61 protein-coding genes (1 of these 61 running past the window's edge) are annotated in these 53,645 nt (G+C 55.6%); 31 read left to right on the top strand and 30 right to left on the bottom strand.

All coding sequences use genetic code 11. From position 1 onward, the window contains the following. Window positions 1-3 precede the first annotated feature (3 nt). From E3E42_RS02515 to E3E42_RS02535, 5 genes are all read right to left on the bottom strand, one after another. On the bottom strand, window positions 4-1,269 hold the full coding sequence (locus tag E3E42_RS02515) for an RNA-guided endonuclease TnpB family protein (protein ID WP_167902576.1): 1,266 nt from the start codon (window positions 1,267-1,269) through the stop codon (window positions 4-6). Window positions 1,270-1,400: 131 nt separating this feature from the next. Continuing rightward, window positions 1,401-2,642: a sugar phosphate nucleotidyltransferase gene (locus E3E42_RS02520; RefSeq protein ID WP_167902578.1), complete on the bottom strand. Its 1,242-nt coding sequence runs from the start codon at window positions 2,640-2,642 to the stop codon at window positions 1,401-1,403. Window positions 2,643-2,830: 188 nt separating this feature from the next. Continuing rightward, window positions 2,831-3,100, bottom strand: a complete 270-nt coding sequence (locus E3E42_RS02525) for a TrmB family transcriptional regulator (protein ID WP_167902580.1) — start codon at window positions 3,098-3,100, stop codon at window positions 2,831-2,833. Window positions 3,101-3,109: 9 nt separating this feature from the next. Next, window positions 3,110-5,086: a ferrous iron transport protein B gene (gene feoB / locus E3E42_RS02530; protein ID WP_167902581.1), complete on the bottom strand. Its 1,977-nt coding sequence runs from the start codon at window positions 5,084-5,086 to the stop codon at window positions 3,110-3,112. Between the two features lie 10 nt (window positions 5,087-5,096). Continuing rightward, a complete protein-coding gene (locus tag E3E42_RS02535; RefSeq protein WP_014011926.1) occupies window positions 5,097-5,324 on the bottom strand; it encodes a FeoA family protein in 228 nt (75 codons plus the stop codon). A gap of 221 nt (window positions 5,325-5,545) precedes the next feature. Between E3E42_RS02535 and E3E42_RS02540 the strand changes: the two genes are divergently transcribed. The 5 genes from E3E42_RS02540 to E3E42_RS02560 are packed head-to-tail and all read left to right on the top strand — an operon-like array spanning window position 5,546 to window position 8,455. Continuing rightward, on the top strand, window positions 5,546-5,908 hold the full coding sequence (locus E3E42_RS02540) for a DUF4870 domain-containing protein (RefSeq protein ID WP_167902582.1): 363 nt from the start codon (window positions 5,546-5,548) through the stop codon (window positions 5,906-5,908). 37 nt (window positions 5,909-5,945) lie between these two features. Continuing rightward, window positions 5,946-6,746, top strand: a complete 801-nt coding sequence (locus tag E3E42_RS02545; RefSeq protein ID WP_167902583.1) for a 7-cyano-7-deazaguanine synthase — start codon at window positions 5,946-5,948, stop codon at window positions 6,744-6,746. Then, window positions 6,743-7,741 (top strand): AIR synthase family protein, encoded by a 999-nt coding sequence (locus tag E3E42_RS02550; protein ID WP_167902584.1) that lies wholly within the window; start codon window positions 6,743-6,745, stop codon window positions 7,739-7,741. Before E3E42_RS02545 ends, E3E42_RS02550 begins: the two co-directional genes overlap by 4 nt. 25 nt (window positions 7,742-7,766) lie before the next feature. Then, on the top strand, window positions 7,767-8,084 hold the full coding sequence (locus E3E42_RS02555) for a nucleotidyltransferase domain-containing protein (RefSeq protein ID WP_167902585.1): 318 nt from the start codon (window positions 7,767-7,769) through the stop codon (window positions 8,082-8,084). Then, window positions 8,081-8,455: a HEPN domain-containing protein gene (locus E3E42_RS02560; protein WP_167902586.1), complete on the top strand. Its 375-nt coding sequence runs from the start codon at window positions 8,081-8,083 to the stop codon at window positions 8,453-8,455. The genes E3E42_RS02555 and E3E42_RS02560 overlap by 4 nt, the downstream gene beginning before the upstream one ends. On the opposite strand, the gene E3E42_RS02565 is transcribed toward E3E42_RS02560, so the two are convergent. Genes E3E42_RS02565 through pepQ form a run of 3 tightly spaced genes read right to left on the bottom strand, consistent with a single transcriptional unit; the run spans window position 8,442 to window position 10,779 of the window. Next, window positions 8,442-9,515 carry an mRNA surveillance protein pelota gene (locus E3E42_RS02565; RefSeq protein WP_167902587.1) on the bottom strand — a complete coding sequence of 358 codons (1,074 nt, stop codon included), beginning with the start codon at window positions 9,513-9,515 and terminating at the stop codon, window positions 8,442-8,444. The genes E3E42_RS02560 and E3E42_RS02565 overlap by 14 nt on opposite strands. Beyond that, window positions 9,506-9,679, bottom strand: coding sequence for a hypothetical protein (locus tag E3E42_RS02570; RefSeq protein ID WP_167902588.1), 174 nt, complete (start codon window positions 9,677-9,679; stop codon window positions 9,506-9,508). The genes E3E42_RS02565 and E3E42_RS02570 overlap by 10 nt, the downstream gene beginning before the upstream one ends. 53 nt (window positions 9,680-9,732) lie before the next feature. Then, window positions 9,733-10,779, bottom strand: a complete 1,047-nt coding sequence (pepQ, locus tag E3E42_RS02575) for a Xaa-Pro dipeptidase PepQ (RefSeq protein ID WP_167902589.1) — start codon at window positions 10,777-10,779, stop codon at window positions 9,733-9,735. Window positions 10,780-10,901: 122 nt separating this feature from the next. Here pepQ and E3E42_RS02580 point away from each other — a divergent pair, with 122 nt between their 5' ends. From E3E42_RS02580 to E3E42_RS02595, 4 genes are read left to right on the top strand one after another with little or no spacing between them, the layout of a single operon-like run. Then, window positions 10,902-11,570 (top strand): HAD family hydrolase, encoded by a 669-nt coding sequence (locus E3E42_RS02580; protein ID WP_167902590.1) that lies wholly within the window; start codon window positions 10,902-10,904, stop codon window positions 11,568-11,570. 41 nt (window positions 11,571-11,611) lie between these two features. Then, window positions 11,612-11,878 carry a 50S ribosomal protein L35ae gene (locus E3E42_RS02585; protein WP_167903071.1) on the top strand — a complete coding sequence of 89 codons (267 nt, stop codon included), beginning with the start codon at window positions 11,612-11,614 and terminating at the stop codon, window positions 11,876-11,878. A gap of 47 nt (window positions 11,879-11,925) precedes the next feature. Next, entirely contained in the window at window positions 11,926-13,062 is a 1,137-nt protein-coding gene (locus E3E42_RS02590) for a tRNA (guanine(10)-N(2))-dimethyltransferase (RefSeq protein ID WP_167902591.1), read from the top strand. Between the two features lie 49 nt (window positions 13,063-13,111). Beyond that, window positions 13,112-14,206, top strand: a complete 1,095-nt coding sequence (locus tag E3E42_RS02595; RefSeq protein ID WP_167902592.1) for a VIT1/CCC1 transporter family protein — start codon at window positions 13,112-13,114, stop codon at window positions 14,204-14,206. Here E3E42_RS02595 and E3E42_RS02600 read toward each other — a convergent pair. From E3E42_RS02600 to E3E42_RS02620, 5 genes are all read right to left on the bottom strand, one after another. Beyond that, the gene (locus tag E3E42_RS02600; RefSeq protein WP_167902593.1) at window positions 14,203-14,607 is read right to left on the bottom strand and encodes a type II toxin-antitoxin system VapC family toxin; all 405 of its coding nucleotides are present in this window, start codon (window positions 14,605-14,607) and stop codon (window positions 14,203-14,205) included. The two genes, E3E42_RS02595 and E3E42_RS02600, sit on opposite strands and share 4 nt — an antisense overlap. Continuing rightward, on the bottom strand, window positions 14,594-14,815 hold the full coding sequence (locus tag E3E42_RS02605) for a hypothetical protein (protein WP_167902594.1): 222 nt from the start codon (window positions 14,813-14,815) through the stop codon (window positions 14,594-14,596). The genes E3E42_RS02600 and E3E42_RS02605 overlap by 14 nt, the downstream gene beginning before the upstream one ends. Before the next feature lie 47 nt (window positions 14,816-14,862). Beyond that, on the bottom strand, window positions 14,863-16,263 hold the full coding sequence (locus E3E42_RS02610) for an MATE family efflux transporter (protein ID WP_167902595.1): 1,401 nt from the start codon (window positions 16,261-16,263) through the stop codon (window positions 14,863-14,865). A gap of 128 nt (window positions 16,264-16,391) precedes the next feature. Then, complete coding sequence (locus tag E3E42_RS02615; RefSeq protein ID WP_167902596.1) at window positions 16,392-16,583, bottom strand: 50S ribosomal protein L37e; 192 nt, start codon at window positions 16,581-16,583, stop codon at window positions 16,392-16,394. Between the two features lie 25 nt (window positions 16,584-16,608). Beyond that, window positions 16,609-16,839, bottom strand: a complete 231-nt coding sequence (locus E3E42_RS02620) for an LSm family protein (protein WP_167902597.1) — start codon at window positions 16,837-16,839, stop codon at window positions 16,609-16,611. A gap of 167 nt (window positions 16,840-17,006) precedes the next feature. Between E3E42_RS02620 and E3E42_RS02625 the strand changes: the two genes are divergently transcribed. After that, window positions 17,007-19,286, top strand: coding sequence for an alpha-amylase family glycosyl hydrolase (locus E3E42_RS02625; protein ID WP_370519578.1), 2,280 nt, complete (start codon window positions 17,007-17,009; stop codon window positions 19,284-19,286). Between the two features lie 86 nt (window positions 19,287-19,372). After that, window positions 19,373-21,085 (top strand): glycine--tRNA ligase, encoded by a 1,713-nt coding sequence (gene glyS / locus E3E42_RS02630; protein ID WP_167902598.1) that lies wholly within the window; start codon window positions 19,373-19,375, stop codon window positions 21,083-21,085. Window positions 21,086-21,233: 148 nt separating this feature from the next. On the opposite strand, the gene E3E42_RS02635 is transcribed toward glyS, so the two are convergent. Further along, window positions 21,234-21,536: a nucleotidyltransferase family protein gene (locus E3E42_RS02635; RefSeq protein WP_167902599.1), complete on the bottom strand. Its 303-nt coding sequence runs from the start codon at window positions 21,534-21,536 to the stop codon at window positions 21,234-21,236. Between the two features lie 59 nt (window positions 21,537-21,595). Here E3E42_RS02635 and E3E42_RS02640 point away from each other — a divergent pair, with 59 nt between their 5' ends. The 4 genes from E3E42_RS02640 to E3E42_RS02655 are packed head-to-tail and all read left to right on the top strand — an operon-like array spanning window position 21,596 to window position 23,075. Further along, a complete protein-coding gene (locus tag E3E42_RS02640) occupies window positions 21,596-22,102 on the top strand; it encodes a DUF402 domain-containing protein (protein ID WP_167902600.1) in 507 nt (168 codons plus the stop codon). 2 nt (window positions 22,103-22,104) lie between these two features. Beyond that, window positions 22,105-22,392, top strand: a complete 288-nt coding sequence (locus E3E42_RS02645; protein ID WP_167902601.1) for a DUF167 domain-containing protein — start codon at window positions 22,105-22,107, stop codon at window positions 22,390-22,392. 57 nt (window positions 22,393-22,449) lie between these two features. Further along, a complete protein-coding gene (locus E3E42_RS02650) occupies window positions 22,450-22,680 on the top strand; it encodes an AbrB/MazE/SpoVT family DNA-binding domain-containing protein (RefSeq protein ID WP_167902602.1) in 231 nt (76 codons plus the stop codon). Then, complete coding sequence (locus E3E42_RS02655) at window positions 22,665-23,075, top strand: PIN domain-containing protein (protein ID WP_167902603.1); 411 nt, start codon at window positions 22,665-22,667, stop codon at window positions 23,073-23,075. The genes E3E42_RS02650 and E3E42_RS02655 overlap by 16 nt, the downstream gene beginning before the upstream one ends. Here the strand turns inward: E3E42_RS02655 and E3E42_RS02660 are convergent, their stop codons facing one another. Beyond that, complete coding sequence (locus E3E42_RS02660) at window positions 23,076-24,080, bottom strand: phosphorylating glyceraldehyde-3-phosphate dehydrogenase (protein ID WP_167902604.1); 1,005 nt, start codon at window positions 24,078-24,080, stop codon at window positions 23,076-23,078. A gap of 156 nt (window positions 24,081-24,236) precedes the next feature. Here E3E42_RS02660 and E3E42_RS02665 point away from each other — a divergent pair, with 156 nt between their 5' ends. Genes E3E42_RS02665 through E3E42_RS02680 form a run of 4 tightly spaced genes read left to right on the top strand, consistent with a single transcriptional unit; the run spans window position 24,237 to window position 26,498 of the window. Then, window positions 24,237-24,995, top strand: a complete 759-nt coding sequence (locus E3E42_RS02665) for a molybdopterin-binding protein (protein ID WP_167903075.1) — start codon at window positions 24,237-24,239, stop codon at window positions 24,993-24,995. A gap of 47 nt (window positions 24,996-25,042) precedes the next feature. Continuing rightward, entirely contained in the window at window positions 25,043-25,231 is a 189-nt protein-coding gene (locus E3E42_RS02670; protein WP_167902605.1) for a hypothetical protein, read from the top strand. Beyond that, entirely contained in the window at window positions 25,228-25,665 is a 438-nt protein-coding gene (locus E3E42_RS02675) for a type II toxin-antitoxin system VapC family toxin (RefSeq protein ID WP_167902606.1), read from the top strand. The genes E3E42_RS02670 and E3E42_RS02675 overlap by 4 nt, the downstream gene beginning before the upstream one ends. 5 nt (window positions 25,666-25,670) lie before the next feature. Further along, window positions 25,671-26,498, top strand: a complete 828-nt coding sequence (locus E3E42_RS02680; RefSeq protein WP_167903077.1) for a translation initiation factor IF-2B subunit alpha — start codon at window positions 25,671-25,673, stop codon at window positions 26,496-26,498. Window positions 26,499-26,536: 38 nt separating this feature from the next. Here E3E42_RS02680 and E3E42_RS02685 read toward each other — a convergent pair whose 3' ends face one another. Further along, entirely contained in the window at window positions 26,537-28,915 is a 2,379-nt protein-coding gene (locus E3E42_RS02685) for a Gldg family protein (protein WP_370519580.1), read from the bottom strand. A 470-nt stretch (window positions 28,916-29,385) separates the two neighbouring features. On the opposite strand from E3E42_RS02685, the gene E3E42_RS02690 reads away from it, so the two are divergent. Further along, complete coding sequence (locus tag E3E42_RS02690) at window positions 29,386-29,901, top strand: cob(I)yrinic acid a,c-diamide adenosyltransferase (protein ID WP_167903080.1); 516 nt, start codon at window positions 29,386-29,388, stop codon at window positions 29,899-29,901. On the opposite strand, the gene E3E42_RS02695 is transcribed toward E3E42_RS02690, so the two are convergent. The 8 genes from E3E42_RS02695 to E3E42_RS02730 form a co-directional block, all read right to left on the bottom strand. Next, on the bottom strand, window positions 29,894-31,138 hold the full coding sequence (locus tag E3E42_RS02695; RefSeq protein ID WP_167902607.1) for an MFS transporter: 1,245 nt from the start codon (window positions 31,136-31,138) through the stop codon (window positions 29,894-29,896). The two genes, E3E42_RS02690 and E3E42_RS02695, sit on opposite strands and share 8 nt — an antisense overlap. Then, window positions 31,135-32,382, bottom strand: coding sequence for an MFS transporter (locus tag E3E42_RS02700; RefSeq protein WP_167902608.1), 1,248 nt, complete (start codon window positions 32,380-32,382; stop codon window positions 31,135-31,137). Before E3E42_RS02700 ends, E3E42_RS02695 begins: the two co-directional genes overlap by 4 nt. A 63-nt stretch (window positions 32,383-32,445) precedes the next feature. Further along, window positions 32,446-33,099: a DUF4097 family beta strand repeat-containing protein gene (locus E3E42_RS02705; RefSeq protein ID WP_167902609.1), complete on the bottom strand. Its 654-nt coding sequence runs from the start codon at window positions 33,097-33,099 to the stop codon at window positions 32,446-32,448. Next, entirely contained in the window at window positions 33,096-33,233 is a 138-nt protein-coding gene (locus E3E42_RS02710; protein ID WP_167902610.1) for a hypothetical protein, read from the bottom strand. The genes E3E42_RS02705 and E3E42_RS02710 overlap by 4 nt, the downstream gene beginning before the upstream one ends. Before the next feature lie 5 nt (window positions 33,234-33,238). Continuing rightward, a complete protein-coding gene (locus E3E42_RS02715) occupies window positions 33,239-34,540 on the bottom strand; it encodes a hypothetical protein (protein ID WP_167902611.1) in 1,302 nt (433 codons plus the stop codon). After that, window positions 34,537-34,950: a helix-turn-helix transcriptional regulator gene (locus E3E42_RS02720; protein ID WP_167902613.1), complete on the bottom strand. Its 414-nt coding sequence runs from the start codon at window positions 34,948-34,950 to the stop codon at window positions 34,537-34,539. Before E3E42_RS02720 ends, E3E42_RS02715 begins: the two co-directional genes overlap by 4 nt. A 158-nt stretch (window positions 34,951-35,108) precedes the next feature. Then, a complete protein-coding gene (locus E3E42_RS02725; RefSeq protein ID WP_167902614.1) occupies window positions 35,109-38,339 on the bottom strand; it encodes an L-type lectin-domain containing protein in 3,231 nt (1,076 codons plus the stop codon). Between the two features lie 157 nt (window positions 38,340-38,496). Next, a complete protein-coding gene (locus E3E42_RS02730; protein WP_167903082.1) occupies window positions 38,497-38,973 on the bottom strand; it encodes a PadR family transcriptional regulator in 477 nt (158 codons plus the stop codon). 117 nt (window positions 38,974-39,090) lie between these two features. Here E3E42_RS02730 and E3E42_RS02735 point away from each other — a divergent pair, with 117 nt between their 5' ends. From E3E42_RS02735 to E3E42_RS02770, 8 genes are all read left to right on the top strand, one after another. Then, entirely contained in the window at window positions 39,091-43,158 is a 4,068-nt protein-coding gene (locus E3E42_RS02735; protein WP_167902615.1) for an MMPL family transporter, read from the top strand. Window positions 43,159-43,255: 97 nt separating this feature from the next. Then, entirely contained in the window at window positions 43,256-43,429 is a 174-nt protein-coding gene (locus E3E42_RS02740) for a hypothetical protein (RefSeq protein ID WP_167902616.1), read from the top strand. Then, on the top strand, window positions 43,429-43,866 hold the full coding sequence (locus E3E42_RS02745) for a type II toxin-antitoxin system VapC family toxin (RefSeq protein ID WP_240913627.1): 438 nt from the start codon (window positions 43,429-43,431) through the stop codon (window positions 43,864-43,866). Before E3E42_RS02740 ends, E3E42_RS02745 begins: the two co-directional genes overlap by 1 nt. A 92-nt stretch (window positions 43,867-43,958) precedes the next feature. Further along, window positions 43,959-44,837 (top strand): AEC family transporter, encoded by an 879-nt coding sequence (locus E3E42_RS02750; protein WP_167902618.1) that lies wholly within the window; start codon window positions 43,959-43,961, stop codon window positions 44,835-44,837. Window positions 44,838-44,898: 61 nt separating this feature from the next. Next, a complete protein-coding gene (locus E3E42_RS02755; RefSeq protein ID WP_167902619.1) occupies window positions 44,899-45,279 on the top strand; it encodes a hypothetical protein in 381 nt (126 codons plus the stop codon). Window positions 45,280-45,326: 47 nt separating this feature from the next. Beyond that, on the top strand, window positions 45,327-46,346 hold the full coding sequence (locus E3E42_RS02760; RefSeq protein ID WP_167902620.1) for a M42 family metallopeptidase: 1,020 nt from the start codon (window positions 45,327-45,329) through the stop codon (window positions 46,344-46,346). Between the two features lie 362 nt (window positions 46,347-46,708). After that, a complete protein-coding gene (locus tag E3E42_RS02765; RefSeq protein WP_148267250.1) occupies window positions 46,709-46,903 on the top strand; it encodes a hypothetical protein in 195 nt (64 codons plus the stop codon). After that, window positions 46,896-47,336, top strand: coding sequence for a type II toxin-antitoxin system VapC family toxin (locus E3E42_RS02770; RefSeq protein ID WP_370519581.1), 441 nt, complete (start codon window positions 46,896-46,898; stop codon window positions 47,334-47,336). Before E3E42_RS02765 ends, E3E42_RS02770 begins: the two co-directional genes overlap by 8 nt. Before the next feature lie 72 nt (window positions 47,337-47,408). On the opposite strand, the gene E3E42_RS02775 is transcribed toward E3E42_RS02770, so the two are convergent. Genes E3E42_RS02775 through E3E42_RS02790 form a run of 4 tightly spaced genes read right to left on the bottom strand, consistent with a single transcriptional unit; the run spans window position 47,409 to window position 50,835 of the window. Then, the gene (locus E3E42_RS02775) at window positions 47,409-48,416 is read right to left on the bottom strand and encodes an SPFH domain-containing protein (protein ID WP_167902622.1); all 1,008 of its coding nucleotides are present in this window, start codon (window positions 48,414-48,416) and stop codon (window positions 47,409-47,411) included. Window position 48,417: 1 nt separating this feature from the next. Continuing rightward, window positions 48,418-48,912: a hypothetical protein gene (locus E3E42_RS02780; RefSeq protein WP_167902623.1), complete on the bottom strand. Its 495-nt coding sequence runs from the start codon at window positions 48,910-48,912 to the stop codon at window positions 48,418-48,420. A gap of 10 nt (window positions 48,913-48,922) precedes the next feature. Beyond that, entirely contained in the window at window positions 48,923-49,816 is an 894-nt protein-coding gene (locus tag E3E42_RS02785; RefSeq protein WP_167902624.1) for a hypothetical protein, read from the bottom strand. Window positions 49,817-49,821: 5 nt separating this feature from the next. Continuing rightward, the gene (locus tag E3E42_RS02790; protein WP_167903084.1) at window positions 49,822-50,835 is read right to left on the bottom strand and encodes a hypothetical protein; all 1,014 of its coding nucleotides are present in this window, start codon (window positions 50,833-50,835) and stop codon (window positions 49,822-49,824) included. Window positions 50,836-51,046: 211 nt separating this feature from the next. On the opposite strand from E3E42_RS02790, the gene E3E42_RS02795 reads away from it, so the two are divergent. Genes E3E42_RS02795 through E3E42_RS02805 form a run of 3 tightly spaced genes read left to right on the top strand, consistent with a single transcriptional unit; the run spans window position 51,047 to window position 52,930 of the window. After that, entirely contained in the window at window positions 51,047-51,364 is a 318-nt protein-coding gene (locus E3E42_RS02795; RefSeq protein WP_167902625.1) for a hypothetical protein, read from the top strand. Then, window positions 51,361-52,155, top strand: coding sequence for a hypothetical protein (locus E3E42_RS02800; protein ID WP_167902626.1), 795 nt, complete (start codon window positions 51,361-51,363; stop codon window positions 52,153-52,155). The genes E3E42_RS02795 and E3E42_RS02800 overlap by 4 nt, the downstream gene beginning before the upstream one ends. Window position 52,156: 1 nt before the next feature. After that, the gene (locus E3E42_RS02805; RefSeq protein WP_167902627.1) at window positions 52,157-52,930 is read left to right on the top strand and encodes an MBL fold metallo-hydrolase; all 774 of its coding nucleotides are present in this window, start codon (window positions 52,157-52,159) and stop codon (window positions 52,928-52,930) included. Here the strand turns inward: E3E42_RS02805 and E3E42_RS02810 are convergent. Next, window positions 52,918-53,586 carry an HAD family hydrolase gene (locus E3E42_RS02810; RefSeq protein WP_167903086.1) on the bottom strand — a complete coding sequence of 223 codons (669 nt, stop codon included), beginning with the start codon at window positions 53,584-53,586 and terminating at the stop codon, window positions 52,918-52,920. The genes E3E42_RS02805 and E3E42_RS02810 overlap by 13 nt on opposite strands. Window positions 53,587-53,630: 44 nt before the next feature. Next, window positions 53,631-53,645, bottom strand: the end of a protein-coding gene (locus E3E42_RS02815; protein ID WP_167902628.1) for a DUF835 domain-containing protein. Its footprint extends 426 nt past the window's final position; 15 of the gene's 441 nt are visible here — the last part of the coding sequence; its start codon lies beyond the right edge, outside the window — the gene reads right to left on this strand; it ends in the stop codon at window positions 53,631-53,633.

The raw sequence follows: 53,645 nt of genomic DNA on the forward strand, positions 1-53,645 counted from the left end.
GATCTAAGAGGGTTCTTCGAACCCCTCGGGGAGGGCCTTCCCCCCATTACCCCTCATCTGGAAGGCCCTAAGACCCTCCAGACTTGGGGTTATGGTTTTCACGACCTTCCTCAAAATATTAAACGCTCCAACTAAATCCGCATTGAAGGTAAGCCCCGTTGCGGGACACTTAAATAAACCACGAACGAACCTCGCCCCATCGTGGGGCTTCCCGCAGACAGGGCACGTTTGAGAAGTGAAAGCCTCATTGACCACGATAACCTGAATACCAAACTCCTCAGCAACTTCCTTTAAACGTTTAATGACCGTGTTAAACCGCCACACGTGAGAGAGGATGAAATTCTGCTTCTTACCCTTATCAGAGTTCCGAGCTATTCCCTTGGGATAGCCGACGACGATTTTAGAGACACCCAAATCGTAAAGCCTTCTAACCGTCCCCCTGACTGCCGTGTTAATGTAATGCTTCGCCTGTAGTTTAGCCCTCTCGTGCATTCTCCTGAGCTTTCTGCTCGTCTTAGCACCACTTTTGTTGAGTTTTGATTGATACTCGGCAATCCTCTTCCGCCAGTAGAAGTCAATACTTTTGAGAGGCCTGCCATTCACGAGAAAGCTTTCTCCACTCTCGACATAAACGGCCATTAAATTGTTCACTCCCAAATCAATGCCTGCTGAAAGGCTCCCCTTTGGTTTTCTCGGGAGTTTAACCCATTCCTCGCCCTCAAGTCTTTCCCTGACTTCTGAGAAGGAGATGTGGACATACCACTTCCGCTTTACCTCGTCGTAAGTTATTTCTAACCGCCCCTGCTTGCCTCTCAAGTGTATTCTTCCCTTGAACTGGATTTCCAAGCGTTTGAACTTCCCAAGGCCTTTCAATATGAGTTTGCTCCCTTCAATCCTGTACTGGTCGTTCCTGAGGATTATGAAGGGTTTTCTCTTCTCGCATTCCTTCAGGTAGTTCGGTGGTTTTGGCTTAAGCCAGTCGGGGAGTTCTCCATTCCGCTTCTTTCTTGCAAGGGTGAAGAATGAACGCCACGCCTCAGCGTTCTTTCTCGCTATTTGTTGAACCGTTGCAGAACCGATTTCTTTCTTAAACTCCTCATAAACAGTTTTTTCAGTCTTTTTAAAGTCCACGATTTGCTCTTGGAAGAACTGTTGTCGCCTGAGGTAGTTTACCCTATTCCAAACTTTGGCTCCAGCGTCGGCTAACTGGAAGAGGATTTCGTTTTGGGTTTTTGAGGGTTGGAGTTTGAGCGTTACCGAACGCTTCATCTCAAGTTGTAGTGTGAATTTTAAGCTTTAAAAAAGTGTTGCTTTCCTGCTGAATGGCTGGTTGGGTTGTTTATTGCATCCCCGCCGTGAACGACGAGGCTTGAGAAGAGAAAAATGTGTGAAAAAAGAACTCAGAAGAGCCACTGGTTCTCTATGCACTCGTCACAGGGCGGCTTTTCTCCCGCTATGGCCTTGAATTTGGTGTAGATACACTCCGGCAGGCCGAGCGGGCAGCGGTCCGGGGTGACGCCGGGCCTGACCTTGGTCGGGTCGAGCTTTATCTTGATGTATGCCTCATACTCCTCGACCTTCTTCCAGGGCAGAACTTTGGCACCGTAGATGACGAGGTTGTCGTAAATCTTGGCGTAGTCGCCGACGACCGCGGTCTCCTTGAGTATGACGTTCTTTCCGACGACGACGCCCTCTCCGAGGATGCTGTCCTTTATCTCGGAGCGCTCCCTAACGATGTCGTTGCCTATGAGTATGGCGCGCTTGAAGTAGGCCCTGTCCTCAACAACGGTGTTCGGGCCTATGTACGTGTAGGCCTTTATCTTGACGCCGTGGCCTATCTTAACCCCCTCGTCGATGCAAACCGGCCCCTGTATCTCAACGTCCTCGGGGACTTCGGCACCCTCTTTGATAACGAAATAACCGTTCTCCTTGGCTATCTCATCCATCGCAACCTGGTGGGCGTAGAAGAGGTCGTCCGGGGTTCCGAGGTCAATCCAGTAGTATCCGCGCGGTATTTTGTGGGCGTAAACAAGCCCCCTGGCCACGTACTTCGGGAGAACCTCGCGCTCGAAGTAGACCTCCTTGTTCTTCGGAATCTCCTCCAGAACCTTCTTGTTAACCATGTAGATGCCCGCATCGACGAGGTTTGTGCGGGGCCTGTGGGGCTTCTCCTCGAAGTGGGTGACCTGGTTTCCGTCGTCCAGCTCGACGACTCCGTACTTCTCCGGGTCATAGACCTTGGTAACCGCGACTGTTATGAGGCCGTCGTTCTCTTTGTGGGCCTTGATGAGCTCTTTAAAGTCGAAGTTCGTGAAAACGTCACCGTAGATAACCAGAAAGTCGTCGTCCACGTAATCTTCCACATTCTTCAGCGCTCCGCCGGTCTCGAGCGGCATCGGGTCATTGACGAACCGTATCGTTTTGGGGTAGTCGGCCATCTTTTCGTCGATGAACTCCCTTATCTCCCCCCTCATGTAGTGGACGGACAGGATTATCTCATCGATCTCCTGGATTTTCTCCAGGCTCTCAAGGAGGTACTGAAGGTTTGGCTTGCCAAGAACCGGGATCATGGGCTTGGGTCTGGTCGATGAGAGCGGCCTTAACCTCGTTCCAAAACCGCCAGCAAGAATAACTGCCTTCATGGTATCACCATTTACCCTTTCAACAAAGGGTTTTATATGTTTTACGGCCATAAAATATATAACCGGCGGTGGCAGGTTTAACTGACGGTGAAAAGTTCGAAAAATCCGCGTTTAGGCCCCCACATGAGTGTTTTGCCCCAAAAATCGGGGTTTAATCGCGGAAAAAATATAAGTTCTGTAAGGGCCCATCACGGTTTCGATACCCTGTCCTTCCCACCGAGCCTGAAATCTGAGAGCTGATATACCTTCCCCTTGAAGCGGAAGCAGGTGCCGGGGCAAACGCTCTTAAGGGGGCAGGTGGCGCAGGCGCTCTCCCCCGCCTCCACCCGCTCCAGGTAGCCGAGGTCGGCCAGCACCTCCATGGCGCCGACGACCTCATCCCTCGGAACGTCCAGCTCCCGGGCTATCCCGTCTATGCTCCTCCCTTCCTCCAGCAGTGCCAGGATCCTCTCCAGCATTCCAACACCTCAGTAGCCCAGCGCCGTCCCCACGTTCCATATCAGGATTCCAACGAGCGACGCGAGGCCGATCATGTAAACCACTGTGAAGGCGGCCCATTTCCAGTTGCTCTCGGCTCTAACGGCGCCTATCGTGGCTATGCACGGGATGTAGAGGGTGGTGACCATGCCGAGCACGTAGGCCTGGAGCGGTGTCATTGCTCCCACTATGGCCTCCTCGCTTCCGTAGATTATTCCGTAGGTTGATATGACGTTCTCCTTGGCGATTATCCCGAACAGCAGGCTAACCGCCGCCTTCCAGTCGAGGCCCATGAGACGCATGTACGGCTCGAAGAACATGCCGAGCCTCTCCGCGTAGCTTCCTCCTGTGCCCATCTGCACGGGATAGCTGCTGAGGTACCAGATGGCCATCGAGCCGAGCAGGATTATGGTTCCCGCCTTCTTTATGAACTCCTTGCTCCTCTCCCACGAGTGGAGTGTTACCGTCTTCCACGACGGGATGAGGTACTCCGGTAGCTCGATGATGAAGGGGCTCTCCTCGCCCCTGATAACGAACCTGCTCAGGAGCCAGGCCACGAGGAGGGCGAGCAGCACCGCCGTGGCGTAGATGCTCACCGCGACGAGTGCCTGGTGACTGGCGAAGAAAGCCCCCGCCAGGAAGCTTATGACGCTCAGCCTGGCGCTGCAGGGTATCAGCGGGTTGACGAGCATGGTCAGCAGTCTGTCTCTCTCGTCATCGAGGGTTCTCGTGGCCATCACCGCGGGGACGTTGCAACCGAAGGCGAGCACCAGGGGAATGAAGCTCTTGCCCGGCAGGCCGAACTTCCTCATTATGCGCTCCATGACCACAGCCGCCCTGGCCATGTATCCAACGTCCTCGAGGACGGAGAGGGCCAGGAACAGCAGGAAGACGAGCGGGAAGAAGCTGAGCACGGAACCAACACCCGCTATGATTCCATCGACCAGGAGTCCCCTCAGAGCCTCGTTTGCTATATGCGGCGCGAGCCATTCCCCGAAAGCCGCGAAAGCATCGTCGAGGTATCCCTGGAGGGGCAGCCCGACGGCGAACACGAATTTGAACATGAGGTAGAAGACGCCAAAGAGTATGAGGAGGCCGTAGACGGGGTGCGTGAGGAACCTGTCGAGCTGGTCGCTGAAGCTCTCGCCTTCCACCTTTGTGTACCGCACAAAGCGGTGCATGAGCCTGTCGATGAACTCGTACTTCTGGCTGGCGATTATAAGGTCCATCGCGCGCTTGTAGCGCTCTTCAACCTCCGCTATGTGTCCCATTATCTCGTCGAGCTTTGCACTGCCGAGGTGTCTGAGGATGAGCTTTATGACCCCATCGTCGCGCTGAAGGAGCTTTATCGCAAGCCAGCGGAGGTTGTACTCCTCCCCCAGTTCGGTGTCCCTGAGAACAGCCATTATGTGCTCTATCTCCCTCTCGACCTCCGGGTCGTACCGCGGGATCACGGGCCTCTCCTTCAGCATCCCGTTGGCCATCAGGTGTATCTTCTCCTTCAGCTCGTCGAGGCCGGCGCCTTCCTTCGCGCTCATGGCCACCACTGGAACGCCGAGAACCTCCTCCATCCTCTTCACGTTTATCTCGATACCGTGTTTCTCGGCCAGGTCTATCTTGTTGAGGGCTATGATAACGTTGTTGAGACCCATCTCCAGTATCTCCATGGTGAGGAAGAGGTTTCGCATGAGGGCTGTTGCGTCGATGACGTTCACGACCACGTCGGCGCTCCCCTTCAGGAGGAAGTCCCTCGCGACGAGTTCGTCGATGGAGTGGGCCGTGAGGGAGTACGTGCCCGGGAGGTCAACTACAAGAAACTTCTGTCCCCGGTATTCCAGTATTCCCTCCTTTTTCTCGACCGTAACGCCGGGCCAGTTGCCAACGTGCTGCCTCATCCCGGTCAGTGCGTTAAATATGGTCGTTTTTCCGACGTTGGGGTTCCCTGCCAGTGCAATGACCTTCATCATGACGGCCACCTCACAGTTTTCGTATCATGACCTTCGCCGCCATTCCCCTGCCGATAGCGAAGCGCACGCCGCCGACGGAGATGATTATCGGGCCGTACTGGTGGGACTCGATTATTTGAACCGTCGCTCCGGGGGTGAGGCCCATGCCCACAAGCCGCTGCCTTGCGGTGGGGCCGCCAAGGATGTTCACCACAATCCCCCTGTCCCCGGGTCTGAGTGCGTTTAAAGGTACAATCATGAGCATCACCGTTAGGCTTTCCTAATTCGATATTCCAATCCCTCGATGACCTTAAAAAGCTTTGGTGGGCCTAACAAAATCGGGGAGTTCGAAATCAGAAATCCGCGGGTTCTAAGACGCCCCGGGAAGGTGTTCTCAGGGGATGCGGAATTTAAAACTTCGGAAAGGTATTTAAGGGATTGGAGAGAATACAACAAGTTGAATTTCGGAGGTGTGTTATCATGGAGGAGACTCCACCTGAAGAACCCAAGAAGACGTCCCTCGGCATGGATGAGAACCTTGAGGGACTGCTTGCCTATCTTGCCTGGTGGATTACAGGGATAATATTCCTGGTGCTTGAGAAGGAGAGCGATTTCGTCCGTTTCCATGCTATGCAGTCGACGATAACCTTCATAGGCATCACTGTGCTCCAGGTGATCCTCAGCTTCATTCCCTACATAGGGGGCATCATCGCCTGGCTCCTGGGAATCGTGGGATTTATCCTCTGGATCCTCGGCATGGTGAAGGCCTACCAGGGCGAGCGCTACAAGTTCCCCATCGTCGGCAACCTGGCCGAAGAGTGGATGGGGAAGGTCAACGTCTGAGGCTTAGCTTTTTAAGCCTCCTTTTTTACCCCACCCCATGATGGGCATAGAGAGCGTGGTTGAGGAGATAGCGAGGTTTTCCAGGGAACTCGGGCTTTATAAAAAACGCATACTCGTCATGTTTTCGGGCGGGAAGGACAGCTCACTGGCCCTCCATATCCTTAAGGAGGCAGGTCTTGAGGTCTCCGCGCTGACCTTCTTCCACCGCTGGAGCTGGAGGGAAACCCTGAACTGGGCGATGGGTTTTACCAAAAAACTCGGAGTTGAACACTACCTCGTTGATGTTACGGACGGCCTCCTCCGTGAGGCAACCGGGAGGAAGGGGCCGATCTGCATAAACTGCAAGAAGGTGATGCTCTGGAACGCCAAATGGTTCGCCCTCAACAACGGCTTTGACGTCCTTGCCAAGGGGGACAACGCCAACGATAAGATAATAGGCGCCCTGCTGGACCAGTGCAAAGGCGATATAAGACTCTGCGACATACCGAAGATTGGGATTCCATTCTTCAGGCCGCTGGTAAAGTACACCGCCGAGGAAGTCGAAAGGCTGGCCGATGAGGTGGGGATAAGACCCTACCGCATGTACGAGCACGCGAGGAGGAGGCAGTGGCGCGAGGGCTGTCCGCTCCAGTACATAGACCGCGAGGAGGTCGTCACGGAGGAGCTCATGAACCTGGTCTTCAGGGTGAACTACGAGGTGAGCAAAATCGCCAGAGCGAGGAAGGTCCGCGTGAGCGTAAGAGTTCCGAGTTTTGAGGTCATGTGCTGGGACTGCGATGAGGGAACCCTCAGGGAGGTGGGGAGGGTTACCTCGATGTTCGGGGGGAAAGGAAAATGAGGCTTCCTCTGGGGAAGATACGAAACGACGTCCTGCACGATGTTGTATTCCCAAACCTGGGCGTGGAGGATATGAAGGTGGTATACGGGCCCGGGGAGGGCTTTGACTCGGCCGTCCTCGAATACGACGACGAGCATTACCTTGTAGTCGCCACCGACCCCACACTGGGCGTCCCCGGGGAAACCTTCGGCTTCTTTACCTACCACTTCGCGGCCAGCGATGTGGCGGTTTTCGGGGCGAGGCCGAGGTGGCTGGTGGTTGATATCCTCCTTCCCCCCGGAAGCGAGAGGGGCTTTCTCGAAAAGACGATGCGCGACTTAAACACGGAATGCCGGAAGTACGGGAGCGCGATAATCGGCGGCCACACGGGCGTTTATCCGAGCGTAGCCGAGCCCACCTCAACGACCACGGCAATGGGTCTTGTGAAGAAAGACCAACTGAGGCTTCCGCTTGCAAAGCCCGGCGACAGAATAGTCGTGACCGGCAAGGTCGGTCTTGAGTTCGCGGTCTCCGCGGCGTACTTCCGGGAGGACGAGCTTAGAAAGCTCCTCTCTTTCAGGGAAATTCAGCTCCTCAAGGGGCTCTACCGCTTCGAAACCGCGGTTCCGGATTCCCTCGTGGCCGGACCCTTTGTCAGGGGCATGCACGACGCCACTGAGGGTGGTTTAACCGCCCTCCACGAGATAGCGGATAATTCCGGGCTGGGATTCAGAGTCTACGCCGAAAAACTCCAGCTCGACCCCCTCGTGGAGAAGGTTCTCGACTTCTACGGCCTCGATCCGTGGGGCGTTTCGTCCACCGGCACGGTAATAGCGATAACACCTCCGGAAAACATAGATTCCCTAATTAAAGAATTCAATAAAAATGGAATTGTTGCATTTGAACTCGGCGAGTTCACCGCCGATAAGAAGCGCATCCTAATCGAAAACGGGGAAGAAAGGGAGTTTCCAACGTTTAAGAACGACCCCTACGTGGAGCTGTACGGCAAACGATAAATAGGGGAAAGTGATATCCCCAACCATGAGCACTGATCTCATAAAGAAAGTCATCCTAGACGTGGCCCGGGAACTGGGTCTTGAGATTGAGGAGGTAATTCTCTTCGGCTCCCGTGCGAAAGGCACCTTTAGACGGGACAGCGATTGGGACGTCCTGGTTATCCTCTCAAAACCCGTGGAAAGAAAAATGGAACTTGAGGCATACAAACGGATACACAGGGAACTCCTGTTCAAGGGAATTAAAATAGACCCCATTTTTATCTCCCGGGATGAGCTGGAACGGGTCAGGGACGATACCGGCTTTGTTTACTACTATGCCCTGAGGGAGGGTGTGAAGATTTGAGCTTTAAAGAATGGCTCGAAAAGGCTGAGAAAGACCTCGTACTTGCAAAAAGCAGCATCTCTCTGGGTTTCTATGACTACGCGGCGTTTCACGCACAGCAGTGCGCTGAAAAGGCCCTGAAGGCGTTCTTAGTCTCCAGAGGGCGGCCCATTAAACGAACCCACGACATTGGAGAGCTCATACTCCTATGTGCCGACGTTGATGCTGAATTCTCAAAGCTCTTTGATGAGGACGTGGATTTGCTCACGGCCTACTCGGTCGAGGCGAGATACCCAACAATCCACGAGCCTGAAAAGGAAGAGGCAGAGAACGCGATAAAACTGGCCGAACTCGTCTTGGAGTTCGTTAAGTCCAAGCTTACCTCACCCTGAACCTCAGCAGCGCCGCCAGGCCGCCGAGGGCCTTCAGCTTGTCGCCGCCCTCGTGCTCCGAGCTCACCACGACCACCTCGCCGCGGGAGTAGCGGACGGCCTCCATCAGCTCCTCTATCTTCTCCCTGTTCTCGCCCTTGAGCAGCTCGTCGAGAACGAGAAGCGTCTCAACCGCACCGTAATTGACGGCCTCCTCGACTTCCTTGAGACCGTAAGCAGCTAAACCGTTGTTCCTGGCCACGTTCTCCAGCACCTTCTCGACGAGCTGGACCTCCTTGGCCACGCGGTTCTCGTGATAGACCTTGTCAACCGTTCCACGCTTGATAACTTCGTAGATACCCGTTCTTCCGGTCACACTCGTGTCCTCGATGACCACCTTCTTGGCCAAGTCCGGGTAGTTCTCGCGCAGGAACTTGTAGAAGTCCTCCTTGACGAAGCCGGGGCCCGCAACTATGGCCCGCTCTATGCCCTCGCGGCTGATTATCTCCTCCATGCTCTTCGCCACGTCGTGGAAGAACCTCTTCTCCTCACTCTCGCGGTTGGTGCTGTACCTCTTCCCCCCGAGGTTGTAACGTATCCCCTTGAGTATCTCGACGCCGTACTCGCGGATTATCGCCATGTCGGCCTCGCCGTCGTCTATGACGACTATCATCACGCGCGCTCTCTTAGAAGCCTCCACGGCTTCCTTTAGCCTTTCGATGTGGTGCTCCTTCCAGCGGGGCTTCTGGATCGTTACGACCGTGCCTTCTTCAATCGCTATCGTGTGGTACTTGCCGATGGGAACGTCGTCCCTGCTGGCGTAGACTATCGGCCCGGTGACGCGGACCTGGTTGGCGAACTTGTGAAAGTTTATCTTTTCCGCTTTAACGCCGAGGAAGACGGGAATGACCTCCACCTTTTCGGCCCTGAGGGAATCGGAGCGCTGGCTCTGCTTTCTGAGGGTCTTTGCGTAAACGGTATCGCCCGGGTCTATGATGTGGTAGAGGTGCCAGAGGTCGTCGAGGGTTTCGGCCTTGACCTTCACCTTGCCCTCCTTGACGTCCTGGTGGATTATCTGCACCCTTTCACCTCCTCCAGTAGCTGATCCAGCTCAACACCGTTCTTTCTGGCATCTTCAAGCTCATACATTAACATTTGAAGTTCACCCGCGCTCACGTCGAAATAGCCTGCGAAGTTCTTCGTTTTTGAATTAGGCGCGTTGGGTGGAGAGTTAACTTCTTCCATTCTCCTTCCCGGCAGAATTTACCAACTTCAACTAAAATAAAAGTTTTGGAAAATTAAATCAGCTCCCTCTCGGTCCTGGTGAGCCTCTCAGCGCCGTTCTCCGTGATGAGGATGGTGTCCTCGATGCGGACGCCGCCGAACTTGGGCAGGTATATTCCTGGCTCAATGGTTATCACCATTCCCGGCTTGAGCACCGTCTCGTCGAGCTGGCTCACGCGCGGCCACTCATGAATCTCAAGGCCGACGCCGTGTCCGGTGGAGTGTATGAAGTAGTCACCGTAGCCGTACTCCTTGATGACGTCCCTGACGAGAGTGTCGAGCTCTTTGGCCGTCATGCCGGGCCTGGCCGCCTCAACGCCTTTCCTCTGGGCCTCGAGGACGGCGTAGTAGATGTCCTTCTGCTTCTCGTTCGGACTGCCCACGACTATCGTCCTCGTGGTGTCCGAGTGGTAGTGCCTGTAAAGTGCTCCCTCATCGATGACAACCAGGTCGCCCTTCTCTATCCTCTTGTCGCTGGCCAGGCCGTGTGGCAGGGCCGCCCTCCAGCCGCTGGCTATTATAGTGTCGAAGGCCGGCTTTTCGGCACCGTTCATTTTCATGACGTACTCCATCTTCGCCGCTATCTCCCTCTCGCGCTTGCCTTCACTTATCTCCTCAAGCGCCGCCATCATGGCCATGTCCGCTATCCCGCAGGCGGCCTTTATGACCTCAATCTCCTCGGGAGTCTTGATTATGCGGAGCTCCTTCACCACGTCATCGACTGAGACGAAATCCGCGGCACCCGCCTTCTCCCTGAGTGTCTGGATGGTTGAGAAGCTCGTTCTGCCCTCTATGCCAAGCTTCTTCAGCTTGAAGGAGGAAAGCCTCTCGTAAAGCTCCTTTCCGGTCTTGAATTTTTCGACGGGAATCCTGGAGGTTTCCCTTGCCTCCTCGTACTCCAGCTCCGGGACGATGAAGATGGCATCGTCAGGGGTAACGACGAGGTAGCCGCCGAGAACCGGGGAGCTGCCGGTGAAGTAAAAGAGGTTCTCTTTCCCGGTAATTAGAACTCCATCGAGCTCGTTTTCGGATATGAACTCCTTAAGCCTGTCAATCCTCATCTTTTAATCACCGGGCATTTGTAATCGTCATTGCAATAAAACCCTTTCGGCAGACCACCGACGAAAACCCGACGCTTCTCGTTTCAGGAAAAGGTTATAATCCAGCAGAGGATACTAGGTGCATGGCGGTTTATCTGTTCGACTTTGACGGGACCCTCGTGGACAGCACGGGCGCGGTTGAGAAGGCCCTCCGCATAGCCATCGAAAAGACCGTCCCCGCAGTCATTGAGAGCGACCTGTACGAGGACTACTATAAGGCCCTTGCCCTGTTCATCAAGGGTCGGCTTACATACCAGTACCTCGGGGTTATACACGAGCTGGTGGCACAGGGGACTATACACGAGTACTACAAGCTCATGCCCCGATACATCAAGGACTTTCCCCACTCCCGGAACGTCGTCCGAACGCTGAGAAAACGTGGACGTTATGTCATCAGCTTCTCCGGCGAGCACACCTACCCCGGCGGAAAGGTCATCTTCATGAAAAGGACAAACTGGTACGACGAGTTCGATGAGGTGATAACCTTCAGGGGTACCAAGGACATGCTCAAGAAGTTCGAGAACCTGCGCGAACTCTATCCCGACGAGCCCTTCGTCTGGGTGGACGACAGCCCGAGCAGGTTCACGTACATTCTCGATGAGAACACACTCCTCGTTCAGAAGGCATCGCCGTACAAGAGCGACGTCGCTCTCCTCTTCGAGAGGCAGAACTTCCTCAAGATCAAATCTCTCCGGGAGATTCTGGAGATAGACGATGGCCTCTCGGCGTTCGCCAGAGGGGATAAAACTTAAAAATTTCACCCCGCGAACCCCATTCGGTGGAGGTGAGGGCGATGGCCAGGGGGAAGGCTCTCGTCCTTGCCTACGCCGGAACCAAAGAGCACCAGGACAACCACCACATGATTCTGAAGCCCCTCAGCATCGACGACAGGAACGCGGCCTCAAGGCTCATAGGCAGGAAGGTCGTCTGGAGGACTCCAACCGGCAGGAGAATGTACGGCAAAATCCTCAGGACGCACGGCAACAGGGGCGAGGTTAAGGCCTACTTCAAGCCAGGACTGCCGGGACAGGCAGTCGGGGACTACGTCGAAATTCTCTGAGCGCAACCCTTTAAACCTCCCAACCTTTTCATTTCTCCGGTGAGAGAATGGAGTTCGTTGAGGTGCGCGAGGGTCTTGCAAAAATCCTTGTCCCGAAGGCGGAGAGGATATACGACGCCCCGGTCTTCTACAACCCGGTCATGGCGCTGAACAGGGACATAAGCGCCCTGGCCGTGGGGGTACTCACACCACGGACCGTTCTCGACGCCCTCTCCGCGACAGGAATAAGGGGCATTCGTTACGCCCTTGAGACCCCGACGGGTGAGGTCTGGCTGAACGACATAAGCGAAGATGCATTCCGCCTGATTCTGGAAAACGTCAGGAGAAACCTCGGCGTTGAGGGCGAGAAGATAAGCGAGAGGAGGTTCTCCTTCGGAGAAGAGAAGAGGGTTGTGGCCAACCTCGACGATGCCAACAGGCTGATGGCCGAGAAGTTCCGCTACTTCGACTTTCTGGACTTGGATCCCTTCGGTTCGCCGGTCGAGTTCCTCGACACGGCCTTGAGGAGCGTGAAAAGGCGGGGGGTTCTGGCGGTGACGGCTACCGACACCGGCGTCCTCTGCGGAGCCTACCGGCACGCCTGCCGCAGGAAGTACCTGGCGGAGCCGATAAGGGGCGAGCTCTGCCACGAGGCAGGTTTGAGGATACTCATCGGAACCGTTGTCAGGTACGCCGCCAAATACGACCTCGGCGTCGAGGTTCTTCTCGCCTACTACCGCGACCACTACTTCAGGGCCTTTCTGAGGCTCAGGAGCGGTGCGAGGAAGGCCGATAGAAGCGTTTCCATGCTCGGCTACCTCGGGCAGGAAGCCAGCGGGCGCTTCGAGTACGAGACGGGTTTCCTCCCGGAGAGGGTACCCTCACACGGCCCCCTCTGGCTCGGCCCCCTCAAGGAGCAGGGATTCGTTGAGGACATGCTAGATCTGGCGGAGGAAAAAGCCCTTGCCCACAAAAAAACGCTCTCCTTCCTCGAAACCCTCGCCGGAGAACTCGACGTTCCCTTCCACTACGACACTCATGCCCTCGCGAGGAGGAACGGCCTTCAGGTCGGGAAGCTCGCCGATGTAATCGAGGCCCTCCGTGAAATCGGCTACCGTGCGACGAGGACGCACTTCTCCCCCACTGCAATAAAGACCGATGCGCCTTTTGAGGAGGTGCTGAAGGCTCTAAAGGCACTGCAGTGACCGACACCCATTTAACAACCTCACCGTTTTTCTCCCAGGGGGTGAGGGGATGGACGAGATGCTGAAACTCGCGAGCGGTTTTTACAGGGACGAGTACGCTGACTCGGTTCTCTACGCCCAGCTGGCGAAGATAGAGAGGGACGAGGAGATAAGGAAGGAATTCCTGAGGCTCTCGAACATAGAATCAAAGCACGCCAAGTTCTGGCACGACTTTATAAAGCGGCACGGCGGCGAGGTTCCTAAGCCCTCCGTGAAGAGGCTGACGGTCTTCTCTGTCAAGCTCCTGAGGAAGCTCCTCGGCCCGGGTTCGGTCGCCTCGCTCCTTGAGATGGGCGAGAACAGCGCAATCCAAAAGTACTTCAAGTACCTCACGACCTACGCTGGGAGGTTCAGCGAGGATGAACTGGGGGAGATAAAGGACGTTATACTGGACGAGCTTGAGCACGAGAAGTTTTTCTACGAGAGCAAGGAGCGCTTCCACGTTGAGAACACGAGGGACCTCGTTCTGGGCATGAACGACGGGCTGGTTGAAATCCTCGGTGCCGTCACGGGTCTTTCCGCTGTGTATCCGAACAATCCGCAGCTCGTCGGAATAAGCGGCCTCATAGTCGGTGTAGCGGGTGCGCTCTCGATGGCCACAGGAACCTTCGTTTCGGTCCGTTCCCAGAGGCAGATCAAGGAATCCATCCGCGACAGGATGGAGGTTCTCTTCAGAGTTTCGCCGGAAAGGGCGGCCGAAGAGCTTGTGGAGAAGCTCGTCGAGGGAGGAATGCCCGAGGAGGTTGCGAGGGAGGTCGCAAAGGAACTCGCAGACAACAGCGATGCGATAATGCAGCTCCTCCTCCCGGAGGCGGAGGAGAACGAGATAAGGGCGGCGCTCTACACGGGCTTCGCTTACCTCCTTGGAGTCGCCTTTCCGGTTACGCCGTACTTCCTCGCCTCCAGCTCTCTGACGGCGCTTCCGTTTTCAATACTCCTGGCAGGCTCTGCGCTGGCGATAGTGGCGACGCTGATTTCCCTGCTCTCGGGCATCTCGATAAAGAAGAAGGTCGCGGAGATGGTGGCGACCGGCCTGGGTGCGGCGTTCCTGAGCTACCTCTTCGGCCGGCTTATGGAGGCCCTCTTCAACGTCTCGGCGCTTTAAAGATAGAGCACCTCGACGCCGAGCTTTTTCGCCGTTTTTCCCTGTTTCTCATCGCTGGTGGCGAGCCTGCCGTACTTGAGGGCCTGGGCTATGTAGAGGGCATCGTAAACCGTGATCCCGTGTTCCAGAGCTATTGTCTCGGCCTCAGAGAGGTACTGGAGCGGGTTCTCGTAGATGATTATCCTCCCGGTTGCGTGAAGGTAGTCGAGTATCTTTCTGGCAGTCTCCAGGGAGATGTCCTGATAGAGCCTGTACCGCTTCCACACGGCGTTGGCCCCTTCGATCTGCGCCATTTCCAGCGAGACCAGATCCGTGTTCCCCCTGAGGAACTCGGAAACCTCCCCCCACCCCTCCTCTTTAAGGAGGTACTTTATCAGGGCGGACGTGTCAATTACTATCACGGGAATCCCTCACGAGCTTTGTGGCCCTTCCGCTCTCAAGCTCGGGAACGTTCTCGAGGAAGGCATCGATCTCGTCGAGCAGCTTGCTTTTCTCTTCGTCCCTAATCTTCCTTTCTATGAACTCCCTTATCTCCTCGCTCCAGTTGATGTCGTACTTCTTCATCTTCTCCTTCAGCTCGTCCGGGACGCGGACGCTTATCACCGCCATACGACCACCGTTTACAGAAACGTATTACGAGGATATAAACATTGCCATCACACTTTCACGTGCTTCCACTTTCCTCTCCTGAACGCCCACCAGAAGAGGGCGGCGGTGGTGAAGGTTTCGAGGCTCATCGCTATCCACGCCGCTATGACGCCCAGACCACCAAAGGTGAAGCCGGGGAAGGTTATGCCCAGTATCTCGAAGGGAGGTATTGTAAAGCCAAAGCCGAGCAGGTAAGCCGGGACTATGCGGAAGAGAAGCTTGCTGACGGCGGTGATGTACATCGGCGTCTTGGTGTCCCCTGCTCCCCTGAGTGCACCGCCGAGGACGAAGAGCCAGCCGAGGGGAATCTCACTTATTCCGACTATTATGAGGTATATGCTCGCCAGGCGGAGAACTTCATAGTAGTTGGGATCGTCCGGGTTAATGAAGGGCATGACGAGGTAGCGCGGGAAGACTATCAGGATGACCGCCATGACCGCCATGAAGGCCCCGACCATCTTGAGGGCCTCATAAACGGTGCGCTCGGCCTTCTCCGGGTTCCCCTCTCCAAGACCCTGGCCGACGAGGGCGGAGGTGGCGACGTTGAAGCCAAAGGCCGGCATGTAGGCTATGCTCTCCACGCGGAGGCCAACCTGGTGGGAAGCAAGGGCCACGGTTCCAAAGCGCGTGACTATGCTCATGTATATGAAGTTGTAAAAGCTGAATATCCCGCGCTCAACCATGGTGGGGATTCCTATGCGGAGTATCCTTCTCGCCATGTCCGGGTGGAAACTCCAGCTCGGCCGGAACCTCAGCACGAGCCTCCCGCTCCAGAGGAGGTAGAGTCCGATGAGGAACGAGGTGGTGATTCCTATGCCCGATGCCCAGGCGGCGCCGACGGGGCCAAGCTCGGGAAAACCGAGCTTTCCGAATATGAGAAGGTAATCGAGAACCGCGTTTACCACGTTCATAAGGATGCCGAGCTTCATGGGTGTCTTCGTGTCTCCGGCGCCTCTGAGGGCGGAGAAGGCCGTAAAGCCGGCGAATCGAATTGGATAGAACGCGAAGAGAACCTTGATGTACTCATACCCCAAAGTAACGACGTCGGGTTTTGCCCCCATTATCCTAAGGATATCATCCCCGAGAACCCACCCGAAGAGCATGACCGGGATCCCGAGGAGGAAAGCCAGGTAGAGGCTCTGCTCCAGTGCAAGAACGGCGCTCTCCTCATCCTTCGCCCCAACGAACCTGGCCACCAGCGCGAGGGTTCCCGTAGCAACCGCCGCCATTATTGGCATCATGAACCAGCTGACCTGGCCACCGAGGCCAACCGCGGCCAGGGCTAGGGCGCCGAGCTGGCCGACCATCATCATGTCCACTAGATTGAGAAGCGTCTGGGATATGTTGCCCATTATCGCCGGCCACGCCAGCTTCCAGAGCCGCCGCTGGTTCTCGTTGAAGTGCAGCATTAAGACGTCCCTCTAAACGAGGAGAAAGGCATTTTAGTTAATAAGGGTTGCGGTGACCGGCTGGGAATCGGATCTAAAACGTCCCTGTACATTAATGGGTTAAAAAGGGGTAAGGAAAATAAAAGGGCTCAGTAGGCGAGGTTCCTCTTCTTCCTCCACTTGTGGGACCAGCTGTACTTCCTCATGCGCCTGCTCCTGCCGAAGCCGCAAGCGGCGCAGTAGCCCTTCTGAACGTTGAAGGCGCGCCTTCCGCAGCGCCTGCACCTGATGTGAGTCGGAGTGTGGTTTCTCCTGCCCTTTGGTTCGGTTCCCGCTCCCATGTTATCACCCCGTCAGCTCGCTCAGTCACTCAATCTCGACCGGGGAGATGGCCAGAACGTTGTCTCCCCTGATGACGATTTTACCGTACCTCTTAACTTCCTCGCCGTCCTGGATGAGCGCCGCGTCGGCGAGGACGACGTTCAGGTGGATGTCGTAACCGATGAGCCTGCCCCTGAACTCCGAACCCCTCTTGAGGAGCACGAGCACGTCCTTGTCGAGGGACTTGTGGATAACGTCGAGTGGTCTTTCCGCCATTTTCACGCACCTCCAAATAATCAAAGCTCATAGCGATAACGAGGGGAACGGTTTATAACTCTTTCCGTTCTTCCGCTCGGTGAGGCGGTTTCTTCCCGGCCGGACTGAAGTTCCTCCCACGGTGCATTCCCAGAAAGACATATAACCATGTATCACTCACGGTGATTATGGTGAAGTCAATGAAGGTCAAGGGTCTCGCGGTAATAGTTCTCCTCCTCGCCGCCCTGGCCGGTGGCTGTGTTTCTCCGGGTTCATCGACGGGAACCGGGACTGAAATGCCCTCTCCAACCGACACGTCAGCGCAGTACCCTTCCGGGGGGATCCGGCTGGAGCTGCCGCGGGGGAACTACACTCCCCTCTATCTCGGCCCCGGCGAGGCCTGCCCTCCCGGCAGGGTCCCGGCCGCCTTCCGCTACGTTCCGGGCAATGAGTCGGTCAGCTCGGTCAGCCTGCGCGGGAGCTTTAACGGCTGGGCCGAGTGGCCGATGGAGCTGAACAACGGCACCTGGAGGATAGAAACCTGCCTCGCCCCCGGCAGGTATCAGTACAAGTACTTCATCAACGGTCAGTGGGTCAAGGACATGTCGGACGACGGCACCGGGCGGCCCTACGACCCGGACGCCGACGGCTACGTCGACGACGGCTACGGTGGAAAGAACGCGGTCAGAATCGTTGAGGGAAGCTCTAGCTTTTACGTGGAGTTCGATCCCAGCGACCCGGCCCACATCAGCATTGCCGACAACAGGACAGTGATAAGGGTCGAGGTAAAGCGGGATACGGTAGACTCCGCCATTTTGGTGACGGATCGGGGAAACTACACCATGAAGCTCCAGCTCTGGTGGGACTCCGGTGAGGCCTGGCGCGCCGAAGTGCCATCCGTCGGGCCCGTTGAGTATTACATCGTCATAGACTCCGCGGACGGAGGGCGGTTTGTGGTTCTAAACACGAGCGAGAGCCCGTTCTTCCGCTTCGACGGCGTGGACAGGTTCCCCCAGCTGGAGTGGGTGAGCAACGGCGTAGCCTACCAGATATTCCCGGACAGATTCAACAACGGAAACAAAAGCAACGACCCGCTAGCGCTCAAGAACGACGAGCTACTCCTGAATGAAATGATCGACGAAGAGCCCATACTATCAAACTGGAGCGACCCCATAACGCCCCTCCACTGCTGCCACCAGTACTTCGGAGGGGATATAAGGGGCATAACCGGGAAGCTCGACTACCTCCAGAGCCTGGGCGTCACAATAATCTACCTCAACCCGATTTTCCTCGCGGGGAGTGCCCACGGCTACGACGTCTACGACTACTACCGCCTTGACCCGCAGTTCGGAACCGAAGAAGACCTCAGGGAGTTCCTGGACGAAGCCCACAGAAGGGGGATCCGGGTCATTTTCGACTTCGTGCCCAACCACTGCGGCATCGGTCACCGGGCGTTTCTGGACGTCGCTTCGAGGGGCAACCAGAGTCCCTACTGGGACTGGTTCTTTGTCAGGCAGTGGCCCTTCAAGCTGGGCGACGGAAACGCCTACGAGGGCTGGTGGGGCATCGGGAGCCTTCCGAAGCTCAACACGGCCAACCCGGAAGTTAGGGAGCACCTTATCGGGGCGGCCCTGTACTGGCTCGACTTTGGGTTCGATGGAATAAGGGTGGACGTCCCCAACGAAATCCTCGACCCCGGGACCTTCTTCGGGGAGCTCAGGAAGCGGGTTAAGGAGAGGCACCCAGATGCCTACCTCGTCGGAGAGATATGGACGCTCTCACCCGAGTGGGTTCGGGGAGATCGCTTTGACTCGCTCATGAACTACGCCCTCGGCAGGGACATACTCCTGAACTATGCGAAAGGTCTGCTGAGTGGAGAGGCGGCGATGAGGATGATGGGCAGGTACTACGCGTCCTATGGAGAGAACGTCGCGGCCATGGGCTTCAACCTCGTCAGCTCGCACGACACTTCCAGGGTTCTCACGGACCTTGGTGGGGGTAGGCTAGGTGAGGAACCGACAAATGAGTCAATCCAGAGGCTCAAACTCCTCTCAACGCTTCTCTATGTACTCCCGGGAACGCCGGTGACCTTCCAGGGCGACGAGAGGGGACTGCTCGGGGACAAGAACCACTACGACGAGCAGCGCTATCCTATCCAGTGGGACACCGTGAACGAGGACGTTCTGAACCACTACAAAGCCCTGGCAGAGCTCAGGAAGGATGTTCCAGCGCTGAGGAGCAGTGTCATAAGGTTCTACACTGCCAAAGGTGGGGTAATGGCCTTCTTCAGGGGGCACGACGACGAGGTTCTGGTCGTGGCAAACAGCTGGAAGAAGCCCGCCGAGCTGGAGCTCCCCGACGGGGAGTGGAGGGTGATATGGCCTGAGAGCCGGTCGGGAACGGTTCTCTCAGGAGCCGTGGAGGTTCCTTCAGTGGGGGTTCTCGTGCTGGAAAGGATCGGCCCCTGAGGCTTTCTTTTCTTTCGCCACTCTGACGATTCCCGCCCCAAAAGCTTTTTATGAAATGGCCTTACTCCAGTTTCAGGTGGTGAGTAATGGGAGAGAAGCCCGACAGATACGAGATTCTTCAGGATTTGATGAGGAGAAGGGGCTTTGCATGGGGCAGCTTTGAAATCTACGGCGGCTCACGCGGATTCTATGACTACGGTCCGCTCGGTGCGACGATAAAGAGGAAGATCGAGCGGAAGATACGTGAGGCCTTCCAGAGGGAGGGCTTCTTCGAGCTGGAAACTCCAGACATCACACCGGAGAGGGTCTTCATCGCGAGCGGTCACGTTGAAAAGTTCGTTGACCCCCTGGTTGAGTGCAGGAAGTGCGGGGCCCGCTTCAGGGCGGACCACATAGTGGAGGAAGCCCTCGGCATAGACACCGAGGGTATGAGCGCCGAACACCTCACCGAACTCATCCGCGAGCACGGGATAAAGTGCCCCGAGTGCGGCGGTGAGCTCGGCGAGGTCTGGTACTTCAACCTTATGTTCGAGACCAGGATCGGCCCCTACGGCGACCAGAAGGGCTACCTGAGGCCTGAAACTGCCCAGGGTATCTTCGTGAACTTCAGGCGCCTCAACGCTTTCGCCAGGAACAGGCTTCCCTTCGGCGTTTTCCAGATTGGCAAGGCCTACCGCAACGAGATTTCACCGAGGCAGGGCATGCTCCGTCTGAGGGAGTTCACCCAGGCGGAGGCGGAGATATTCTTCAACCCGAAGGAAACCGAGCACCCGCACTTCGACGAGGTCAAGGACGAGGTTCTGTGCCTCTACCCGATAGAAAACCAGCTCAAGAACCTTGGAATGGTTGAGCTCACGGCGGAGGAGGCGGTAAAGAAGGGCTACATCATGAACACATTCTTCGCCTACTACATGGTCATGGTCAAGCGCGTCCTCCTCGATATCGGCATCCCCGAGGATAAGATACGCTTCCGCCAGCAGCTGCCCGAGGAGAGGGCGCACTATTCGCGCGACACCTGGGACGCCGAGATACACAGCGAGCGCTTCGGCTGGATCGAGTGCGTCGGCATAGCCAACCGCGGCGACTACGACCTGAGCAAGCACCTGAAGATGAGCGGCGCGGACATGACCGTCCTCATCCACTACGATGAGCCCAGGATAGTCAAGCACCTCAAAGTGAGCCTCAACATGAAGCGCGTCGGGCCTAAGCTGAAGAAGGACGCCAAGAGGATAAACGGGCTCATCCAGGGCTGGGACGAGGAGAAGCTCAGGAACCTGGTGGAGGTGCTGGAGAGGGACGGCAAAATCACCATCGAGGGCTACGAGCTGGAGAAGGACGACTTCATAATCAGGGAGATTGAGGAGAAGATAACGGGCGAGAAGATAGTGCCCCACGTCCTCGAGCCGAGTTTCGGAATAGACAGGCCCTTCTACCTGCTCCTTGAGAACAGCCTCGTCATAGAGGAGGACAGGACCTATCTCAAGCTCAAGAAGGACATGGCACCGATTGAGGTCGCAGTTCTGCCCCTCGTCGCCAAGGAGCCCCTCAAAAGCATAGCCTACGAGGTCTTCAGAACCCTCCAGAAGGCCGGCTTCATAGCGGTCTACGACGAGAAGGACACCGTCGGCAGGCGCTACATGCGCTACGACGAGATTGGAACGCCCTACTGCGTGACGATAGACAACCAGACGCCCGAGGACAACACGGTGACGATAAGGGACCGCGACACCAGGGAGCAGACGAGGGTAAGCATCGAGGAACTGCCGACCAAGCTGAGGGAGCTGATTTTTGGAGAGTGAGCTCAGCACAGTTCCTCCACAATCTTTTCAACACTTTTCTTAAGGTCTGGAAGCTGGAGACGGACTATCGTTCAAACGATATTCAAATCGACACCGAAGTAGTGATGAATGACGACGTATGTCGTTCAAAAACAGGCAGGGGTCCCGCTTAGACATAAACGAGGTCCCCCTTTATGTGCTCCCAGAAGCGTTCTCTATTCATAACTGCATTCTTGGTAACGAGATCCACCTTAACCCCGAGAAGGGACTCCAAGTAGTCTTTCAGATCCACTATCTCCCACCCGATTGGCCTCTCAAACTCCACGAGTATATCAACGTCGCTGAGTTCGGTCTGCTCTCCCCTGGTGTAGGAGCCGAAGATGGCAATCGAACTGACCCCAAAGCGCTTCCTAAGTTCTTCCTTGTGGGTCCGGAGGGTGTTCTCGATGTCTGGGAGGGTAACCCGCGCCATCATACGTTTGTGCGACACGAAAGTATAAAAAGGTTCAGCAGGAGTTATCTCCGGTTGAAATGGGCCGGAGAATCCACCTCCTCTACCGCCGCCTTCCAAACCGCCTGCTGGAGAGGGAGGATGAGATAGTAGCTGACTTGGGCAACATTATCGTTGCTAAGGCAAAGTTCGAGGGAATGCTGGCCCCTCTTAAGGTGAACGGCGTTGAGGTAATACGGAACGGCTACACTATGCTCTACTTCGCTTTCATCGGGGAGAACTACGACGTTCTGAAGGTCTACGACGAAAACGGTGAGTTCAAGGGCCTCTACGTCGATGTCCTGGCCTACACGAAGCGCGAAGGAAACACGATAGAGATGCTCGACCTATTCCTCGACGTCTTCGTCTTCCCGGATGGAAAAGCGTTTCTTCTTGACGAGGATGAGCTTGAGATGGCCCTCAACTACGGCGTAATTGACAGGGATACCTTCGACCTTGCCTATTCCATCGCGAGGGAGATACTCGAAAGGCTTAAACGCGGCGAGTTTCCGCCGAAAATAGTCTGGGAGTACGGTCTGGAGGGCTGAAGATGGGTGCGGAATTCGTGAAGGAGGCCAGGGACGGAACGGTTCTGCTCGTTTACGTCCAGCCGAAGGCGAAGAGGAACGAGATCGAGGGCGTGGATGAGTGGCGCGGAAGGCTGAAGGTGAAGATAAAGGCCCCGCCGGTGGAGGGGAAGGCAAACAAGGAACTCGTCAAGTTCCTCTCGAAGGTTCTCGGGACGGAAGTGAAGATAATCCGCGGAGAGGCGAGCAGGGAGAAGGATTTGCTCGTCGGGCTGAGTGCGGAGGAGGTACGGAAGAGGCTGGGAATTTGAGATTCGCGCAACCTTAATATAGGAGGCGAGTGAACCTACTATTGAGGCGACCTTACTATGAGCGTCACGAAAGTAACCCGGAACTACCAGATAACGATTCCCGCCGAGATCAGGAAGGCCCTCGGCATAAAAGAGGGGGAACTTCTCGAAGTCTGGATCGATGGGGACAGGATAGTCATCCAGAGGCTCAGAAGGAAAAGGAAGCGCCTTAAACTCGGCAGAAACGTGACGCCGGAGGAGATAGAGGAGTCCATCGAGGGGGGCATGCGGGAATGCATGGAGTCATAGACACGAACGTTCTCATCTACGACACCTTCGAGGACACGGAGTTCCACAAAAGGGCCGAGGAGGTGCTTGAATCCCTCGACAGGTGGTACGTTCCGGCGATAGTCACCCAGGAGTACGTGTGGTTCTTTAAGAACAACGGCTTTTCGGCGGGGGAGGCGCTCGAAGCCCTGAGGGGGTACGCGGAAGACCCGAGGTTTAAGGGCCTGAGTGAAGACCCGGGAATAATCGAAGGTGCCCTGAACTTCGTCGTGGCCGAAGGGCTCTCGCTCTCACGTTTCAACGATGCGGTGATTCTCCTTCACGCCCTGGAGAGGGGAACCCTCGTTACCTTTGACGCCAAACTGAGAAAGCTGGCGAAAAGAAAGGGAGTAAATGTTCTCCCCGATGAGCTCTAGTCACTTCAAAATCCCCAGGCTCTCGTTCGTCTTCTTTATGCTCTCCCACTTGCCGGCCAGCTCGAACATGGCCCTTATGGCGTCTATGTTCTCAGGAACCACGTCACTCTCCTGGTGGACAGCCTGAATGTAGAAGAGCCTGTTCCCGCGGACGCTTATGCTCTCCTTCCAGACGGCAATCTCGTAGAGGTTGTTCCACTCGCGGTGAAGGTCGCGGGCGAACTCTATGAGCTGGGCCGTGCTGTCGAAGCCCCTCTCCTTCTCAAAGAGCAGAACGCGCGTGGTGTTCTCGAAGATATCAACGACGTCCTTGGCCTCGACCGGCTTCTTCAGCTCGACCATGATGCTGTGAACGTGCATGAGCGTAGTTGGAACGACAAAGGCTGAGGTCTCGATGTTTATCGGAATAACTGTCTGGACGTCCGGGCCATGGTGGGACGGGACGGTAACGCTTGGGGTTATGGCATTCACCGGGCCGCGCTTGGCGTCGTTCGGGTCAGCCGCGCGGCGAATCATGACCGCGTAGACGTAGTCGATGTACTCCTGAATGGCCGAGAGGGTTCTGGTAAGACCTGTGGTGTTGCACGACACGACGCGGACGTAGTCCTTGCCTAGGGCCTTCTCGTAGTTGGCCTGGGCCACGAAGGAGACCTCGGCAGTGGTGGCCTTCTCACCGCCCTGGAAAATCGCCTTAACGCCGGCCTTCTCGTAGAGGGCCTTGTTCTTCGCCCCCATTCCTCCAGGGGTGGCGTCAACGATGACGTCAACCTCATTGAGGAGGTCTCTGAGAGTTCCGGCAACATCAAAGCCCGCCTTCTCGAACCTCGGAAGGAACTCCTCGCTGGCAGCGTAAACCGGGATTCCGAGCTCCGCCGCGCGGTAGGCCTCGAAGTCTGGCTTCGTCTTGGTGACACCGATGAGCCTCATATCGTCCTGTTTCGTTACGGCGTAGGCAACGCGCTTTCCAATTGTTCCGTATCCATTGACTCCAACCTTCACCTTCATGCTACCACCGGAGAATTTTACCGCGATAAAATACTTAAACGTTGTTTTCACTCGTGGTGAAAACTGCTATTGAGGGCACTGGATTTTTACATTTTTGTGCAAAGGACTTCCGCTGGGGTTATAAGCCGTTCCCCTGAAAATCCATCGGTGATTGTGATGTTCGCCGAGGTGCTGACGGTAGGCGACGAACTGCTCACGGGAAACACCGTGGACAGCAACTCCGCGTTCATAGCGAAGAGGCTCACCGAGCGGGGCTACTGGGTGAGGCGGAAGACAACTGTCGGAGATGACGTTGAGGAGATAAAGGCCGTTGTGAGGGAAATCCTCGCGAGGAAGCCAGAGGTTCTCATTGTCTCTGGAGGGCTGGGACCGACCCACGACGATGTAACTATGCTCGCCGTTGCCGAGGCCCTGGGAAAGGACTTCGTCCCCTGTGAGGAGTGCCTTGAGAGAATCAAGGCCTTTTACAGGGAGCTGCATGAGAAGGGCCTCATAGACGACCCGGAGCTGAACGAGGCCCGCAAAAAGATGGCCTACCTGCCGGAGGGTGCCGAACCTCTGGAGAACACCCAGGGTGCCGCCCCCGGAGCTTACATCGAGCATGACGGCGTTAAGATCTTCGTCCTTCCCGGAATGCCGCGGGAGATGAAGGTGATGCTTGAGAGGGAAGTCCTCCCCCGGCTCGGTGAGAGGAAATTCATCCAGAGAAAGCTCCTCGCGGAGATAACCGACGAGAGCAAGCTGGCGCCGATTCTCGTCGAGGCCCTCACAAGGTTCCGCGTGAGGATACACTCATCGCCGAAGGGCTTCGGGAAGTACATCGGGATAATAATCTTCGGCGAGAGCGAGGAGGAGATAGAGAAGGCCAGAGCTTTTATGGAGGGGCGGGGGGTTCGCTTCGAGGAGGGCTGGTAGCGAAACGCTGATAAGGGATTTATAGAAGATAATGAACGTGGTGGGAAATGCCGGTGGAGATAGATGTGCCCGAGGACATAGAGCCTCTTGTAGTGGAGATACTCAAGGCTGTTCGGGAGGGAAGAAGGAAGAAGGCCCTAAAAGACCTTGAAAACCTTATTCAGACAGTTAATAAAAACGCTCCCGAAGAAATCCCCGACACCCTTGAAGTTCTTGAGGAGCTGAGAGAAAGATGATAGTGGCAGATGCATCTTTTATAGTCGATGCTCTCATCGTCCCACGGAGAAGAAAAAAAGACGAGGTGTATTTAAGGCAGTTGAAACGTCACCAGCGCTCTAAGGAGTTGCTGTCATTCTTTTTGGAAGAAGGTTTTCAGCTTTACATACCCTTCCTGGGCCTTGTTGAGGTTTCTGCTCTTCTTGTTAGAAAACTCGGAAAAAAAGCCAACGTTGATGCCGTTTTGGGATTTTTAAACGAGTATTTTTTCATAATTCCTGAAAAGGATCTTGAGGAGTTTCTACTGAACCTGGCAATGGAAATAGGCTCAAGGGCCGCGGATACCTACTACATTTCCCTTGCAAAGATGAAAGGTGCCGTCCTCGTGACTGCTGACAGGAAAATGGCTGAGGTTTCAAAAGACGTTGGTGTTAAAGTGATTCTACTGGAGTGATGCCTATGCTTCCGCCGGAGGTCCGTTCGCCCCTTGAAGAGATGCGAGCCGAGAGGATAAGGGGCGCAAGCTGGCTGGCCAGAAGGGGCGCCGAGGCGTACCTTGTCCTCTCCGAACTCCTCGAGGGGAAGGAACTTGAGAATGCCCTGGTGGAAATGAGGAGGGAAATTCCTGCTGTGAACAGGACGATGGCTTCCCTGTACAATCTGGCCAGGTTCATTCCGATAACCGGAGACCCCGACGTGGTGAGGACGAAGGCCGAGGAGTTCATCAGGCTCGGGGAGGAAGCGAAGCGCGAGATAGGCAACATCGGAAGCGAGCTGATAGACGAAAATGAAGTTGTAATCACACACTCCTTCTCATCCGCTGTTCTTGAAATTTTCAAGGCCGCTAAGAAGAAGGGCAAACGCTTTAGGGTCATCCTAACCGAGAGCGCGCCCGACTACGAGGGAATAGCCCTCGCGAGGGAGCTTGATTCTATAGGGGTCCCATTCGAGGTAATAACTGACGCACAGCTCGGTCTTTTCGCAAAAAAGGCCACCCTCGCTCTGGTCGGTGCCGACAGCGTGACGCGCGACGGGGCGGCGGTGAACAAGGCCGGAACCTATCTCCTCGCCCTCGCCTGCCACGACAACAGTGTTCCCTTCTACGTCGCCGCCGAGAGCTTCAAGCTCCATCCGGAGCTGAGCTCCGGTGATGTTGAAATCGTCGAGAGGCCCTACGTGAGGCAGGGCTACAGGGTAAGAAACATGCTGTTCGACGTTACCCCCTGGCGGTACGTTAGGGGCATCATAACGGAGTTTGGGATTCTGGTGCCCCCGAAGGAAATCTGAAGGTCGACGCGAAAAATCAGAAAGGGAAGAAAAGAGGCTCACTCCTGGTGAACCAGCCAGAGAAGGGCTCCCTTTATGAAGGGCCAGCTGCTCTTGATGTACTTGAAGTCGTAGCTGTCGCTGAGGGCCTTGCTTGAGCCGTAGGCAACTATTCTGCCGGTGCCGAGATCAACGGCGGCCGCGATAACCGGATTGGTGCCCTTTATCCTGACGACCTTTCCGTCGGCATCGATAGAGTAGCTGGTGTCGTAGCCCTTGATGAGCCAGACGGCGTTTCCGCTTATCGTTAGGGTGTCGCCGTTGTAGTACATCGTCCAGTCGTCTGGCACGAATTTCATGACCGGGTGTGCCTTGTTGTATATTCCAACGAACGGATAGTAAGGCCTGCCGCTGTTCTGGTCGTCGTCCATGAGCTCGTCCGGGTTGAAGGTTATTCCATAGTCACCGACTATCTCGTTGAAGTTCTCGACGTTGGCGTACTTGTACCATTCGCCCGCTATGAAGAGGCCCCCTCCGTTCTCGACGTACTTCTTAAGGCTCTCGATTTCAGCGGGGGTGAAGTCGTCCTTCGGGTCGGTGAGTATCACAACGTCGTACTCCTCGAGTAGGTCGTATGTGAGCGGGAGCTGGTTTATCTCCACCTCCCAGCCGAGCTCGCTCTGTATCTTGTCCACGAGGTAGCTGACACCGGCTTCGTTAATGTAGTACTGCCCATGGGAGGCATCGATAAGCACCTTGGGGATCGTTATGGTAATGTTCATGGCGGGTGTCTGCTGGCTGGCGTTCTGGGTTGTGTTGGTTGGAACTCCCGCGGTCTCATTGCCAGGGATTGCCCCGGTTTCAGTTTCATTTTCCGGTTCTTGCATCTGCTGGGCGGCCTTTATTTCCTCCAAGGCCCTCTGAAGGTGGGGCAGGAGGAACTGGATTTCCTCCTTGACATCCTCGCCAAGGAACAGCGCCTTACGCAGGTGTATCATGGCGGGGAGGTAGAACCCGGTCTTATCAGCGCGGTTCTTGAACTGCTCGTAGAGCGAGTACTCTTCCATAACCTCAGACATGCTGTCGTTTACCCAGTTAATCTTGTCCGCGACGTCGCTGTCGAAGGATACCCCGTAGCTGACGAGCTCTGAGACCGTGTTGGTGAAGTTCTCGTAGAGATTCTCAAGGTCTGAGAGCCTGGAATCGTACTGGCGGTTATAATACACCGTCAGGCCGTAGGAGACCGTGTTGGGGTTGGGGACAACTTTGTAATCGTATATTCTCTCATCAGTAATGCCCCAGTCCGCAGTAAGTATCTGTATATCAATCCTGAGTTCGCCAAGATCCCTTGGAGTATACACGAATGACTCCTCAATGCTACCCCCACTCTCAATCCATCTGGTGATGTTTTTAATCTCCATCCCGTTGGCGTAGACAACAAATGTCACGTTGTCGCCCCTTTCTCCGTTGTTTGTAACGGTCACCTCAAAGTTCATTGAGATTCCCCTGACTGCACGGTCTGGTTTGACGACGTCAGATATATGTATGGACGGAATGTAGAGCTCGTAATCGGTCGGGTAGACCTCAATAACGTCGTACTTGTATCCTATGCCCTCGACGTACTTCAATATGTTGCCCGCAGTGACGTCCATTATGCCATAGTAGTCGTAGAGGGTGAGGCTTCCGGTGTCGTCGGCTATGGTGATGCTCTTCCCATCAACCTCGGTAATCCTGACCCACTCCAGCCTGACGCGCATGCTCTGGTAGGCGTCGCTCATGTTGGTAACCTCAATCACAACGGGCTCTGGAAGCCCGGAGGTTCCAACCACCCTGTAGGTCGGGTTCTTTATCTCGTAGAGCCCCATATAAGCCGCAGTGGTTCCGTTAACCTGGACGACGTCACCGACCTGCACAGAGGGAGTACCTCCAGTGTAAACGTAAATTCCGCTGTTGGGTTCGGTGCCGTTCTGGATGAAGAAGCCGGTACTGCGGGTGCCTATGACTATTCCGCTGGTGACAACATATTTGTCCTCTTCCCAGTTCTCCCTTATCTCCCGAATGGACTGGTAGAGATCTATCTCAATACCAATATCATCGGCATCTCTGGGCTCTATCTTAAAGTCCCCATAGGAGTAGTAAACAACTCCGATTATGTACGCAATGTTCTGGTCAGCTTCGGGAGTATATCTGTACATTAAGTCGTCGATTCTCACAGGACCGCTTCCATCATCGACTTCCCACTCACCATAGCCGAGATCCGGATTAGTGACCACGACGTTTTCAACCTTGGCGAGGACGCTCTCCCACTGCTCCTGGGAAGCCTCCCCGGTCCGGAGAACTACGGGCTCCGGAACATCGGCCGTTCCCAGGGACTCAATATCATCCAGATACGCATTTATTTCAGTCAATCCATTGAATTCTTTCACAGTACCGGTCACTTGAACGTAATCTCCCCTCTGAACTGGGGGAGAACTTCCAGTATACACGTATATTCCACTCCAAGGTCCAGTGCCATTCTGAATGAAGAATCCCTTCGATGTCACGGCAGTAACAACACCCCTTGTCACAACTTCCATCCCATCGTAGGCAGATGCATCCCCATTCGGGGTGTTGCTTTGAATTTCCTGAATTGGGACATAAATAGCCGCCTGTACAGGTTTTATTGTCCATGCTGGCACTAGGCTTAACACTAACAGGGCCATTAAAACAATGCTCCACCGTTTCATGTGAATCACCCAGAGAAAAACGGCATTGATGTATAAATAAGTTTTCCCTTCAGTTACTACGGTTTTTTATCACCAAAAGTGTCTCCTGGCGTTTTCGTTCAACGGGCCTACCTTCGGGGCTGGAAGGGGATCAGTCCACAAACTCTAAAAACGTTGAGCGTGAGTTAAGGTTGGTGGTTAAAATGTCCATCACAACCAAAACAGGGGATAAGGGTCTAACTGGTCTCTTCACGGGCGACCGTGTTGCAAAGTACTCGCCGATAATGGAGGCGAACGGGAACATAGACGAACTCGACAGCTTTCTGGGGGAAGCCAAGCACCACGTGCCGGAAGAGATGGCGGAGATACTTGAAAGGATCCAGGTTCAGCTCTACGACCTGATGGCCGAGCTGGCCAGCAAGGGAAAGTACGCGAAGGTCGGAGATGAGGAAGTCAAGTGGCTTGAGGAGCTTATTCATAAGTATGAAGACGAGGTTCAACTGAGAGCTTTCGTTCTTCCGGGCTCGACCCCGGCGAGTGCGAAGCTTGACGTGTGCCGGGCGGTGGCCAGAAGGACAGAGAGGGCCGTCGCGAGGCTCGTCCTTGAATACGGCTTCGGCCACAATGCCCTCATCTATCTAAACAGGCTCAGCGACCTGCTCTTCGTAATGGCCAGGACGATAGAGAAGAGGGAGGGAAAGCTGAAGGAGGTTAAGTAAGTCTCCCGTTTTCCTCGAACTTTTCCTCCCTGAGCAGAACCTCCCTGTATCTGGCCCAGAAATAGGCGACGACAACCGCCATGCCCGCCCAGATGGCCATGGTAACCTCCCAGGCCGGGAATCTGTCGAGGAGCGGCCCGACGGCGAGCAGACCGAGCGGGCTTGAGAGGTGCATCAGGACGGCCATTGCCGACATAACCCTGCCCCTGAGCTCGCTCGGTATCGCGCGCTGTATCTTCGAATTGATGGGCACGTCTATGAAGGCCTCTATACTGCCCCATAGGATGTTTATCCCCGCGAGGAAAAAGAACGCCTCGTTTCGCCCCAGGCCGGAGAGGGGACTTATCGCCCACGTGAAGGCGAGTATCATCACCCCGTCCAGGAGGAGGGTGTGGAAAAGGTACCTCCCAGCCTTTTTTCCGAATTTAATCGCTATCAGGCCGTTTCCAAGGAGGGCACCTCCCATGAAGGCGCTCTCAAGCAGTCCAAACTGGTAGCTCGAGAACTTCAGCACTTCTCTGTAGGAGTACGGCATGATTACGGCCCCAAAGGGCTGACCGAGGGCTATCATAAAGAGGGCGAAGAACATAAGGGTCGAGAGGTATCTGTTGGAGCGGAGAAAGCCAATGCCCTCTTTTAAGTCCTCAATAACCTGGGAGAAGCCTTCCAGCTCCCTCGTACGCCACTCGTACCTTATCAGTATCTCAAACAGTCCCGAGCCGAAGAAGCTGGCCGCGTTGATGAGGATGGCCAGTTTGATACCTCCGACGGCGTAAATAAACCCTCCGAGGGCAGGGCCGACGAGACGGGCCAGTATGGTGAACGACGAGACCGTGGAGTTGGCCTTCTCAAGCTCGTCAGGTTGAACAAGGTCTGGGAACATCGCGCCAGTCCCGGCTGAGAAGAAGGCACCCATGACCGCCATGACGACCTGAACCGCCAGAAGCTGGTAGATGCCCAGGAGGTCGAACGCGATGACGCCGAAGAGAAGGGCTCCCCTCGCAAGATCAAAGCCGACCATAAGCCACTTTCGGTTGTAGCGGTCGCCCACCACCCCCGCAAAGGGCATGATTATGAGAACGGGTATCATCTCGGCGAGTATGAAAGCGGTCATCATCGAACCGCTGTGGGTCTGGTCAAGGACGTAAAGGGGCAGTGCAACGTCCTGCACCGCCCAGCCGAGCTGGCTTATGAAGCGGCCGAGGGCGAAGAGCCAGAAGTTCCTGTTGAGGCTCACGGCACCACCTCCACTTCTTCTGAGCCGATGTTTATAACGGTTTCCCTAAAGCGGAGGTAATAATACACTGTTATAAGGACGCTCGGCACGGTGAGGGCAAGGATTATCACGGTGGTTCCTGTGGCATCGAGGAGGGGCCCAACCAGCGCCATTCCCAGCGGTGTCGTCGCCATCATCACCGTCTCGAACGCCGTGAAAAATCGCGAACGAACCTCATCGGGAACCGCCTTCTGGAGCTTCGTGAAGAGGGGAATGTTGACCAGGGTGTTGAAGAGTCCTGTCAGGGCAATTGTCCCCAGCAGGGCCGGATAAGCCAGCCCTCCAAGGATGGAGCGCGTTACAAAGGCCAGGCCCGTTAAACAGATGAGCTGGGCAAAGAGCGCTTTGAAGAGGAAGTCCTCGGACCGTTCACCGAGCTTCAGAGCAATGAGCATGTTCCCGGCCAGAGCCCCGAGGGTTGCGGCGGTTTCGACGCTGCCAAAGCGGACTGCCGAGAGGCCGAGCTCAATCCTGGCGAGGTAGGGAAGAACCACCGCGAACACCGGGTTGAGGAGGGTGTTTAGGAGAACCCCGAAGCTCACGAGCACCATGAGGTCCTTTGAAGCCCTGATAAAGCGGAAGCCGTCGAGCATGTCATCCCAGACCTCGCGGATGCTTGAGAGCTCCCGCGTTTCCCTGCGGTACTCGATCAGGATTTCAAACAGGCCGGAGCCAAAGAAACTGGCCGCGTTGATGAGGATAGCCAGCTTGATGCCTCCGAAGGCGTAGATTAACCCTCCAAGGATCGGGCCAACTATCCTCAATATCTGGCCGCCGCTCTGGAGTATCGAGTTGGCCCTGGCAAGCTGATCCCTCTCCACAAGGTCGGGAAACATTCCGACTATGCCGGCCGAGAAGAACGCCCCCATAACGCTCATCGCCATCTGAACTGCCAGGAGCTGGTAGATTCCGAGCAGGTTGAAGGCGATAACCGCAAAGAGAAGCACTCCCCTAGCTATGTCAAGGCCGTACATGAGCTTCTTTCTGTCGTAGCGGTCGCCTATCACTCCGGCTATGGGGTTCACCAGCAGCCGCGGAATCAGCTCCGCCATTATGAAGAGGCTCATCATCGCCCCGCTGCCGGTCTGGTCGAGGACGTAGAGAGGAACCGCCACGTCCTGGATCACCCAGCCCGCCTGTGATATCCACCTGCCCACGGTGTAGAGCCAGAAGTTCCGGCCCATCCTTCGGAAATTCGCGAACATACCCACTAACCCCCATGTTCCTCCAACTTAATTACCGAATTAAATAATTGAAGAATTAAAGAATCAAATCAGCTCGACCCTCACGTCGCCGTTCACAGTGCTGGCCTTGACCTCGAACTCGCCCGTCCCGACGACCGGGTCATCGGGATCTATGCCGACCAATTTGACGTCTCCATTAACTCTCTTGCTCACTATCCTGGCATCGCAGAACTCGGTCAGGCGAAGCACGATGTCTCCGTTGACGCAGCTTACCTCGACGTCCCCCTCAAGCTCCTCGATGGTAAGCTCGATTTCCCCGTTCACGGTGGAGGCCTTCAGAGGGCCGGCAACCGTTAGACCGGCCCTTATCTCCCCGTTAACCGTGCTAAGCTTCTCGGCCTCGCAGTCCTCCAGCGTTATCTCGCCGTTCACCGTTGTTACCTCCCCAAAGCGCACGCCCCTGGCCTTAAGCTCGCCGTTCACGGTCTTCGCGTTTATCAGGACCCTCCGCGGAACCTTCACCCCTATCTCCGCCCAACCGCTCTCCCCGAGCAGGTTCAGGAATTTCTTCTTCGGCTCCTCCCTGATGATGAGCCTGCTTCCCTTCTGCTCGACGGTGACCTCCACCTCGCCGTGGACGGTGTAGTTCACCTCGGCGTAGTCGTTTTCCCAGCCCTCAATCTCGATCCGGCCGTTTGTGGCCTTTATCTCGACTTCCCGGACGTTTTCAAATATCATATCAAGCCCTCCAGCGGATGAAGTTCAAAATCGAAAAGGGGCCTCTCGTGCCACGTCTTCTTTTCGCAGCCTTCCTGTCCTTCACCAGGGATCGTGATGGCGCTGGAGGCCTTTGGGATTACTGCAGTCTCCATCTCGCTCACCCCAGGTAGGCAGTCAGTTCGTCGAGGAGCTCCTTCACGCGCCTGTTGAGCAGGGTTCTGTCTATGCCGAGTCCCTCTATCAGCTCCGCGCTCTGCTCCTCGACTATCTCCTTGGCCTTCTCCATCACCAGCCTGTAGGCCTCTGAGTTCTCAACGGTGTACGTCTTCCCGCCGGCCCTTATGCGGACCTTTCCTTCCTTGGCAGAGATGACGACGTCCTCGATGCGTATCTTTGCCCTCCCCCTGCCTACGGTGACCGAAACGTCACCCGAGCGCAGGGACACGGTTTCGCCCAGGCTAAGGCTCTCGCTTCCGCTCCGGTAAGTGACCCTCTCCCCGTCCACCTCGATGGAGTACTCGTCGGTCTGAATCCTGAGCCTGTCACCAACTTTTGTGAGCTGGAAGCCGTTGCGGAGCTCCTTGATGGTCAGCATATCGCCGGGAGGCATCTCAGGGTTGCCCTCGCGGAACCTCATCGGGCCTATCCTGACCTCTTCGCCGCCCGGCGTCTCCACCACTTCGATGAAGGGCAGCTTAACGTACTCGAAGTTCTCACCCTCGTAGACCTTGATGAAGCCCAGGTCAACCACGCTGTCCCTCTTGCCCTTCCGGTAGAGCCGGTCGGGGTTTATCATCTCGTTTACCCTCGAAACGAAACCCGAATCAGCGGCTGTTTTTCGCCCGGCTATCTTCTCCTCGGTCCACACGATGACCGGGCTGAGGAGCCTCTTCGTTACCCTACCGAGCGGCGTATCGGCCTCGACCGTGACCTCGCCGTCTACGACCCAACCGACCTTCTTCCTCCCGAACTTCACAGGATAGGCCTTGCCGGTTCCCCTGAGCTTCACCTCGCCGAAATCGGCGCCTTCGAACTCGTAGGCCTTGCCTTCAACTTTGATGTCGAGCCTCTTCTCATCGAACTTCGCCAGCAGAATTCCCGCTATGACAAGGACGACGGCATATGCGAATGCCGTTCCCGCGTAGTCGTGGAGCGTCTCTGACATTCCCAACCACTGTCCAAAGAACAGAAAGACGCTCGTCCAGAAGAAGCCTTTCGCGAGGGCAAAGACTATTCCGCTCACCGTCACCCCGAACCACTTGCCAACCGCGAGCAGCTCGAAGGCGAACAGGAGCACCACGATGGCGTAGACCAGCCGGTCGTTGTAGGCCTCAAGCCTCAGCGGTCCCTTGAACAGCCATGCGATGAGCAGTATCGCCGTGAGGGCTTTGAGGTACTCCGCTATCCTGAACCTCGGGCCTTCGTGCGGAACGGCCCGATACTTCCAGCTAAAACTCATTCTTCCACCTCCTCAAGGGCAGTTATTATCTCAAGCAAGCGCAAAAAGAGACGTCCGTCGGGCGATATTTCGTATCCATCTCCCTTTCTCACCATCCGGGTTTTCACCAGGAGCTTCAGGTGGTGGGAAACGGTGGGGCTTTCCACCCCAAGGGCATCCTTTATCTCCTTGAATCCCATGGGCCCCTCGGAGAGCATCTTCAGAATCCTTATCCTGTCCGGGTTGGCGAGGGCCTTGAGGGTTTTGGCTGCCCTCTCCTCGTCTATCTCGGGCAGGCTTCCGCCTTCGAGCTTTCTCCTGAGGCGGGCCTTTATCGAGAGCATGACCTCATCAACGGGGTCAATGCTTTCCTCCAGCACCTCCAGGCGCTTCTTCAGCTCTTCGAGCTGAACCTTCAGGTCGTTCTCCATGGTACCACCAGGTACAGACTTTTGTAGTACACTTTTCTGTACTTAACTAGCGCGCTGGGTATATAAAAGTTTATCGGTCTCCGGGAGGACATCGGATAAATTCAAAAACAGACTGGCAGGTTTGGGTAAAGAAACAAACAATATCAAAAAATTTAAAATCAGAGCCTTCTCCGGATAAGAAGGCCCGAAGCCAGGGCAAAAATAACGAACACCGCCGGACCGCAGATGCCTCCTGAATCAGATGAACCGGCAGACTTCTGTTCCTTCTGCTTTATCTGGAGCTTGATTTCAAGGCCGAAGATGTTCGCTGAGATCTTACCCTCTTTGAGCAGCCCTGTTTTTGTATCGTACTTGAGCTCTCCAATGCCAAAGTCGATGCTGTGGACTGTGCCGTCCTCAGGCAGTTTAGACGGGTCTGCGTATATCTCGCTTTCTCCGGGGTCAATGTCCCACTGGATAGTCACGGGATCAAATATGTCATCTCCGAAGATCTGCTTGAATTCATCGACGTCCCCTTCGATGTCGGTGTACTCAACGGTGAATCCCTCTTCGGTTATGTTTTTGACCACTATCCTGTACTCAATCTTCCCCGAGATCTTTTCAGACCCTGTTGATGCCTCGAACTCAACTTCATACTTTGCCCAGTCACCAGCCGCCAATGGGTGTTTCTGTTCAGTCACGGTGCTGGAAGAGACTGTATCTGACTCCGAAGAGACGGTTGACGTCTCCGATGCAGTATTATGGGAGCCGTTCTCGTTGTCATTATCGGATTGGTTCTCCTCGGTGATGCCGGTATCATCATTATCTGACCTTTCCATCTGTTCCTTAGCACGGGAAATCCTCCTGGAAAGTTCATTGAGGAGCTCAATCTGCTTTTGGTATGCGGTTATATAATCGCCCTTTGATGTTAGAGTTTCTATTTCCTTCTGCATTGATGCGATGTCCCCAACGGCAACGCTGTATCTGAGGGCATCCTGCATAAGGTCCGATATCCGGGTGGAGATTTCCTGTATCTTGGATGATGCAAGTTCATTGGCCTGTTCATACGCGGTATTGAGGTACTCCATTGCAGCGGTAAGGTTTCCATCCAGCATTGCACTGGATGCGGCCTCAAAGTTCACATCTATCGAGATTGACGTCAGGTTAAGGCTCCTGGCCAGAGACACCTTTCCGTAGAGCTCGGAAACGCGAGAGGCTACTCTGAGGCCGGCTTCATTCTGAATGTTCATCAGCTTCTGGAATACCCGCATCGCGGCTTCCGGCTGGAGGTCGTCCCCGCCGTTGATTTCCTCTTTTATGTCATCCAGCTCCTCCTGAAGGTCTGCGACATCCGCCCCGAGCTTGGACGCCTCCTGGAGGGCGATCTCTATGGATTCAATCGTTGAGACCACGTATTCACCGCCAACCCCCTGAACCTTGACGTAGTGAAGGTTACTAGCAAGCCCCGTGCCCGCGGTGAAACCGAAATATGCCCGGGAACTACCAAGAACCGACGGCAAATCAACAACCCTGGAGTACTGATACTGGTTGTCGATTACGAGTTTCAGCGTGGACGTCTTCGGGTCCCAGGAAAACATCAGGGTGTGCTCCTTTTCGTCGGCAAAGCACGCATCTGAAGCGATGGTAGTCCACCGGCCATTTTCATAGTAATCAACCTTCCGCTGCCACTCCCATAGCCTGAAGCCAGCCGCTGGGGAAACACCGCCGATACCAACGTCTCCTCCCCTTCCACCAAGCGCATCCGATGACCTGCTCTGGAAGCCCACCCATATGCCGTCACCACCGCCGCAGGTCCCAGCGTAGAATTTGGCCGTCATCACAAATGGTGTGGCGAGATCCACTGGGGTGTCAAACCAGGCGGCACCAGCTTTGTCCCATTCGTTGGGGGTCAGGACAATGGCGTTCAGCGACGGGTCGAAGTATGCACTGCCAACCAGTATCCATCCGTTTTGGGACGAGGTTGTACCTTCGGCTGTTCCAAGCTGAGGAGCCCCGTTCCACGCAATTACCGCACCTGTCTCAGGATAGACGAGGTAGGTTTTATGCTTCATGTCCCCGGTCACATTAACAGCAGCCTTCCCGAAGATGAATGTGAAGCCGTCCCTGTCCCCGATTGTGACCAGAAATGCCCCTCCCTTCAGGGGCACGATTCTTAGGTTTCCGGGATCCCCTTCGTACCGGTATCCACTGTCTTCCTTCACCACGCGGTAATTGAGGAACGCGTTAGGATGGCCCTTCCAGTACATCTTTACGAGTCCAAGCTCCCAGGGGTATCCTGCAAGCGGTGTCTTGAAGGACTTTCCAACGGAGTTTTTGGTTATGGTAGTCGTGTAATCGCCCGCTTTCAGTATCCCGCCCGCGGTGATGTCGTACTTAACGGGGGTTATCTCCAGAGACGTTGGGTCGAGGTACCTGACGTTGAGAACGATTTTATATGAGCCGTCCATCCACACACCGAGGAGGTACTTCCTGGAGTCCAGGTCTATGCTCAGAACGTCCATGCCGTTCTGGAGCGTGTAGGTCTTTCCAAGGATGGTGATGTTCAGGGATTCGATCGGGGAGAGCGGCACGTTGCTTCTGGCGAAGTACATGAGCTTTCCAAGGTCGTTGCGAATCAGCTGATTGTACGCTGTTTCCACCACATCATCCGGCAGGTTAAGGGGGAACCTGTCGGCAAGGTCGGGATTGACCTCCCTCACGGCACCCACAAGAACCGCTGTTCTGTATGGAGCACCATACACATCCGGGATGGTGCTCAGGTTCCTGTCGGGTAGGCCCCAGGAGGCGTCGTGAATCCTGCGAACTACACTCTGGAGCACGTTGGGCTGAACAACCTCCTGGAGCCATTCGACCATATCCATCTTTCCAAGCCTGTCGTATGTTGAGGCTATCTCATCAAGACGGGTCTCGGCCACATGGGTCAGATTGACACCGTCGTACTCGGGCAGAAGGGTCGTCAGTATCTCTATGGTGACGAGTTCACTGAAAAGGTCCACTGAGAAGTCGGAATCGTAAGTTTCAATGTTCATGTGCCAGATTGGACTCCTCCCGTCCCCGGGAAAATCGTACGCTGCGGTATCGAGGTAACTCCGAACAAGGCCGTATGCAATCATGTAATAGCCCTTTCCCCCGGGCACCCCAGCGTAGCTCTCCGAAAAGAGATCCGCGCCAATCTCGATCCTGTCCTTGGAGACTGACAGTTCTGTCCCCGGAACTATCCTAAGCTCCGGATTCCATCCGTAGTCTTGGCCAAAGTAGCCCTTCACAGTGGCCTCTACTGTGTTGAAGTATCCCTGAAACGTGGAAGTTCCTGCCGCGGCTTCATTGGGAACTATCCCCAGGAACAGCGTGGCGATCAATACCAGACACAAAATGCTCTTCCTGCTCATGGGCCGATATCCCCCCATTATCAGTTTTATCCAGCGGAGGTTCCAGCAAAGTAAGTCACCACCAGAATGCTTAAAAGTTTTTGTAATATCGGAGCTCTAAAAATGAAGAAAACTTCATTGGGACATTGGATTTAAGAGTCAGAAAAGAGTATTTCAGTTACATTGTTTTCTCTATAGTCTTTATTTCCTCGTCCAGTATGTCGCGTATCTTCTTGAGGAGTCCCAGGTACTCAATCACGGTCTCTCTGTCCATGACCTTTCTCTCCCCCATCTCCTCGAGCTTCTTCTTCAGGGCTTCGTGATAGTTGATGGAGGTGTACAGAACCCGAAGGGCCAGTTCATTGGAAGTTTTCAGGTAATCGAGACCCTTTTCAGTTAGGCTGTATTTCACGCGCCTCACCCTGCCCCGGTACTCCTCGCGGGGCTCCAGAAGACCCTCGTCGACCATCTTGTTGAGTATCGTGTACAGATTGCTGTGGCTGGGCTTCCAGAGGCCGATGGCTAGCTTCTCAAGCTCCTTCAGTATTTCGTAGCCATGTGCCTCTCCCTTCAGGCCGACGATGACCAGGATTATGTCCTTCAGCGGGACCGTGAAGAGGCCCTTGATTATCTTCCGCTCAACGTCCGCCCCCATTGTCATCACCCATAGTCGAAGGTTGAACCACAATCCTTATAAACGCTTCTCTCAACGACATGTCGAACTTTGACATGTTTGAATTCATCATGTTGATGAGCGACAATGGTGGTGGATATGGCTTGGAACGAGTGGATAGTGAAGCACGCAAAGGCCATCGTGGCCCTCTGGATTATCGTGGTCATAGCGGCGATGCCGCTGGCTGCAAAGCTGAACGACCTCACCAACTACAGCATGGACCAGTTCCTGCCCAAGGACGTGGAGTCCGTCAAGGTTCAGGACACCCTGGCCAAGGAGTTCCCTGAGTTCGCGACCAGCGACAACCAGACGTACATGATAGTGAGCGGAGTGGACGTGAACGACCCCGCGACGCGGGATGCCTATGAGCGCTTCAAGGCCGAGGCAAGGCCCTACGGCTCGAATTTCACCTCCTACTACGATGCCGTTGACCTGCTCCACAACAGGTCCTATGAGATAGCCCTAAACCTCACCAGAACGACCGCCAACCTGACCGGAATCTTTTACAGCTCGGCCATCAACGCCAGCAGCACTTACGGAACCCTTCTCACCCAGATTGAAAACCTGAGCAGTCAGGCCAGGACACTCAACGAGACCGTTCCGGAGCTGGCAGGAGCTTATCTTTCGCTCGATGCCAACCTCACAGAGCTCTACAACAGGAGCATTGCCCTCCGGCAAGCGCTCAACCAGACGGATTTGGCCTACGTTGAACTCCACCGGAACCTCACCAAAGCGAGTGAACAGCTCAAAGCCCTCAACTCTACGATAGCTGATCTTAACGCTGGCCTCTACAACCTGAGCGATAGCTACGCGGGAACATACCTCGGAACGATAGGGGCCTACGACGCCCTCGTCCAGGCTGGGGCCTACGAGAGGGGCCTCGATGAGGCAACGGCACAGGCAATAGCTACTCAGCTCGGCGTTCCGGTTGAGTTCGTCTACGCGGTCTACAACGCCACCTACCCAGCCTACTCGACATATGGAGCAAGTGCGATAACCGATGGTTTCCTTGCCAACGTCACCAGGGAAATCCTCGTGAGCCAGATAAGCGACCCGATGCAGAGGAACCTCGCGGAGGCATACTCGGTTGCCTTCTACAGGGGAGTTGTGGCGTTTGACGAGCAAGCGGGCAGTGATTACGCCCTCATTCAGCTCGGCGAGAGCGCGGTTAGGCCCGTTGATGAGATAGCAGGCGAGGCCCTCAAAAACCTCCCGCTCGTCATCGAGGAAGCGGGTGGGAGCTACGAAGTTCCGGGCTTCGGTGAGGTTCCCGCCAGCACGCTGGCTCAAATTGTCAACGCCTCGATAGGCCTTGGAAAGAACCCGGGCGCTTCAGCTGTCGAGAGCGCGGCAATCGAGGTCGCGAAGGCCCTCATGACTGGAAGCCCTCTCCTCGAAATGCCCAACGCCGACGAGATACTGAGAACCCTCCTCGTTTACGGTCCGACGAAGGAGCTGGAGACTAACCTGCTCGCCGGTGCGCTTGAGGAGAAACTGCCCGGGGAGCAGAGGTCTCTGGCGGAACCGATAGCCAAAACGGTTGTAAGCTTTGACACCAACGCGACCGGAGTTCTGGCCAGGAATCCCGAGATGCTCAAAGAGGCAACGGTCTCGTTGCTGGCTGAGATTCTCAAGGGCATGGGTGTTGAACTCCCGGAGGAGACTATAAGCCAGGTTTACGACTCACAGGGGGACGTTGAACCGATTGCGAGGGGGCTTTTGATACAGAAGACCTCCGAGGAGGTTGGGAGCGAGGAGGTCGCTGAAACCATCGTTGACACCGTCCTCAAGAACCCTGAGGAACTCGCAGCTGGAGCCGGGGTAGAGGGAGCAGTCAAGGAGATAATCACGAGCCTGGCCGGAGACGTCCCGATAGACATTGGCAAAGCTGTGGAGGATGTTTACGCCGGTAAAAGCCCGGAAGAAATAGCCTACAGCCTGTTTGAGCAGGGGGTTGATGAGAAGCTCGCCAACGTCAGCGCGCCGGAGGACGTCAAGGAAACGCTGAGGGAGCTAATGCTGACCGTTGCCAGGGATTACCCGATGAGCGACTCCGAGGTAGAGACCCTCGTGAAGGAGAAAACGGTGAAGCTCGTCGAGAAGTTCGTGGGGGAGATTAACCTTGGAGTTCCGCTCCACATAAACGCGACCGAGCTTGTGAACATCGCATTCCAATTCAGAGATGAACCGGGGAGTATAACCAGAGAAGACGTCAAGCCCATAGAGGAGCAGATTTACCCGTCCATTTACAGCCTCGCAAAGAGCTACATCGGCATGCTCAAGAGCACGGACAACAGAACCATGCTGATTCTCTTCATTCCAAAGGGCCTCGAAGGAGTCAGCGACCTGGAGAAGCAGAGTAAGGCACAGTACGAGAGCTCGCTGAAGGTTAAGGAAATAGCTGTGAAGGAGTTCGGAGCGGTCTCGCCGAAAGTCGAGGCCTACGTAACCGGAACGCCCGTTCAGACCTACGAGGCCATTAAATACGGAAAGGAGGACAACGACAAGACTACGAAGTTCAGCATCGTTGGGGCGCTCCTCGTGCTCCTTATCCTGATGGGGGTGGCGCTGCTAGCGACGCTCCTGCCCTTCACCGGCGTCGCCACCGCAACGCTCACCGCGCTGGGAATACTCTACCTGCTCGCGAAGGGTGACTACCTCGACGTTGGAAGCTGGGCCCAGATGCTCACCGTCACGACGGCACTCGGCCTTGGAATAGACTACTCCACCTACTACCTGCACAGGTTCAGGGAGTATCTCGCTGAAGGCTACGACCACAACAAAGCCGCAAGCGAAGCCCTGAAGAGAGCAAAAGATGCCGTCCTCGCCAGTGCCTCAACGGACATCATAGCCTTCGCAAGCTTTATCCTGGCATGGGAGTTCCCGATATTCAAGACCATCGGCATGATAGCGCCCCTGGCGGTCATCGTAGTCCTCCTCGCCAGCCTGACCTTAATTCCGGCGATAACCGTCCTCATAGGCGACAAACCGGCATTCTGGTGGCCGAGACACATCGAACACCACCTCAGCAGGGTGGACCTCCATGAGAGGAGCAGAATCGCGGAGTGGGCCGTCAAGCACGCCAAGGTGGTTGTCCTCGTGGCTCTCCTCGTGGCGGTTCCGGCGGCCTACAACTTCGTCAACTTCAACGGAACCCACGACATAAAGCTCTTCATTCCCAAGGACAGCGAGACCTACAACTTCCTCCAGCTCAGCGAGAGCACGGTCGGTGCGGGCGTTACCTCCCCGACCTACGTGGTTATAGACCTCGGGCACCCGGTTGGCGACGGCGACCTCAAGACCATCAACGAGCTCGCGGGGAGGATTTCAAAGGTGGAAGGCGTTGAGTACGTCTACACCGTGACCCAGCCCTACGGAAGGCAGGTGAACGTCAGCGTGGACGAGCTGAAGAGCCTTGGCGGAAACCGCTACATCTCGGAAGACGGCACCAAGGTACTGATTCAGGTAACAGGGAAGTACGAGGCCACCGACGACCGCTCCAAGGACATGGTGAGGGAGATAAGGGATATAGTGAAAGAAGAGGAGAAGTCGGGAGCGATAAAGTCCGGAATGGTTGGCGGAAGCACTGCACTGGCGCTCGACCTCAGCGACCTCATCAACGACGTCTTCTGGCACAGGATATTCCCGGTGGCGCTCCTGCTGATGTTCCTGTCCCTCATACCGACCCTCAAGGGACTGCCCGCGGTCATAACCACCATAGGCACCATAGCCGTCGGAGTGCTCCTCAGCATAACGGTCTCCAGCTGGCTCTTTGAGAGGGTCTTCGGCCAGCAGGTCATGTGGTTCCTGCCCATGATGGTCTTCATAGTGCTCATGGGAGTCGGCATAGACTACAACAGCTTCTACCTGGTCAAAGCCAGGGACGAGTTCGAGCGCAGGAGCGCGAGGGACGCGCTGGTGGTCGCGGCAGGAACGATGGACACCCTCGTCGTCGGCCTCGCCGCTGTGCTGGCGGTAACCTACGGCTCGCTGATGACCGGGGCGACGTGGGGAATAAGGGAGATAGGCTTCGCACTGGCCGTTGGTGTCCTGCTGACCGCCACGGCGGCGGTCTACTTCATCGGCCCGGCCACGATGGCTCTCTTCGGTGAAAAGGCCTGGTGGCCCCTGCACAAGGCGGAGAGGAAAGAGAAGGATAAAAAGTAACTCTCCAACCCCTTTTCTTTTTGATTTTATCCAGTGGACGACGTTTGGCAGGGGCTCACTCGAAAGGTTTATTATCGTCTGGTGATTATCCCTGCATATGAGCGAGATAGTTGTGAAAATCCCGGACGGAGTGGATGAAAGACTCGCAAGACTCGTTATAGAAAGAGCCCTCAAAAGGTTGAAGGTGGCCAACGAGACCTTTGGGACACTCAAGCCGAAAGGGAATGTGGATGAACTTATCGCCGAGGCCGATGAGGCATGGACCGTGTGATGCTCGACTCAAACGTTGTACTGAAACACCTCTTCGGCGAGTGGAATATCTCCGAGCTTCTCGCCCTTACGGAGCCGTATTACAACGATATCGTTTATTCCGAAGTTTTGTACCTGATCATCCGAAATGAAAGTGGCGAGAGACCATTTACCCTCAAAAAGAAACCGGAACTTGTTGTTAAATCATCACAGGCCATAAAACCCGCTCTCAAGCTGTTTGAAGTTCTCAATTACTCGCCAATAAGCGAGCACACGTTGTGGGAAGCTGAAAAACTCATTGAGCGCTACGGTCTCCTTCCCGGGGATGCCATAATATTGGCCAACTGCATTGAAATGGGACTCGATGCGCTTTTGACGTGGGACTCGGACCTCCTTCGGGTGAACGACGAAATTTCCAAGTGCATGATAACCACACCCGCTGAATACCTTCTCCTTTAGAGAATCTCAAAGTTAAGCATACCGCAATCCATCAAGAATCTTCAAGGTTACTGCTTCGACAGGCTTTTAAACGCTGAATCCCAGGTTTAAGCATGAACATCGCCGAGATGCTCGCCCTTATAGCGGTCGGCTACGTCCTCAAGAGGCTGATTAAATCGGAGAAGCCCTTTGACTACCTACGTATTCTGGTGAACGACGTTCTCCTTGCCCTGTTCATCTTCGGGAACGTGGCGAGCAAGGACCTGAACTACCTCCTGAGCATAAAGACGGTCTTTCTCTACGTCTTCCTGATAATCGCGATAAGCCTTTCAACCTCCTACCTCTACGGCAGATTCTTTCTCAAGGGCGACCCCTGGGCCGGTGCGCTCATGGTTCTCTCGGTCTACCCCAACACGGCCGCCCTCGGCTTCCCTATAGCGAGCCTGTTCCTCGACGACATAACGCCCGCGATACTCTACTCCACGACCAACTCGATGATAGTCATCCCAATCGTCACCTTCATAGCGGCCCACTACTCCAGCGGAGGCGCGAACGTTAAGGACAGCTTTCTGAAGGCGCTGAAGTTCCCGCCGACGGTGGCGAACCTCTTCGCCCTTGCACTCGTCATAGCCGGTGTTCGGATTCCGAGCCAAATCCTTGAGCCGATAAGAACCGTCGGCTGGCTCAGCATACCTCTGCTTATCATCTACTTCGGCTCGCGGATAACGCTGAGAAGCTTCGACTGGCGCAAGCTCGCGGAGGTCGGGGCCTTTCGGATAGCGATTCCCTTCACCTTCGTTTTCCTTACCCTCCGCTGGGCGGCTCCGGGCGTCTTCTACTCGGTCCTCGTCGAGGCCTCGATGCCCCCAGCTATAGCGGCCAACGCGATTCTAGCCCAGTACCGCCTGAAGGCCGAGGAGGCGATAAGCGTCACCTTCGTGCTGACCCTGCTCGTCATAGGACTCTTCATGGTTCTCAAAGCCTTCCTGTGAGGGTCACGAAAAAGTAATAAAGACGCCGTGCAACTGTTCTAAAACGCCTGGATGTGGTCACATGCTGGGAAATGTTCTGAGAAACATCGTAAGTTCCGACCCCGAGGGAATAAAGGAGAATGGAATCAAAGTTTCGGCCGGGGAGGTCCTCTCAAAGTGGTCCGAACTCGCTGCGGAGTACGTCATGAATGGCCGCTCCGCCCTTAAGATGTATATCGACATCGAGTGGAAGGAAGGCGGCGTCTTTGGAATGGGCGGTACAAAACACTGTTACAAAGGCACGTACCGCCTGGAGAGTGTGATGAAGAGCGGAAAGTACGTTCTCCTCAACGTCTACTCCCATGACCCCGACGAGGCATTCACCATCAAGCTCCTTCCAGAACATGAGGTGTACCTCTCATCGGGCAATATGAAACACCTCCGCGGGATTTTCGGACTCTGACCGATGCCCTTTTTAACCCTTCGACATTTCTTTTAACGGTGGTCGTGATGGAAAGAATGATCGAGATTCTCAGGGAGATTCTGGAGATACCGTCCCCGACGGGCTACACGAAAGAGGTTATGGTCTACATAGCAGGACTTCTCAACGAAAACGGCGTGAAAACCTACTTCACCAACAAGGGTGCCCTGATAGCGGGCAACCATCCGGAGCCGGAGCTGGTTGTGGCGGCCCACGTTGACACCCTCGGCGCGATGGTTAAAGGAATCCTGCCAAACGGACACCTGAGCTTCACGAGAGTAGGCGGCCTGCACCTTCCGGCCTTCGAGGGCGAGTACTGCACGATAATCACCCGCTCGGGGAAGAAGTACCGCGGAACGCTCCTTCTCAAGAACCCCAGCGTCCACGTGAACAGGGAAGCTGGAAAGAAGGAGCGCAAGGAGGAGAACATGTACATCCGCCTGGATGAGCTCGTCGAGAAGAAGGAAGATACAGAGAAGCTCGGCATAAGACCGGGTGACTTCATAGCCTTCGACCCGAAGTTCGAGTACGTCAATGGCTTCGTCAAGGCCCACTTTCTCGACGACAAGGCCAGCGCCGCAGTGATGATAGACCTGATGCTCGATTTGGGTGCCGAGGCCCTTGAAAAGCTCCCGGTGGCGTTCTTCTTCTCGCCCTACGAGGAGGTCGGACACGGGGGCGCGGGCGGTTATCCACCTAGCATGAAGGAGCTCCTCGTCGTCGACATGGGCGTCGTTGGCGATGGCGTCACGGGTAAGGAAACCGCGGTATCGATAGCGGCCAAGGACTCAAGCGGCCCGTATGACTACGAGATGACGACGAAACTCATCGAGCTGGCCGAGAAGCACGAGATCCCCCACGTCGTTGATGTATTCCCCTACTATGGCTCCGACGGCTCGGCGGCGCTCAGGGCAGGCTGGGACGTTAAGGTCGCCCTCATCGGCCAGGGAGTGCATGCGAGCCACGGCATGGAGCGGACGCACGTCAAGGGCATGCTCGCGACGAAGGACCTCATCAGGGCTTACATAGAGGAGCGGTTCGGGGTTTAAGACCTTCCTATTTTTTAAACGATGGAAAGGTGAACCGCAGAATGAACAGCCTGAAGAGCTCAGCGTCGAAGTCCCTTTCCAAGCGCGACATGGAGGAAAGGCTGGCCTTCATAAGGCTCTACGTTAATAAGGCTTAAGGAGAATCCCGATGAAGTCTTCAGCCAGCAGGTGAAGCTGGTGAACTCTTTTCTCGCGTCGGCGAGGGACTTTCCTCTAACCAAAGAGGAGTATCTAAGGCCGAAGGGTGAGCTGGGGAAGTGAGCCACCAAGACCGTGATTCCACCCTTTGAATTTTCCCGTCCTTTAATAGGCGACTGAGAAATCGGGGAAAGCCTTTTTACTCCCCGGCCATCAAACCTGTAATGGGTGAGGGGATGGAGAACGTTGAAGGAAAAATGGGGATGGATCTCGAATGGCGGGTTAGGATGGATAAGCTCAGGGCCGAGGCGAGGGCAAACGTGGACGGGGTCTTGAAGAGGGCCTTCGGCTACCTGAAAACCTCCAAGGGCTGGGAAGAGCTGGAGGCTGAGCTCTATGAGGAGCTTTCTGGTGGATAGCAACGTTTTCATCGAGGCACTCAAAGGGGACGGTGAGGCAGAGGACATACTTTCACGCCTCCTGCGCTCGGACTGGAGGGTCTTCATAAACGACGTTGTCTTCAGCGAGGTCATGTACCACTTCATACGCATAAGGGCTGGTCCATACTGGAGCGCCAAGAAGAACCCTGAAAAAGTCTCCAAGGCCGTCGAGGAGTTCGAGAGGGTCGTGCTCCCCATGCTCGCGATTCCCGATTTCCTTGAAGTGAACTACGACATCTCTACAATAGCCCTCCGCGTATCAAAGACATACGGCCTGCTTCCGAACGATGCACTCATACTCGCGACGGCCGAGTACTACGGCGTTGATACCCTCGTATCCCTCGACCGGGACTTTAAGAGCGCCTGTAGGGGAGAGGGAATTAAGCTGGTGACATCTATTAAAGAACTGTAGACCGGAGCAGTCCCGGAACGTCTTGGTCTCAAGCCCCTGAACGTTGGCCTCAAAAAGTGTAAAGAAAAAAGCTCACTCGATCTTCACACCGCAGACTGGACAGAACTTCGCTCCCTCAGGAACTATGTGGCCGTTGGGACAGCGGTGTATCTGGTGCCCACAGTAAGGACAGAACCTCGCTCCGGGCGGAATCTGCTTGCCGCAGTAGGGGCAGATTTCCTGCCGTCCCGCAGGTTGAGCTGGTGCCCCCGGCTGGGCCGGCTGCTGGTATCCTGCCGGCGGAACGCCTCCACCAGCGTAGGGCTGCGCCGGCTGGGCTGGTTGAGCCGGCTGCTGAAGGAGCTGGGGCATCACCACCATTCCCGTGCCTATCGCGGCCCCCTCGCTCTTCCCAAGCTCCGCCGCGACCTGCTTCGCGGTGTCCATCTGCATGACATACTGGGCGTTTCCTGTCTGCATTATCCAGAAGAGCCTCTGGCGCCACTCGTCGGTCGTGTTCACCCCTTCAATCTTGACGTCGACCAGTTCAAGGCCGAGCCTGCGGAAGTCCTCCATGAGCTTGACCTTGACCTGCGTGCTGACCATGTCGAGGTTCTGGAAGAGGTCGACGATTGAGTAGGCGCTGAGGTGCTTCATCATGCCCTCGTTGAAGTAGGCGCGAATAAACTTGGTGACGTCAGCAGTGTCGTAGAGGCTCTGGCCACCGACGACCTCGGTGATGAAGAGAACGGGGTCAGCGACCTTGAACCAGTAGACACCGTAGTACTTGACTGGGGCAAGCTCCCTCGTCTGCGTTTCTCCTCCGTAGCGCCCCTGGAACTGCTTCATGCTGACGAAAATTACCGTCGCCTTAAACGGGCTGTTTGAACCGCCGACGAGCCTGTAGAGGAGTGGCAGATTCTGCGTCGTCAGCGTGTGCCTTCCCGGGCCGAGAACGTCGTAGATCTTGCCGTCGCGCATGAAGACCGCTACCTCGTACTCGTGGACTATCAGCTGGGCGCCCCACTTGATGACCTCGTTGGGGTAGCGCCAGATTATCTCGTCCTCTCCGGGGTTCACCCACTCTATGACCTGCACCATCTCACTCACCCGCCGCGAAGCTCATCCTCTTGCCAAGGACTTCCTCAAAGTTCACCAGCTCCTCGTCGAGGTTCAGAACGGCCATGCCCAGGGCCTGTGGGTTTGCTATCTGGCCGTTCAGGGCCTTAACCTCGTTCAGTATCTCCTCGGCCAGCTCTATCATCCTGGCATCGTATTCCAGGAGCCTGTTGAGTTCATCCTCCTTGAACTTCACCCTGTCGAAGTAGCCCCTATAACCGGCCTCCGCGTGCCTCACCCTGCTCTCCAGGGCCATGAGCTTCTTTCTCAGGTTGTCTATGGCCACCAGCTGGGCACAGCTTACCATGGCGCAGCGCTGCATGGCCCGCTCCATCTCTCTCCTGGCCAGGGCAAGGGTATCGGCCACCTTTCCACGGACGAGCCTGTCGTCCTCCCTTATGAGCTCCTTCTTCTTGTAACCGTGGAAGCCCGGTATGACGAGTTCGAGCTTCTCAACCAGCGACGTTTCCTTTCCCATAACAATCACCTCACATAGGCTTGAAATACAGGTTGCCCCTGTTGAGCCTCATAACCTCGCTTACCTTCCTCCTCTTCACGGCCCCTTTCCTGAATATGCCGAAGGCTCCGGCGCCGGCTGAGAGGAGTCCGCCGATGAGGCCCCAGGCACTCCCGTAAATGCCGGCCGCGGCTATGCCGAAGACCAGGCCCGCTCCGAGAACACCTGCTCCCAGGAGGCTGGCCTTCTTCCTCGCCCCGCTCATGAGCGGGTACTCGGCCTGAACAACCCTCCCGTCGGTGCCATCAACGTAGCCGGCAAAGCCCTCCCCGCCGTACTCGTAGTGAACCTCCCAGAGGGGATAGTGAACGAGTCCCTGGTACTTCACCTCTATCTCAAAGTCGCCCAGGGACTTGTCCTCCTGCGAGGCCTCGCTCAGCAACGCACTCTCCATGAGCTTCCTCGCCATAGCCTCCGCCTCTTCCCTCGACATCCTGGGCTCGTAGTACCTGCCCTTCTTGACCACTGCCTCATCGAAGAAGCGCTTGCCCCTGATGGGGAAGGGATAGTCCTTGAGAAGCCCCCGGAACGGCGAGCCGGCTGGTATTCCCACAAAACGGACTTCCTCGATCGTCCCCCACCGCCTGCTCTTTCCGTGGAGGTAGAAGAAGTAAACCGGCACCCAGTGGAGTTCCTTTTTGGTTATCTTGGCCCCTGTTATGTCGGCCGGGGCGCCGTACTGCCTTGAGAGGAACTTGAGCAGAACACCCCCGGCGTCTTTCCTCATCGGCGGAAAGAAGAAGTGCTCGCCGGCCTCTTCCCCGGTCTCCAGGTGGAAGGTGGTTCCGCAGTAGGGGCACGTTACCACGCTCACTGTCTCGGGAACCTTAAACTTGGCCGAGCAGGTTGGACACTGAACCTCCATCGGAATCACCTCTTAAGCCCTCCCATGAAGTTCCCCACGAAGCCCGTGCTTCTCTCCGTCCTCTGTCCCTCCAGAACCAGCGAGCCGAAGTAGCCTCCCGCGCCGGCGCCGATTATCAGTGAGAGCACCGAAACCAGTGCGGAGCCGTTGGCACCGCCGTAGGCAGCTCCGGCGGCACCTATCAGGACGCCGAGGACTACGCCTGCCATGTACTGGGCGCGTCTCCAGATCGGCATGGGCTCGGTGGCGGCGACGTCCTTTCCGTCCCAGCCAGCGAAGACGGCGTGGTATATCGAGTTCTCGTGTTTATAGTAGACCGTCCACATCGGGAGGAGAAGCAGGGAGACGTTCCTCGGTTCGTCGGCGGTTATGTCGAAGCGCTCTATCCTGTCCGCCTTGGCGGAGTAGCGGTTCCTTATGACGTCTATGGCGTCCTCCCTCATTATCATCTTGGCCCGGGTTTCATCTATCTCGGTGTTGAGTATCTCGAGCTTTATTCTGCCCCACCCCTCCTCGTCCAGCTCGAGGAGCTTCTTCCCCTTCGGCCTGTGGCGGGAGTAGTGGACGATGATGTCGTCAACGCCAAAGCTCTTGACCTGTCTCCTGGCGGGGCCTATGAGGCTGAGGGTTTCATCAACGTAGTCATGGTAGTACCGCTCCACGGTGCGGCAGTGGGTTTCGCCTTCGGAATCGGTGTGGCATTCTTCCTCGCGCACCATGTACTCGACGTCACCCTCAACGTGAACGTCCCCAACCCAGTAAGGGGCGTAGTGGCCTTCGATGTCAACTATCTCAATCTGTTCCTTCATCCTCTTCAGGTCGAAGTCCCGATTAACGCGGTCCCAGAAGGCCCTGGCTATGGCGTTTTTATCGATGGTCGGGACGATGTAGATGTTCTCTGTCTTCAGGTTGCCACTTATGTGGTTTGGAAAACCGCAGTAGGGGCATATCGTAACGATGGTTTCCGGAGAAACCTCAAGGGGGGCTCCACAGCGCCCACATCTAAAACCGGCTTCCATAGGTACCACTCTTATACTTGGGCGTCTTTTTAGTATTTAAGGGTGACGCATTCGAAATTCAGAGTTTTTCCGTTCCTGTTTGATATAGAATCCCTATGCAAAACTCTCAAAACGGCCCAGGTTTCGAAGTTAGAACCGAAGGTTTAAAACTCAAACGTACCTATTGAATGTAGTATCCCCGTGCGGGATGTTTGATAACCAGGTGGTTGACATGAATACTGAAGCTGTGTCCGGTGGCTCAGGACTTGGCGTTTCCTGGGCCGTGAATCCGTTCGAGCTCCTTTACAGGGCCTGGCCCGATGTGGCCAAGATTGAAGGGGAAATGGCCATCCCCCATCTGGTTGGAAATCTCAGAATCTCCGCAGGAAGGGTTGTCGGTTTTGAGGTACGTGCCGTGGCCCACGAGCGGCCAACCGAACTTGTGTTTGCGGACGGAAATGAGGTTCTGTTTATACTGCCCGTAAGGGCCGGAGATGGGGTTGAAGGAGCGTATTTGAGAATAGTCGAGGCACTGAGGGGTGCAGTATGAAGAGAAAAACGGCCAACGTGGAAATAAACGCCGGTATTGACACCATCAAGGAAGTTCTGAACGATCCCGCCCAGTTTATCACGAACTGGCCCTACGTTGTAAGGGTGAACACCAAAGAGGGCATTGAAGCGGAGATAATGCTGCCGAGGTTTGTCTTCAGGTTCAGGGACACCTACAGGTTCACCTTTCACGAGGATTACGACAGCCACATATACGAAGGCATCGGAAAGAAGAGCCATCTCACGGCTGTCGTCAGGTTGAGGGAATGGCAGAAGAACGTCAGCGCTGAGGTGGAGCTGTCATACAGGGGGAGGGGAGAATTCCTCCTGGGCAAAACACTGGAACTCCTGGCCGAGGGTGTTGCAAAGGCCCTCAAGGATCTCTCGGAGAGCACACGCCCTCCCGCGCCCGCCGCTCCAGCGGCCGAAACGGTTCTCGACGTGGATTTCTCAGACCCAATGAGCGTGGCCAATTTCCTGGCCAAGGCTAAGATGGTTCACAGCGGCCTTCACATAGTCGGGCAGGGGAAGCTCCTTGACGTCATAATGGAGCTGAGGGGAAACCTTCAGGATGAGGTGCTCTATGTCTCCGGCATCACACAGGATGGTACAAAGTCATTCAAGCTCCTTTTAAGGAGAAGCCAGATTCTGGCAGTCGAATACCGTGATTCGGAGGGCATTACGGTGGTTAAGGCCGACAGTGAGTCCGAAACAAGAAAGGCCCTTGAACTGGTTTCCAAGGTCGAAGGTGCGTACATGGTGAACGTCTGGGTTCCGGTTGGAGGTGTTTGAGATGATAAGGAACATGAACATCTACCCGCTCTACGATGATGGGAATCACAAGGTTTACTGGCTCGGCATCGAAGAGGCCGAGGACGAGAAGGGGATACTCACCAACCAGTACCTCGTGGTGGATGGAAACGAGGCGGCCCTCGTGGAACCCGGCGGGTTCTTTGTGTTTTCAAGGGTCCTGAGGAACGTTTCCTCGGTTATCCCGCCGACTCAGATAAAGTACCTCATGTACTCCCATCAGGACCCGGACGTTGTGGCTGGATTGAACCTCTGGTTTGAGTACGCCCCCCTCGCAAAGCTCATCATCTCGGAACTCTGGGTTCGCTTCATCCCCCACATGGCCGTTCTGAGTGCCGGCAGAACGATTGGGATACCCGACAGAGGAGCGGAGTTCCAGCTCGGAAACTCCAAGATAAAGGCGGTTCCTTCCCACTACCTTCACAGTCCCGGAAACTTCTCGTTCTACGACGAGAAGAGCGGAATACTCTTCAGCACGGACATAGGGGCGGCCGCTTTTCCGGAGGGTGAGTGGTACCTCTTCGTCGAGGATTTTGATGAACATGTACAGTACATGGAGGGCTTCCACAGGCGCTACATGAGCTCAACCAAGGCGCTGAGGGCATGGGTTCGCTCAATCAGGAAGCTGAAGCCGAAGGTCATAGCACCGCAGCACGGGGCGATATTCCAGGACGAGAACGTTGACAGGTTCCTCGACTGGCTCGATGGCCTCGAAGTGGGCATAGACGTCTTCGAGAAGGAATTTTACGGGGAATAACTCCCCAGAATCTCTTTTACAAGCTTTTCAAGCTCCCACAGGTCCCTGACATAGTAGTCGGCACCCTCGATTTCCCCGAAGCGCGTAACGTTGACGACCTTCATGCCGGCCCTTTTGCCGGCGAGCACATCGTGACGGCTGTCGCCAACCATCAGCGCTTCCTCCGGCTCCAGGCCGAGTGCGTTCAGGGCTTTTTCAACGAGGTAGGGGCTTGGCTTGACCCCGTCAAGGTTTGAATAGTCCTTTCCGTAAACAACATCGAAGTATTTCCTCAAATCGAAGAGGTCCAAAACGAACTCCGTGCACTCCGGGGAGGCGTTACTCACGGCCCCCAGCTTCAGGCCCATCCTTTTCAGCTCTCCCAGGACATCAACATCCGGGAAGGGTTTTATCCTGCCCTTGTCTGCCATCCGCATGCGGTACTCAAGGTTCACGCCGTCAACGATTTTCCAGAACTCCACGTGGTCTATGCCAAAGCGCTCGATGTAGCTCCTCGGAAGCTCGCCGGTTACCGTCTTTTTGTATGTCCCGTAGTCCAGTTCGATGCCACGCTCCCGGAGGGCTGGCATAACCCACTTCTCGTACCATTCCCTGTGGTCGTAGCCCTCGTAGTAGACCAAGGTCTCGTCAACGTCGAAGATTAAACCGCGGAGCATCCCCATCATAAGGAGGGCAACGGTGGAGCTTTAAAGTTTGTCGCTCAGAGCTCAAGTTT

This window comes from Thermococcus sp. JdF3 (assembly GCF_012027495.1).
Lineage (GTDB): Archaea > Methanobacteriota_B > Thermococci > Thermococcales > Thermococcaceae > Thermococcus.

What these genes read in the sequence shown, in the direction of transcription:
- E3E42_RS02610 (WP_167902595.1), bottom strand. Translation starts at nt 16,263, where the DNA reads ATGCTGCACTTCAACGAGAACCAGCGGCGGCTCTGGAAGCTGGCGTGG.
- E3E42_RS02655 (WP_167902603.1), top strand. Translation starts at nt 22,665, where the DNA reads ATGCATGGAGTCATAGACACGAACGTTCTCATCTACGACACCTTCGAG.
- E3E42_RS02585 (WP_167903071.1), top strand. Translation starts at nt 11,612, where the DNA reads ATGGCCAGGGGGAAGGCTCTCGTCCTTGCCTACGCCGGAACCAAAGAG.
- E3E42_RS02645 (WP_167902601.1), top strand. Translation starts at nt 22,105, where the DNA reads ATGGGTGCGGAATTCGTGAAGGAGGCCAGGGACGGAACGGTTCTGCTC.
- E3E42_RS02750 (WP_167902618.1), top strand. Translation starts at nt 43,959, where the DNA reads ATGAACATCGCCGAGATGCTCGCCCTTATAGCGGTCGGCTACGTCCTC.
- E3E42_RS02605 (WP_167902594.1), bottom strand. Translation starts at nt 14,815, where the DNA reads ATGGCGGTGATAAGCGTCCGCGTCCCGGACGAGCTGAAGGAGAAGATG.
- E3E42_RS02550 (WP_167902584.1), top strand. Translation starts at nt 6,743, where the DNA reads ATGAGGCTTCCTCTGGGGAAGATACGAAACGACGTCCTGCACGATGTT.
- E3E42_RS02730 (WP_167903082.1), bottom strand. Translation starts at nt 38,973, where the DNA reads ATGGGGGCGGACGTTGAGCGGAAGATAATCAAGGGCCTCTTCACGGTC.
- E3E42_RS02690 (WP_167903080.1), top strand. Translation starts at nt 29,386, where the DNA reads ATGTCCATCACAACCAAAACAGGGGATAAGGGTCTAACTGGTCTCTTC.
- E3E42_RS02785 (WP_167902624.1), bottom strand. Translation starts at nt 49,816, where the DNA reads ATGGAGGTTCAGTGTCCAACCTGCTCGGCCAAGTTTAAGGTTCCCGAG.
- E3E42_RS02765 (WP_148267250.1), top strand. Translation starts at nt 46,709, where the DNA reads ATGGGTGAGGGGATGGAGAACGTTGAAGGAAAAATGGGGATGGATCTC.
- E3E42_RS02520 (WP_167902578.1), bottom strand. Translation starts at nt 2,642, where the DNA reads ATGAAGGCAGTTATTCTTGCTGGCGGTTTTGGAACGAGGTTAAGGCCG.
- E3E42_RS02675 (WP_167902606.1), top strand. Translation starts at nt 25,228, where the DNA reads ATGATAGTGGCAGATGCATCTTTTATAGTCGATGCTCTCATCGTCCCA.
- E3E42_RS02735 (WP_167902615.1), top strand. Translation starts at nt 39,091, where the DNA reads ATGGCTTGGAACGAGTGGATAGTGAAGCACGCAAAGGCCATCGTGGCC.
- E3E42_RS02810 (WP_167903086.1), bottom strand. Translation starts at nt 53,586, where the DNA reads ATGCTCCGCGGTTTAATCTTCGACGTTGACGAGACCTTGGTCTACTAC.
- E3E42_RS02615 (WP_167902596.1), bottom strand. Translation starts at nt 16,583, where the DNA reads ATGGGAGCGGGAACCGAACCAAAGGGCAGGAGAAACCACACTCCGACT.
- pepQ (WP_167902589.1), bottom strand. Translation starts at nt 10,779, where the DNA reads ATGAGGATTGACAGGCTTAAGGAGTTCATATCCGAAAACGAGCTCGAT.
- E3E42_RS02775 (WP_167902622.1), bottom strand. Translation starts at nt 48,416, where the DNA reads ATGGTGCAGGTCATAGAGTGGGTGAACCCCGGAGAGGACGAGATAATC.
- E3E42_RS02790 (WP_167903084.1), bottom strand. Translation starts at nt 50,835, where the DNA reads ATGGAAGCCGGTTTTAGATGTGGGCGCTGTGGAGCCCCCCTTGAGGTT.
- E3E42_RS02715 (WP_167902611.1), bottom strand. Translation starts at nt 34,540, where the DNA reads ATGAGTTTTAGCTGGAAGTATCGGGCCGTTCCGCACGAAGGCCCGAGG.
- E3E42_RS02760 (WP_167902620.1), top strand. Translation starts at nt 45,327, where the DNA reads ATGGAAAGAATGATCGAGATTCTCAGGGAGATTCTGGAGATACCGTCC.
- E3E42_RS02755 (WP_167902619.1), top strand. Translation starts at nt 44,899, where the DNA reads ATGCTGGGAAATGTTCTGAGAAACATCGTAAGTTCCGACCCCGAGGGA.
- E3E42_RS02640 (WP_167902600.1), top strand. Translation starts at nt 21,596, where the DNA reads ATGGGCCGGAGAATCCACCTCCTCTACCGCCGCCTTCCAAACCGCCTG.
- E3E42_RS02590 (WP_167902591.1), top strand. Translation starts at nt 11,926, where the DNA reads ATGGAGTTCGTTGAGGTGCGCGAGGGTCTTGCAAAAATCCTTGTCCCG.
- E3E42_RS02680 (WP_167903077.1), top strand. Translation starts at nt 25,671, where the DNA reads ATGCTTCCGCCGGAGGTCCGTTCGCCCCTTGAAGAGATGCGAGCCGAG.
- E3E42_RS02700 (WP_167902608.1), bottom strand. Translation starts at nt 32,382, where the DNA reads ATGTTCGCGAATTTCCGAAGGATGGGCCGGAACTTCTGGCTCTACACC.
- E3E42_RS02710 (WP_167902610.1), bottom strand. Translation starts at nt 33,233, where the DNA reads ATGGAGACTGCAGTAATCCCAAAGGCCTCCAGCGCCATCACGATCCCT.
- E3E42_RS02720 (WP_167902613.1), bottom strand. Translation starts at nt 34,950, where the DNA reads ATGGAGAACGACCTGAAGGTTCAGCTCGAAGAGCTGAAGAAGCGCCTG.
- E3E42_RS02625 (WP_370519578.1), top strand. Translation starts at nt 17,007, where the DNA reads ATGGTGAAGTCAATGAAGGTCAAGGGTCTCGCGGTAATAGTTCTCCTC.
- E3E42_RS02570 (WP_167902588.1), bottom strand. Translation starts at nt 9,679, where the DNA reads ATGGAAGAAGTTAACTCTCCACCCAACGCGCCTAATTCAAAAACGAAG.
- E3E42_RS02665 (WP_167903075.1), top strand. Translation starts at nt 24,237, where the DNA reads ATGTTCGCCGAGGTGCTGACGGTAGGCGACGAACTGCTCACGGGAAAC.
- E3E42_RS02740 (WP_167902616.1), top strand. Translation starts at nt 43,256, where the DNA reads ATGAGCGAGATAGTTGTGAAAATCCCGGACGGAGTGGATGAAAGACTC.
- E3E42_RS02705 (WP_167902609.1), bottom strand. Translation starts at nt 33,099, where the DNA reads ATGATATTTGAAAACGTCCGGGAAGTCGAGATAAAGGCCACAAACGGC.
- E3E42_RS02670 (WP_167902605.1), top strand. Translation starts at nt 25,043, where the DNA reads ATGCCGGTGGAGATAGATGTGCCCGAGGACATAGAGCCTCTTGTAGTG.
- glyS (WP_167902598.1), top strand. Translation starts at nt 19,373, where the DNA reads ATGGGAGAGAAGCCCGACAGATACGAGATTCTTCAGGATTTGATGAGG.
- E3E42_RS02515 (WP_167902576.1), bottom strand. Translation starts at nt 1,269, where the DNA reads ATGAAGCGTTCGGTAACGCTCAAACTCCAACCCTCAAAAACCCAAAAC.
- E3E42_RS02795 (WP_167902625.1), top strand. Translation starts at nt 51,047, where the DNA reads ATGAATACTGAAGCTGTGTCCGGTGGCTCAGGACTTGGCGTTTCCTGG.
- E3E42_RS02525 (WP_167902580.1), bottom strand. Translation starts at nt 3,100, where the DNA reads ATGCTGGAGAGGATCCTGGCACTGCTGGAGGAAGGGAGGAGCATAGAC.
- E3E42_RS02620 (WP_167902597.1), bottom strand. Translation starts at nt 16,839, where the DNA reads ATGGCGGAAAGACCACTCGACGTTATCCACAAGTCCCTCGACAAGGAC.
- E3E42_RS02535 (WP_014011926.1), bottom strand. Translation starts at nt 5,324, where the DNA reads ATGATTGTACCTTTAAACGCACTCAGACCCGGGGACAGGGGGATTGTG.
- E3E42_RS02800 (WP_167902626.1), top strand. Translation starts at nt 51,361, where the DNA reads ATGAAGAGAAAAACGGCCAACGTGGAAATAAACGCCGGTATTGACACC.
- E3E42_RS02555 (WP_167902585.1), top strand. Translation starts at nt 7,767, where the DNA reads ATGAGCACTGATCTCATAAAGAAAGTCATCCTAGACGTGGCCCGGGAA.
- E3E42_RS02660 (WP_167902604.1), bottom strand. Translation starts at nt 24,080, where the DNA reads ATGAAGGTGAAGGTTGGAGTCAATGGATACGGAACAATTGGAAAGCGC.
- E3E42_RS02780 (WP_167902623.1), bottom strand. Translation starts at nt 48,912, where the DNA reads ATGGGAAAGGAAACGTCGCTGGTTGAGAAGCTCGAACTCGTCATACCG.
- E3E42_RS02595 (WP_167902592.1), top strand. Translation starts at nt 13,112, where the DNA reads ATGGACGAGATGCTGAAACTCGCGAGCGGTTTTTACAGGGACGAGTAC.
- E3E42_RS02805 (WP_167902627.1), top strand. Translation starts at nt 52,157, where the DNA reads ATGATAAGGAACATGAACATCTACCCGCTCTACGATGATGGGAATCAC.
- E3E42_RS02650 (WP_167902602.1), top strand. Translation starts at nt 22,450, where the DNA reads ATGAGCGTCACGAAAGTAACCCGGAACTACCAGATAACGATTCCCGCC.
- E3E42_RS02545 (WP_167902583.1), top strand. Translation starts at nt 5,946, where the DNA reads ATGATGGGCATAGAGAGCGTGGTTGAGGAGATAGCGAGGTTTTCCAGG.
- E3E42_RS02635 (WP_167902599.1), bottom strand. Translation starts at nt 21,536, where the DNA reads ATGGCGCGGGTTACCCTCCCAGACATCGAGAACACCCTCCGGACCCAC.
- E3E42_RS02745 (WP_240913627.1), top strand. Translation starts at nt 43,429, where the DNA reads ATGCTCGACTCAAACGTTGTACTGAAACACCTCTTCGGCGAGTGGAAT.
- E3E42_RS02580 (WP_167902590.1), top strand. Translation starts at nt 10,902, where the DNA reads ATGGCGGTTTATCTGTTCGACTTTGACGGGACCCTCGTGGACAGCACG.
- E3E42_RS02725 (WP_167902614.1), bottom strand. Translation starts at nt 38,339, where the DNA reads ATGAGCAGGAAGAGCATTTTGTGTCTGGTATTGATCGCCACGCTGTTC.
- feoB (WP_167902581.1), bottom strand. Translation starts at nt 5,086, where the DNA reads ATGATGAAGGTCATTGCACTGGCAGGGAACCCCAACGTCGGAAAAACG.
- E3E42_RS02540 (WP_167902582.1), top strand. Translation starts at nt 5,546, where the DNA reads ATGGAGGAGACTCCACCTGAAGAACCCAAGAAGACGTCCCTCGGCATG.